47 protein-coding genes and 1 tRNA gene (1 of these 48 running past the window's edge) are annotated in these 57,671 nt (G+C 58.7%); 14 read left to right on the top strand and 34 right to left on the bottom strand.

All coding sequences use genetic code 11. The features are described from left to right. The 4 genes from gyrA to VK574_RS08720 all read right to left on the bottom strand — a co-directional run. Nucleotides 1-702: the 5' end (the start) of a DNA gyrase subunit A gene (gene gyrA, locus VK574_RS08735; RefSeq protein ID WP_472799456.1), read on the bottom strand. The gene continues 2,130 nt to the left of window position 1, outside the view; 702 of the gene's 2,832 nt are visible here — the first part of the coding sequence; its start codon is at nucleotides 700-702; its stop codon lies off the left edge, out of view. 372 nt (nucleotides 703-1,074) lie between these two features. Then, nucleotides 1,075-2,355: a cytochrome c3 family protein gene (locus VK574_RS08730; protein WP_472799455.1), complete on the bottom strand. Its 1,281-nt coding sequence runs from the start codon at nucleotides 2,353-2,355 to the stop codon at nucleotides 1,075-1,077. Between the two features lie 53 nt (nucleotides 2,356-2,408). Then, on the bottom strand, nucleotides 2,409-3,632 hold the full coding sequence (locus VK574_RS08725; RefSeq protein WP_472799454.1) for a glycosyltransferase family 39 protein: 1,224 nt from the start codon (nucleotides 3,630-3,632) through the stop codon (nucleotides 2,409-2,411). A gap of 215 nt (nucleotides 3,633-3,847) precedes the next feature. Further along, a complete protein-coding gene (locus VK574_RS08720; protein ID WP_472799453.1) occupies nucleotides 3,848-4,507 on the bottom strand; it encodes an Ig-like domain-containing protein in 660 nt (219 codons plus the stop codon). Between the two features lie 471 nt (nucleotides 4,508-4,978). Here VK574_RS08720 and ruvB point away from each other — a divergent pair, with 471 nt between their 5' ends. Together ruvB and VK574_RS08710 are read left to right on the top strand one after the other, a co-directional pair. Further along, nucleotides 4,979-6,016, top strand: coding sequence for a Holliday junction branch migration DNA helicase RuvB (gene ruvB, locus VK574_RS08715; RefSeq protein ID WP_472799452.1), 1,038 nt, complete (start codon nucleotides 4,979-4,981; stop codon nucleotides 6,014-6,016). Between the two features lie 143 nt (nucleotides 6,017-6,159). Then, nucleotides 6,160-6,714 (top strand): thioredoxin family protein, encoded by a 555-nt coding sequence (locus VK574_RS08710; protein WP_472799451.1) that lies wholly within the window; start codon nucleotides 6,160-6,162, stop codon nucleotides 6,712-6,714. 93 nt (nucleotides 6,715-6,807) lie between these two features. Here the strand turns inward: VK574_RS08710 and galU are convergent, their stop codons facing one another. The 6 genes from galU to VK574_RS08680 all read right to left on the bottom strand — a co-directional run bounded on the left by galU (nucleotide 6,808) and on the right by VK574_RS08680 (nucleotide 16,763). Then, nucleotides 6,808-7,683 carry a UTP--glucose-1-phosphate uridylyltransferase GalU gene (gene galU, locus VK574_RS08705; protein ID WP_472799450.1) on the bottom strand — a complete coding sequence of 292 codons (876 nt, stop codon included), beginning with the start codon at nucleotides 7,681-7,683 and terminating at the stop codon, nucleotides 6,808-6,810. Between the two features lie 119 nt (nucleotides 7,684-7,802). After that, nucleotides 7,803-9,515: a DUF885 domain-containing protein gene (locus VK574_RS08700; RefSeq protein ID WP_472799449.1), complete on the bottom strand. Its 1,713-nt coding sequence runs from the start codon at nucleotides 9,513-9,515 to the stop codon at nucleotides 7,803-7,805. 63 nt (nucleotides 9,516-9,578) lie between these two features. Then, nucleotides 9,579-13,142, bottom strand: coding sequence for a transcription-repair coupling factor (mfd, locus tag VK574_RS08695; protein WP_472799448.1), 3,564 nt, complete (start codon nucleotides 13,140-13,142; stop codon nucleotides 9,579-9,581). Between the two features lie 80 nt (nucleotides 13,143-13,222). After that, nucleotides 13,223-14,479, bottom strand: a complete 1,257-nt coding sequence (locus VK574_RS08690; protein ID WP_472799447.1) for an MFS transporter — start codon at nucleotides 14,477-14,479, stop codon at nucleotides 13,223-13,225. 126 nt (nucleotides 14,480-14,605) lie between these two features. Continuing rightward, nucleotides 14,606-15,259 (bottom strand): thymidine kinase, encoded by a 654-nt coding sequence (locus VK574_RS08685; RefSeq protein WP_472799446.1) that lies wholly within the window; start codon nucleotides 15,257-15,259, stop codon nucleotides 14,606-14,608. Nucleotides 15,260-15,305: 46 nt separating this feature from the next. Further along, a complete protein-coding gene (locus VK574_RS08680) occupies nucleotides 15,306-16,763 on the bottom strand; it encodes a M20/M25/M40 family metallo-hydrolase (RefSeq protein WP_472799445.1) in 1,458 nt (485 codons plus the stop codon). A 117-nt stretch (nucleotides 16,764-16,880) separates the two neighbouring features. Between VK574_RS08680 and VK574_RS08675 the strand changes: the two genes are divergently transcribed. From VK574_RS08675 to VK574_RS08665, 3 genes are all read left to right on the top strand, one after another. Further along, entirely contained in the window at nucleotides 16,881-17,813 is a 933-nt protein-coding gene (locus VK574_RS08675) for a VOC family protein (protein WP_472799444.1), read from the top strand. A gap of 122 nt (nucleotides 17,814-17,935) precedes the next feature. Next, complete coding sequence (gene gatB / locus VK574_RS08670; protein ID WP_472799443.1) at nucleotides 17,936-19,453, top strand: Asp-tRNA(Asn)/Glu-tRNA(Gln) amidotransferase subunit GatB; 1,518 nt, start codon at nucleotides 17,936-17,938, stop codon at nucleotides 19,451-19,453. Between the two features lie 103 nt (nucleotides 19,454-19,556). Beyond that, on the top strand, nucleotides 19,557-20,243 hold the full coding sequence (locus VK574_RS08665) for a DUF4097 family beta strand repeat-containing protein (RefSeq protein ID WP_472799442.1): 687 nt from the start codon (nucleotides 19,557-19,559) through the stop codon (nucleotides 20,241-20,243). Nucleotides 20,244-20,255: 12 nt separating this feature from the next. Here VK574_RS08665 and VK574_RS08660 read toward each other — a convergent pair whose 3' ends face one another. Next, nucleotides 20,256-20,570 carry a helix-turn-helix domain-containing protein gene (locus tag VK574_RS08660; protein ID WP_472799441.1) on the bottom strand — a complete coding sequence of 105 codons (315 nt, stop codon included), beginning with the start codon at nucleotides 20,568-20,570 and terminating at the stop codon, nucleotides 20,256-20,258. Between the two features lie 85 nt (nucleotides 20,571-20,655). On the opposite strand from VK574_RS08660, the gene VK574_RS08655 reads away from it, so the two are divergent. Next, nucleotides 20,656-21,033: a VOC family protein gene (locus tag VK574_RS08655; RefSeq protein ID WP_472799440.1), complete on the top strand. Its 378-nt coding sequence runs from the start codon at nucleotides 20,656-20,658 to the stop codon at nucleotides 21,031-21,033. Nucleotides 21,034-21,046: 13 nt separating this feature from the next. Here the strand turns inward: VK574_RS08655 and VK574_RS08650 are convergent, their stop codons facing one another. From VK574_RS08650 to VK574_RS08640, 3 genes are all read right to left on the bottom strand, one after another. Further along, nucleotides 21,047-21,283 (bottom strand): hypothetical protein, encoded by a 237-nt coding sequence (locus VK574_RS08650; protein WP_472799439.1) that lies wholly within the window; start codon nucleotides 21,281-21,283, stop codon nucleotides 21,047-21,049. Between the two features lie 149 nt (nucleotides 21,284-21,432). Then, nucleotides 21,433-21,801: a carboxypeptidase-like regulatory domain-containing protein gene (locus VK574_RS08645; RefSeq protein ID WP_472799438.1), complete on the bottom strand. Its 369-nt coding sequence runs from the start codon at nucleotides 21,799-21,801 to the stop codon at nucleotides 21,433-21,435. Beyond that, complete coding sequence (locus VK574_RS08640) at nucleotides 21,798-21,992, bottom strand: hypothetical protein (RefSeq protein WP_472799437.1); 195 nt, start codon at nucleotides 21,990-21,992, stop codon at nucleotides 21,798-21,800. Before VK574_RS08640 ends, VK574_RS08645 begins: the two co-directional genes overlap by 4 nt. Before the next feature lie 147 nt (nucleotides 21,993-22,139). Between VK574_RS08640 and VK574_RS08635 the strand changes: the two genes are divergently transcribed. The 4 genes from VK574_RS08635 to VK574_RS08620 all read left to right on the top strand — a co-directional run bounded on the left by VK574_RS08635 (nucleotide 22,140) and on the right by VK574_RS08620 (nucleotide 25,021). After that, nucleotides 22,140-23,588 carry a M20/M25/M40 family metallo-hydrolase gene (locus VK574_RS08635; RefSeq protein ID WP_472799436.1) on the top strand — a complete coding sequence of 483 codons (1,449 nt, stop codon included), beginning with the start codon at nucleotides 22,140-22,142 and terminating at the stop codon, nucleotides 23,586-23,588. 85 nt (nucleotides 23,589-23,673) lie between these two features. Then, nucleotides 23,674-23,946, top strand: coding sequence for a hypothetical protein (locus tag VK574_RS08630; protein ID WP_472799435.1), 273 nt, complete (start codon nucleotides 23,674-23,676; stop codon nucleotides 23,944-23,946). Between the two features lie 82 nt (nucleotides 23,947-24,028). Then, entirely contained in the window at nucleotides 24,029-24,847 is an 819-nt protein-coding gene (locus VK574_RS08625) for a rhomboid family intramembrane serine protease (RefSeq protein ID WP_472799434.1), read from the top strand. Between the two features lie 39 nt (nucleotides 24,848-24,886). Further along, entirely contained in the window at nucleotides 24,887-25,021 is a 135-nt protein-coding gene (locus VK574_RS08620; protein WP_472799433.1) for a hypothetical protein, read from the top strand. A gap of 42 nt (nucleotides 25,022-25,063) precedes the next feature. On the opposite strand, the gene VK574_RS08615 is transcribed toward VK574_RS08620, so the two are convergent. Together VK574_RS08615 and VK574_RS08610 are read right to left on the bottom strand one after the other, a co-directional pair. Beyond that, entirely contained in the window at nucleotides 25,064-26,314 is a 1,251-nt protein-coding gene (locus VK574_RS08615) for a hypothetical protein (RefSeq protein WP_472799432.1), read from the bottom strand. 279 nt (nucleotides 26,315-26,593) lie between these two features. Continuing rightward, on the bottom strand, nucleotides 26,594-27,115 hold the full coding sequence (locus tag VK574_RS08610) for a hypothetical protein (protein WP_472799431.1): 522 nt from the start codon (nucleotides 27,113-27,115) through the stop codon (nucleotides 26,594-26,596). Between the two features lie 156 nt (nucleotides 27,116-27,271). On the opposite strand from VK574_RS08610, the gene fabD reads away from it, so the two are divergent. Then, the gene (gene fabD / locus VK574_RS08605; protein WP_472799430.1) at nucleotides 27,272-28,219 is read left to right on the top strand and encodes an ACP S-malonyltransferase; all 948 of its coding nucleotides are present in this window, start codon (nucleotides 27,272-27,274) and stop codon (nucleotides 28,217-28,219) included. Nucleotides 28,220-28,256: 37 nt separating this feature from the next. Here fabD and VK574_RS08600 read toward each other — a convergent pair whose 3' ends face one another. The 3 genes from VK574_RS08600 to rocF form a co-directional block, all read right to left on the bottom strand. After that, nucleotides 28,257-28,763, bottom strand: coding sequence for a hypothetical protein (locus VK574_RS08600; protein WP_472799429.1), 507 nt, complete (start codon nucleotides 28,761-28,763; stop codon nucleotides 28,257-28,259). A 205-nt stretch (nucleotides 28,764-28,968) separates the two neighbouring features. After that, a complete protein-coding gene (locus VK574_RS08595) occupies nucleotides 28,969-30,117 on the bottom strand; it encodes a D-alanine--D-alanine ligase family protein (RefSeq protein WP_472799428.1) in 1,149 nt (382 codons plus the stop codon). 125 nt (nucleotides 30,118-30,242) lie between these two features. After that, the gene (rocF, locus tag VK574_RS08590) at nucleotides 30,243-31,223 is read right to left on the bottom strand and encodes an arginase (protein WP_472799427.1); all 981 of its coding nucleotides are present in this window, start codon (nucleotides 31,221-31,223) and stop codon (nucleotides 30,243-30,245) included. A 249-nt stretch (nucleotides 31,224-31,472) separates the two neighbouring features. Here rocF and VK574_RS08585 point away from each other — a divergent pair, with 249 nt between their 5' ends. Then, nucleotides 31,473-32,657, top strand: a complete 1,185-nt coding sequence (locus tag VK574_RS08585; RefSeq protein WP_472799426.1) for a diguanylate cyclase domain-containing protein — start codon at nucleotides 31,473-31,475, stop codon at nucleotides 32,655-32,657. A gap of 63 nt (nucleotides 32,658-32,720) precedes the next feature. On the opposite strand, the gene VK574_RS08580 is transcribed toward VK574_RS08585, so the two are convergent. The 7 genes from VK574_RS08580 to rplA form a co-directional block, all read right to left on the bottom strand. Continuing rightward, nucleotides 32,721-33,719: a hypothetical protein gene (locus VK574_RS08580; RefSeq protein WP_472799425.1), complete on the bottom strand. Its 999-nt coding sequence runs from the start codon at nucleotides 33,717-33,719 to the stop codon at nucleotides 32,721-32,723. A 332-nt stretch (nucleotides 33,720-34,051) separates the two neighbouring features. Next, nucleotides 34,052-34,510, bottom strand: a complete 459-nt coding sequence (locus VK574_RS08575; protein WP_472799424.1) for a hypothetical protein — start codon at nucleotides 34,508-34,510, stop codon at nucleotides 34,052-34,054. A 578-nt stretch (nucleotides 34,511-35,088) separates the two neighbouring features. After that, complete coding sequence (gene rpoC / locus VK574_RS08570) at nucleotides 35,089-39,279, bottom strand: DNA-directed RNA polymerase subunit beta' (RefSeq protein WP_472799423.1); 4,191 nt, start codon at nucleotides 39,277-39,279, stop codon at nucleotides 35,089-35,091. Between the two features lie 180 nt (nucleotides 39,280-39,459). Then, nucleotides 39,460-43,938 (bottom strand): DNA-directed RNA polymerase subunit beta, encoded by a 4,479-nt coding sequence (gene rpoB, locus VK574_RS08565; RefSeq protein ID WP_472799422.1) that lies wholly within the window; start codon nucleotides 43,936-43,938, stop codon nucleotides 39,460-39,462. 731 nt (nucleotides 43,939-44,669) lie between these two features. After that, the gene (rplL, locus tag VK574_RS08560; protein WP_472799421.1) at nucleotides 44,670-45,047 is read right to left on the bottom strand and encodes a 50S ribosomal protein L7/L12; all 378 of its coding nucleotides are present in this window, start codon (nucleotides 45,045-45,047) and stop codon (nucleotides 44,670-44,672) included. A gap of 235 nt (nucleotides 45,048-45,282) precedes the next feature. Further along, nucleotides 45,283-45,816 carry a 50S ribosomal protein L10 gene (gene rplJ, locus VK574_RS08555; protein WP_472799420.1) on the bottom strand — a complete coding sequence of 178 codons (534 nt, stop codon included), beginning with the start codon at nucleotides 45,814-45,816 and terminating at the stop codon, nucleotides 45,283-45,285. A gap of 197 nt (nucleotides 45,817-46,013) precedes the next feature. Further along, nucleotides 46,014-46,721, bottom strand: coding sequence for a 50S ribosomal protein L1 (gene rplA, locus VK574_RS08550; RefSeq protein WP_472799419.1), 708 nt, complete (start codon nucleotides 46,719-46,721; stop codon nucleotides 46,014-46,016). A gap of 636 nt (nucleotides 46,722-47,357) precedes the next feature. Here rplA and VK574_RS08545 point away from each other — a divergent pair. After that, on the top strand, nucleotides 47,358-48,308 hold the full coding sequence (locus VK574_RS08545; RefSeq protein ID WP_472799418.1) for a vWA domain-containing protein: 951 nt from the start codon (nucleotides 47,358-47,360) through the stop codon (nucleotides 48,306-48,308). Nucleotides 48,309-48,516: 208 nt separating this feature from the next. Here the strand turns inward: VK574_RS08545 and VK574_RS08540 are convergent, their stop codons facing one another. Further along, nucleotides 48,517-50,397 (bottom strand): PP2C family protein-serine/threonine phosphatase, encoded by a 1,881-nt coding sequence (locus VK574_RS08540; protein ID WP_472799417.1) that lies wholly within the window; start codon nucleotides 50,395-50,397, stop codon nucleotides 48,517-48,519. 189 nt (nucleotides 50,398-50,586) lie between these two features. Between VK574_RS08540 and VK574_RS08535 the strand changes: the two genes are divergently transcribed. Beyond that, on the top strand, nucleotides 50,587-53,553 hold the full coding sequence (locus VK574_RS08535; RefSeq protein ID WP_472799416.1) for a M14 family zinc carboxypeptidase: 2,967 nt from the start codon (nucleotides 50,587-50,589) through the stop codon (nucleotides 53,551-53,553). A 249-nt stretch (nucleotides 53,554-53,802) separates the two neighbouring features. Here VK574_RS08535 and VK574_RS08530 read toward each other — a convergent pair whose 3' ends face one another. The 7 genes from VK574_RS08530 to VK574_RS08500 form a co-directional block, all read right to left on the bottom strand. Beyond that, the gene (locus VK574_RS08530; protein ID WP_472799415.1) at nucleotides 53,803-54,189 is read right to left on the bottom strand and encodes a VOC family protein; all 387 of its coding nucleotides are present in this window, start codon (nucleotides 54,187-54,189) and stop codon (nucleotides 53,803-53,805) included. 872 nt (nucleotides 54,190-55,061) lie between these two features. Then, nucleotides 55,062-55,499, bottom strand: coding sequence for a 50S ribosomal protein L11 (rplK, locus tag VK574_RS08525; protein WP_472799414.1), 438 nt, complete (start codon nucleotides 55,497-55,499; stop codon nucleotides 55,062-55,064). Between the two features lie 162 nt (nucleotides 55,500-55,661). Further along, a complete protein-coding gene (gene nusG, locus VK574_RS08520; protein ID WP_472799413.1) occupies nucleotides 55,662-56,249 on the bottom strand; it encodes a transcription termination/antitermination protein NusG in 588 nt (195 codons plus the stop codon). 27 nt (nucleotides 56,250-56,276) lie between these two features. Then, complete coding sequence (secE, locus tag VK574_RS08515; RefSeq protein ID WP_472799412.1) at nucleotides 56,277-56,573, bottom strand: preprotein translocase subunit SecE; 297 nt, start codon at nucleotides 56,571-56,573, stop codon at nucleotides 56,277-56,279. Between the two features lie 123 nt (nucleotides 56,574-56,696). After that, nucleotides 56,697-56,772 (bottom strand) — tRNA-Trp (locus tag VK574_RS08510). Nucleotides 56,773-56,892: 120 nt separating this feature from the next. Then, nucleotides 56,893-57,042 carry a 50S ribosomal protein L33 gene (gene rpmG / locus VK574_RS08505; RefSeq protein ID WP_150173272.1) on the bottom strand — a complete coding sequence of 50 codons (150 nt, stop codon included), beginning with the start codon at nucleotides 57,040-57,042 and terminating at the stop codon, nucleotides 56,893-56,895. 115 nt (nucleotides 57,043-57,157) lie between these two features. Then, nucleotides 57,158-57,671: EF-Tu C-terminal domain-related protein (locus VK574_RS08500; protein ID WP_472799411.1), on the bottom strand; the 514-nt coding region annotated here is incomplete at its 5' end.

The following is a 57,671-nucleotide window of genomic DNA, read 5'->3' as shown; positions in this document are numbered from 1 at the left end:
GCCGGTGGGAAAATCGGGTCCCTGGACGTGCTGAAGAATTTCGATCAGGCCGGCCTTGGGATTCTTGACCAGCTCGATCGTCGCATTCACAACCTCGGTGAGGTTGTGCGGCGGAATGTTGGTGGCCATGCCGACGGCGATGCCGCTGGAGCCATTGACGATGAGATTGGGAATGCGCGAGGGCAGGACTGATGGCTCTTGCGTGGACTCGTCGTAATTGGGGACAAAGTCGACGGTCTCCATGTCGATGTCGGCGAGCAGCTCGCCGGCGATGCGCGCCAAACGGCACTCGGTATAACGCATGGCAGCGGGTGGATCGCCATCGACGGAGCCGAAGTTGCCCTGGCCATCGATGAGTGGATAACGCAGCGAGAAGGGCTGCGCCATACGCACCAGCGTGTCGTAAATCGCGGAGTCGCCGTGGGGATGGTAGACACCCATCGCTTGTCCGACAACCTTCGCGCACTTGGTGTACTTCTTGTTGTACTCGAGGCCCATCTCGCTCATGGCGTAGAGCACACGGCGATGGACGGGCTTGAGGCCGTCGCGAGCATCGGGGAGAGCGCGCCCGATGATGACCGACATCGAGTAGTCGAGATACGACCGGCGCATCTCCTCTTCGATATTGATCGAGATGAGACTGCCTTCGCGCGGTGGGGTTCCGCCATCAAGAGGGAGCTGGGGGTTCTGATCGTCGGGCATAGAGGTTTTTTAGAGCGGTTTTCCAATTCACAGTGGAGTTTTTGAAAGTGTGCTCTGTGTCCTTTCTTTAAGAAAGAACACTCAGCGTTGCCGGGTCTCCTTTTTGCACCAAATTGGAGAACCGCTATTCCCGTCGGAGAGGCGGCAAAAAGTACCAGAAATGCTGGGCCGGGAATCTCGCGGGCTACAACTTCATTTTACGCCGCGAAGAGCCCTTTCAGCAAGGCTCACCAGACCCTCTAAATGCAATATTTCATTATATTTATATCGGACTGAATCCGGTTGGATTTTAGCCCCTCCAAGCGCACCCGGAAACGCGCTCTCCCTTGCGAATTTCCGGTGCGTCAAAGAGGTTGTCCAGAGGGGTGGGAATCACTCCGCTACACGCCACGGAGACGTGGTGGTCCACTTTGCAAGTTCCTGTTTTGCCCAGGCATTCGATTTGTCCTTGTGGCATGAAACGCAGGGGTTCGGAATGCCGGATTGTTCGGTTTCGACGGGCGTGATGAAACGAAAAGTATGCGCGGCAACGTAGTTGTCCTTGATGGTCTGTTCGATGCGCGGCATGTGACACGCCGTGCATTTGCTTCCCGTACTGTTGGCTGCATGATGCGTGTGTTCTGCCACGGTACCGTGCAGCCCCGCCGGATTCTGACGCGTGTGGCAGCCCAGGCACAAGGCATTGCCGCTCAATGGAAGATTGGAAACCGCACTGCTATGAACCTGGTGGCAGTCGAAGCAGCGGATCTGGCGGTGATACATATTGCTCTGGACGAAGTCGTTGCCCTGCATGCGGTTTTTGTGCGAGGTAAGGTCGGCAAATTGGTAGAAGTTCGTAACGCCGGGCTTGGTTTCCTCGAGTTGCCAGTAGTCCGCGAGTCGTTTTCCCGCAGTGAATCCGACAGGCCAGTCGTAGTATCGTCCATTGATCGGATTGTTGAGCGGCCGACCCTGGCTGTGGCACTGAATACAAACGTCGTTGGCGCGAACGAAGTCGAGTTTGCCGGGATTGACGATGTTTGTCCGCGTGGGATGCGCGGCATGCTTGCTTCCGGGACCGTGGCATTTTTCGCAACCGACATTCCACTCCGTAACTTGCTTCGTGCGGATGTCGTAGTTTACGGAGTGACATCCGTCGCACGTCGGGCCGGTTGGGCGATCGAAGTTAGTGGGACCATAGAACGGCACCCACCAGTCCGCACCCGCTTCGACGTGATAGGGAAGCCATTTTTGCTTTTGGACGTCCCATTGCGCGGGAAGGGGATAGTAGTCGTCTCCTCGTTTGGTGAAATAGCGCTGCTTGAAGCGGCCGCCGTAGGTAAAGGCGACGTCGTCGAGGGTGAAGGAGCGAACGGGATCGGGCTTTGAGAAATCGCCGACCACAGCTTCAGGATGCTGGCGCGGGTCGAGAAGGATGTTGGCCATCCGGCTCTTTTTCCAGCCGTTGTAGGCGGCAAGATGGCACCTCTTGCAGGTTTCAGAGCCAACGTAGTGAGCCTCGGTTGCCGATGCCTCGCCTTTTGCGGAAAGTGCGGAAGCATCCGACGGAAGCTGGCGCGCGGCGAGCGCGCATGCGAAGGCGGACACCAACACGGACATCTCCGCAATGCGGAGAATTCGTCTGAGTTGTGAAGCAAGTTTCGAGAAGTTCATCGAGACCTCGGCTCTCCATAAGATAAAGAACGCCGGGAGTATACGCGCAACGATCAGATCAGGCCCGGCAAGCTCATAATGCACACGATGATCTGAAGGGCAACCAGGGAGGCTGCGGCTACCAGAAAGAACTTTCCGCGCTGCGACTCGAAGCCGTCGGCAAAGACTCCGCCAATAAAGGTAATGAGAAATGGCAGCGACCATAGCCATGGGCTCGATTGCACGCCGGTTGTGACGAGTGCTGCGGGGACCAGAAAACATAGGAGTGGAGCGGTATTGCCGAAGTAGCGCGATCGGCGAACGCCGAGGTACAGCAGCGCGGCAGCAGCAGCCGCAATAACGGTTCCTGCGTTTGAAAATGTCGAGAAGAAATGGCGCGCAGAATCCAGCGACACTGACAAAAACCCTGAGGCGGAGCGGAAGACATAACTGAAGGCGTCGGGCGAGAAGCCGTAACAGGCGAAGACCAACAGGAGTGCGCCGGCGGATGCCAGAAGCACAACAGGAAGCAGCTGGCTGCGGCGGCCTTCGGCGATCCAGATCATGAGCGCGAGGCCCAGAAGCGCAGCAACCGGCAATGCTGCGATGTGCGCCGCAGCCGCGATTCCAAAGAGGAGCGTAAGCAGAATGATCCGCGGGCGCCATTTGCGGCGCGGGCCCTGCATGGCATGCGCGACACCGATGCAGGTATAGATTCCGCCGTAGACGCCGAGAGCCGCGAAGATATCAGGATTGGGCGAGACGCATGCCTTCAGGATGGGAGGCGAAAAACAGTACAGCGCCAGGGCAACGTATCCGCCCGTGTTGCCGTAGAGGCGCCGCGTGACCCACCACAAGCCCGCTCCGAGGACACAACCGCATGCGAGAAACGGAAGACGCAGCAGCAGGAGAACATGGGTCATCTGGTGACGGAGTTCCCAGACGCTCAACTCCGCGCCTCCCTGCCCTGCGGAGGCCTGGACGACGCGATCCTCGGGCTTGCGGAAAAGATCGAAACCACGCTGCAAGAGCAGATTGACGGTGAGAGGCAGGCCCGCCACACGGTAGGCAAGAATGCCGTCGCGGATGTTGCCGCAGGAGGTGTAGTAGCCGGCCAATGGCGACGGCTTCTCCCAGGTTTCGCGGCCGCAGCGCGCGTACTGGTAGTCGCGGTCAGACAGCGTCTGATGTCCCGTAATCCAAAAGCCTTGCATGAGAAAGAGCGCGAGGAACCCCGCCGCGATCCGTTGCGGGAAGTTGAAGTGGAAGCGGCGAAGGCGGGCGAATCGATGGGTCATTTCGTGCGGCAGCAGACTGTCTCAGTCTAAATGCCCAGACCCGAACGGGTTGACCGTCTCGCAGGCGACAGCACGCCGGCATCTCTCGATCCATCTTTGGCGTTTCGTCTCTTGACGCGTAACGCATTTGCGCCCAAAAAGCAAAAGCCGCCCATTTGCGGGCGGCTTTCATCAAAACGTCTTCGTGACTGGTGATTCAGCAGGAGCCAGAACAATTACTGCACGGAAAGGATCGCTGTCCCCGGGATCGCCGAGCTGCCGTCTGGATTTGTATAAGCGCCTGTAATGGTGGTCGAGCCTGCTGCAACGGCTGTCGCCCGACCCGTTTGGTCAATCGTTGCTACGCCGGTATTGCTTGACGTCCACGACACGGGATTCGTTAAGGTAACTGGGTTGCCCGCACCCGTGAATCCGCTTGCTGCAAATTGTTCCACTGCGGCAACCGCTATAGGAGCGGGGTTGGCGGGAGATATAAGCACCTGTGTCACATCGGTTCCCGCGGCTCCCGGCTGGGTCACATTGACGGTCATGGAGCCCTGAATAATGCCGTGAAACCCCTGCGAGCTCGCCGTGATCAGGATGCCCGAACAAATGTTCTGCTGCGATTCAATAAACCCACTGCTGCTCACGGTGACGCACTCGGGTGTCGCGCTCGCCCAATTCACTTGACTCGTAAGATCTCTGGTGACCGGCGCGTGATTCGGACGCGTATAGGTTCCAATGGCGGTCAGCTGAGTGTGGAGTCCGGGCCCACCGAAGTTCATCACGCTCGGAGAAACGGTAATCGAAGTCAGCGATGGAGAACTGATGCAGCTGGTGATTGGAATCAATACGCCAGTAATTAACAAGGCACCTAACAAAGAACGATAACGCATTCGAATCTCCTGGCGTCTCCGCCGAGTTGGCCCCCTTAGCTTTGGCCAACCTGCAATTCCAACGACCCCCAGTACCCTGGGGCAGTCCCCTGCCTAAGACAGGACGATCTCTCGTGTAGGCTCAGTAGGCTGCAACCTTGCGCAAAGACGTCATCTGGGCTCTACAGCCACACAAGTCTTTACCCGCCAAGCTCTCCACTTCGTGAAAGAACCGAGTAAACACGACAACATGCCTCTTGAGAGGTGGCCCAAGGATACGGCACTTTCAAGCGGCGAATCAATAGCAATCTTGGGTGGGAGAGCCTGAATTGTTACGCGCGTAACTTGCTAAATTGCGAACAGTTGGCAGCAATGGAGCCGTTGTAGTTTTCGCTGCGGTAAAGTGCCGCTCAAAGGCGGGCGAGCTGGCGAATTTTGCGCCGGCTTGGCCGTTTTACCTGGGGGACCTGCAACCGCTACACTGCTGGCAGGATGGCGATTGCGCCCGACAACTCTCCGGAACGGCTGGTAAGCGCCTCGCGCGCTGAGGAAGAACAGAATTTTGAGCTGAAATTGCGGCCGCGCTGGCTGAAAGAGTTCATTGGCCAGACGAAAGCCAAGGAGCAGTTGGCCATCGCGCTCGAAGCCGCAAAGTCGCGCGGCGAAGCCCTGGATCACGTGCTGCTGTTCGGGCCGCCCGGATTAGGGAAAACAACGCTTGCCACCATCATCGCCAATGAACTCGACGTGGGGTTTCAGCAGACTTCGGGTCCCGCGCTTCAGATTCAGGGCGACCTCACGGCGATTCTGACAAACCTGCGCGAGCGCCAGGTACTGTTTCTCGACGAGATCCACCGCATGCAGCCCGTCCTCGAAGAAAAGCTTTATACCGCCCTCGAAGACTACAAACTCGACATCATCATCGGGCAGGGTCCGGCGGCGCGCACGCATGTCATGGAGATCAGGCCGTTCACCTTCATTGGTGCGACCACGCGACCGGGATTGCTGAGTTCGCCGCTGCGGTCGCGGTTCGGCATCCTGCTGCGCCTGGAGTTTTATACAGAGGATGAGTTGAAGGTGATTGTGGAGCGGTCGGCGGAGGTGCTGGGAGTGCCGATTGACGCCGATGGCGCGGCGGAGATCGCGCTGCGCTCGCGTGGGACGCCACGGATTGCGAACCGGCTGTTGCGGCGTGTACGGGATTTCGCCCAGGTGCGCGGAACGGGGAACATCGATCTCCCAACGGCCAACGCGGCGCTTACTTTGCTGGAAGTGGATGCGCACGGATTCGACGAGATCGATCGCCGGCTGATGCTGACGATTATGCAAAAGTACGACGGCGGCCCGGTGGGATTGGGAACGCTTGCGGCAACTTTAGCCGAGGAGGAAGATGCGCTCGAGGAAGTGTACGAGCCATTCCTGATCCAGATCGGCTTTCTGGATCGGACGCCGCGCGGACGCGTGGCGACGCGGCTGGCTTACGAACACTTCGGCGTGGATATGCCGAGACGGCAGCCGGGGTTGTTTTGAGTCAGCGGAGTTAGCGGAAATGACGCCATTGCGCGGCTGATTGCCGGAGTTAGTTTGCAGATTAGCGAGTTAGCGCCGCTTTGCGGCCTGGCGAGTTACGAAGTTAGCGGGTTGTTGCACGATGGAATTTCTGGAGTGATTCAATGGCATTGACTGAGTCAACGATGCTGGAACTGGGAACGACGGCGCCGGATTTCGCACTGCCTGATGTGGTGACGGGCGAGACTGTACGGCGGGATGATTTTCGCGGGCAGAAAGGATTGCTCGTGATGTTCATCTGCACGCACTGCCCCTTTGTGAAGCACATCGAGAAGGGGCTGGCCACGCTGGGCGCAGACTATGCTGGCAAGCTGGGCATCGTGGCCATCGGCAGCAATGATGCGGAAAGTTATCCCGATGACAGCCCGGCAGGATTGAAGCGCCAGGCGCAGACATTCGGCTTCAGATTTCCCTATCTCTACGATGAATCGCAGCAGGTCGCCCACGCGTACAAAGCTGCGTGCACGCCGGACATTTACCTGTTCGAACAGGACTTGAAACTGGTCTATCGCGGACAGTTCGACGGGAGCCGGCCTAGTAACGGCGTTCCCGTAACTGGCAACGACCTGCGCGCAGCGATGGATGCGGTGCTGCATGGTGAAAAGCCGGGGACCGATCAACGCGCCTCGGTCGGCTGCAATATCAAGTGGAAGAGCTAGCGGAGTAAGCAGCCGCTCTGCGGCTTGTGTTTAGCGGAGTTGGCGGAGTTAGCAATCCTCGATCCGGCTTCACGAGCGTCAAGCTAGCTCCGCTCAAAGAGGCAGGCTCTTCAGATATTCGCGGAACTTATCGCCGAACTCGGGCCGCTTCAGCGCAAACTCCACCGTCGCCTGCAGCATGCCGAATTTGTCTCCGGCATCGAAGCGCTTGCCTTCGAAGGTGTAGCCGAATACTGGCTGTTCTTTCAACAACGCCTTGATGCCGTCAGTCAGCTGAATCTCGCCGCCGGCGCCGGGCGTCGTCTGCTCCAGCAATTCAAAGATGCGCGGGGTAAGTACGTAGCGTCCGATGATGGCCTGCTTCGACGGCGCGTCTTCGAGCTTCGGCTTCTCCACCATACCGGTGCAGTTGTAGATGCGCGGATCGTCCGGATCAGGTGAGCCGGCCAATACGCCATATGCGGAGATGCCGGGGCCCTCAACCGTTTGCGTGGCAATCACTGAACCTCCACGCTCGTTGAACACGTCGATCATTTGCTTGAGGCATGGCACTTCAGAATCGATCACATCATCGGGCAGAACTACCGCGAATGGCTCGTTTCCCACCAGTTCCTTGGCGCAAAGCACCGCATGCCCCAGGCCGAGAGGTTCGCGCTGGCGCACATAGCTGACGCGGGCCAGCGCAGAGACGCCGCGTGAAACAGCAAGCAATTCTTTTTTGCCACGGCGCTCAAGGGTGGCATCGAGTTCGAAGCTGTTGTCAAAATGGTCTTCCATGGCGCCTTTTCCGCGCCCTGTGATGATGATGATGTGCTCGATACCGGAAGCGACGGCCTCTTCAACGCCATACTGAATGATGGGCTTGTCGACCAGAGCCAGCATTTCCTTGGGAATTACTTTGGTTGCCGGGAGGAAACGTGTGCCCAGGCCGCCGGCGGGGAAGACTACTTTCCGTACTTGCTCGCTCATCGCATCTCCAGGAAAACGGTTCAAAGCTACCGTGGGGACCAGGCACGGCCCAATTTTCATTTTCCATCGGTCATTGACAGTGGGGCTCTAGCTCATTCGTGGTATTGGCCAACGCTGTTTCAAAGTGTCGGAGAATCGTCGCCAAGCAGGGCTTCGCGGATGATCTTGATTGGTGGAAAACCCTGGCTGAGAAATTCGTCGTGGAATTTTTGCAGTGAAAAGGCAGCACCCTGCTTTTTCTGGAGGTCTGCCCGCAGCTTCATGATCTCAAGCTTGCCTAACGTGTAGTAGAGATACGTGGGATCGCCCGCGCCGCGCTTGGCTTCCACCGCAGCGGTCTCCTTGGGCTGGTAGCCTTCCTTCTGGAAGAATTCGACGGCCTGGTCGTAAGTCATGTTCCCTGTATGCATTTGGATGCCGACAATGAAGCGCGCGTTGCGCAGCAGCGCATCCTGGAGCTGGCCCAGGCGAAGAAACTTCGCCTCTCGCTCGTCTTTGGCGCCTGAGCCCGGCTGGCCATAGCCGTTGTCGAGCATCATCTGCTCAGTGTAGTGAGCCCAGCCCTCGACGTTGGTGGTCGCGCTCAGGATTTTGCGCACGCGGCTAGGCGCCTTGAGCGAATAAAGATATTGCACGTAATGGCCGGGGTAAGCCTCGTGGACTGCCGTCGAAATCACCGTGCCGATATTGAAGGAGTGCATATAGCCCTCAACTTCCGCCGGCGCCATGGAGGCATCCGGGAGCGTCACATTGAAGTACGAGGTAGTGGCCTTCGTTTCGTATGGCCCCGGCGAATCCATGCTGGCCTGCGTGGTTGCGCGCATGAAGGGCGGCGTCTCTTCGACAACCGGGCGCACATCCGAAGGAATGGTCACGATGTGGTGGGCACGAATGAAATCGAGAAGGCTGGTGAAAGTGGCAGTGAAAGCGAGGATCAACTGATCTGGAGCAGGATGCTGGCTGCCTAACTCTTCGAGAACTTCGCGTGGGGTTTTGGAGGGCTCGAGCTCTTTGGCCACCTCGGCGAAGCGTTGCTGGTTCTTGTGCAGGTCGGCGTACCCGATCTCGAGAAGCTTCGGGAGCGGCACATCGACCATTTCGTCGTAGAGAAGCTTCTTTGAAAAGGCATCGGCGCCGATGCGGTAGTCGCCGTTGGAGCGCGGCAGAAGATCGGTCTTCAGCCATTTGAGATAGTCATTGAGTGCTACGATAACGGCCGCATTGGTCTGCGCGAATTCGGCTTTGAGTGCGGGGTCGTGTGCATCGGCAAAGGCGTCGGGTACGTCGTGCTCGAAGAAGCTTACGATGCCGGGGAGTTGGTCGATGGCGATCTCGGTGAAGATACGCGGCGGATTCTCGAGGTTCGTGTGCGCTTCGGCAATGAGGCCGGGCATCTTCTTTTCCCGGGCAATCAGGGATCGGAGACGATCATCGGCCGGGGCAAACTTGCGTTCCATCAGAACAAAGGCAGAGCCGGCGCAGGTGCTGGAGTAACCATCGGCATTCTTGGCCCACGGCTGTATCGTCTCGAGCGTCAGCAGCCGCGAGCGGATGTCGCCCAGGACCATCTCCCGATCGCCGCGCGTCGTCTGGTCCAGCGATGCAGCGGGAATCGCGCTGACGCGCTTTTCAAATTCGTGCAGAGCCGCGACTGCAGCGTCGACGTGAGGGCGCGAGAAGTCTTCGAGCATACTGTCGTACTGGTGGTAGCCAGCGATCGTTCCGCCCGAGGGTTGATTCGGGAAGTAGACCTGGTCGAAGTAATCATCGGAGACACGCTGAAACTGTTGCTTCGCAGTTTGGTTTTCGGCGTGTGCGGCGACAAATGTCATGCAAGCTCCTAAAGCAAAAAGAGTGACAAGTTTTCTCACGGTCCCTCGTGTATTGATTGTGAACTATGCGGTAACAACATCGGGCGCGAGTTTAGTAAGCAAGTCGCGAATCTCCAGTAATACATCGTCGGGGCGGGTGGCGGCCAGCGGGAACTTCAACAGTCCCTGCGGCGTGAACTGCGCTCCCCGCTTGGCGTTGCGGGCCACCAGCCGCATCAGCTGCTGCGGATCGATGGCGGCCTTCTCAGTAAATCGAATCTGCAACTCGGTGCGTTTGCGGTCGACCTGCGCTATGCCCAGGCGTTCGCACTCCAAACGCAGGGCCGCGGCTTCGAGCAGGTAGACCGTTGCGTCGGGCAGCGCGCCGTAACGGTCTTCCATCTCCGCGCGGAGGTCGGCGATGGCCTTTTCGTTTTCGGCGCCCGCAATTTTCTTGTACAGGCGCAGGCGCTGATTCTCTTCCGCGACGTAACTCTCGTCGATCCGCAATGCAATGCCGAGATTGAGTTGCGTCGATGGACGCTCTTCGCCGCCTTCGCCTTTCAGTTCCTTGACGGCGGCTTCGAGCATTGTCGTGTACAGTTCAAAGCCGACAGCCTCGATGTGGCCACTCTGTTCGCCGCCCAGCATGTTCCCTGCCCCGCGCAGTTCGAGATCGAGGGCGGCAATCTTGAAGCCTGCACCTAGATCTGAGAATTCTTTGAGCGCTGCGAGCCGACGACGCGCAATGTCCGTTAGTTCGCGCTCCGGCGGAATCAGCAGGTACGCATAGGCGCGACGGTTAGACCGGCCTACACGCCCGCGTAATTGGTAGAGCTCGCTCAGGCCGTGGCGGTCGGCGCGATTGATGATGATGGTGTTCGCCAAGGGAATGTCGAGCCCGTTTTCAATGATCGTAGTCGCGACCAGCACATCGAACTCGTGATGCATGAAGGCAAGCATCACGGATTCCAGATCCTTCTCGCCCATCTGTCCGTGGGCAACCACAACGCGCGCGCCGGGCACGAGTTCCTGGATGCGCGAGGCGATCTCGTAGATGGTCTCGACACGATTGTGCACGAAGTAGACTTGGCCTCCGCGCTCGAGTTCGACTTCAATGGCAGGACGGATAATCTTCTCGTCGAACTTGGCGACGACGGTCTGAATCGCCATGCGGTCCTTGGGCGGCGTCTCGATCACCGACATATCGCGCAGGCCCACAAGAGACATGTGCAGCGTGCGCGGGATGGGCGTCGCGCTCATGGCCAGCACATCGATTTCCTTGCGAAGCTGCTTCAGGCGCTCCTTGTGACGCACGCCGAATCGCTGTTCTTCGTCGACAACAAGCAGCCCCAGGTCCTGGAACTTGATGTCTTTCGACAAAATGCGGTGGGTGCCAATCAGAATGTCCACCTTGCCTGTTTCAATTTTCTCGACGATGACTTTCTGTTCCTTCGGTGTGCGGAAGCGCGAAATCATCTCGACGTTGATGGGAAACTGCGAGAAACGCTTTTTGAATGTCTCGTAATGCTGGAAAGCAAGGACCGTAGTGGGCGTAAGCACTGCGACCTGCTTCCCATCCTGCACGGCCTTGAAAGCGGCGCGCATCGCGACCTCGGTCTTGCCGTAGCCCACGTCGCCGCACAGCAGGCGATCCATCGGAGTGGTCGCCTCCATATCCTGCTTGACGGCGCTGATCGCGGTGAGCTGGTCGTCAGTCTCGCGGTAGTCGAAGGAATCTTCAAACTCACGCTGAAAATCATTGTCGGGCGAGAAGGCGTTGCCCTCCGCCGTGCGGCGCTGCGCGTAAAGCTTGAGCAGTTCGGCGGCCATATCCTGCATGGCCTTCTTCACGCGCGCCTTCGTCTTGACCCACTGCTGTGAGCCAAGCCTGTTCAGGACCGGCGCGGGCCCGGTATCGGTGGAGCGGTATTTCTGGATCAGGTCGAGCCGCGTAAGAGGAACGTACAGCTTGGCCTGCTCAGCGAATTCGAGAATCATGAACTCGACGGAAAGCCCGTCCTGCACAATCTCTTTCAGGCCCTGGTACTGCGCAATGCCGTGCTCTACGTGGACAACATAGTCGCCGATAGCGAGATCGCGAAAGTCGGAGAGAAACGCAGCGGTCTTCGATTTCTTGGGTTCGGGGCGCGCCGTGATGTCGGCGTCGTCCGACATATCGTTCGCGCCGAACAGAATCAGGTTGGCATTGGGAAAGCTGACCCCGCTGGCAATGTGTGTGCGTACGATGACCGGCACGCGCATGTCGCCGGCAAGGTAACTAGCCTCTTCGAGTTCCGATCCGTGAGTGACAACGCGGCTTCCCAATCGATACGGCACCTGGTATTCGCGCAGCATCGTCGCCGTGCGCTCGACGTCGCCCTGTGTGGGAACGGCAAGAACGATGCGCTGCTCGGCAGCCATCAGGTTCTTCATCTGATCCACCAACGCGGGAATGGAACCGTGAAAGCGCAGAGTTGGCCGCGAGTTGACCGCGATTTCGCCGAGCGTCGAGTCTTCTTCGAGCACGTCGATAGCGCCAAGCTGATCGAGATCAAGCCCATGGTGCGATTCAAGCAGGCTCTCGAGAACTTCAGGGCGCAGGTAAATATCTTCAGGCCGGATGAGCGAACCGATTCCAGAGCGTTCATGGCGCTGCTCGACCTTGCTCCACCAGCGGTCGATCTGGTTGCGCACCATGGCAGGCTCTTCGACAAAGAGCACGCTCCGCGGCAGCAGGTTGAGCAAGTGGTGATCGGCTCCTGCGACGGAGGAAAAGAACTCCCAGCCGGGAAAGACGCTGACGCCACCGGCGGCTTCCGCTTCGATGGCCATCTCTTCTTCGTCCTCGCTCGCACCATCAGTGATCTGCACCCTCTGCTTGCTCAGGCGCGCGTGCACGGCGGCCAGCAAGTGTTCGGTCACCGGCGTTTCGGTCAGCGGCAGAAGCTGCGTTTCGTCAAGGCCGGATTGCGAGCGCTGCGTCTCGGGGTCGAACTTGCGAATTGTTTCGATTTCGTCGCCGAAGAATTCGATGCGGATTGGGCGATCGGCCTCGGGTGAGTACACATCAAGAATTCCGCCGCGGCGCGTAAACTGGCCCGGCATTTCGACGAGATCCATCTGGGTGTAGCCCACGCTGGCGAGATGCGCGGTGAGGACTTCGACGTCAATTTCTTCGCCGCGGCGTATGGTAACGGCGAGGCTCGAATAGTAATCGCGATGAAACAGGCGAAGCGCGGCGGCCTCCGCCGGTGCAATCAGAATCGCCACGGCTCCGGTCGCGAGTTTGAACAGCGCGGCCGCACGCTGCTCCTGCACGTCGGGGTGGGGTGAAAGATTCTCAAACGGAAGCACGTCGTGCGCAGGCAGGCGAACCACCCGGTCGGGATCGATGGCCCCGGTAAGGTCGCAGCCGGCGCGGAGCATTGGCTCCAGCGCCTCAGCCGCCTTGTTGTCGGCAACAACAACGATGACGGGCTGTTTGGCGGCACGAGCGAGCAGCGGAAGGTAAAGAGACCGTGCAGTATTCGTGAGTCCGGACACACGTCGCCGACCGACACCGAGTGAGAGGTGCCTGCGAACGCGGTCGAAGGAGGAGGACTGCTCCAGTTCCGCGAAAATTTCGCGGACAAACGGGAGGATCATGCAGTTTCCAGTTTACCCGAGGACTGCGCGTCCAGCGAATCGCGCTTCGCGCCATTAGCGGCTTGGCCAGGGCTCTGGCGTCAATCGGCGGATTGCGGCACAGCGACCGGCGCTTTCAATGCTTCCCTGGAAACCAGGCATCCGCCCAAAGCCATCGCACCCGCAATCGCCCAGAGACCGGCAGTGTAGTGGTGGGTGACGTCGTGGAGCCAGCCCATGGCGGAGGGGCCGGCGAAGGCTCCGACGGCACCGACGGAGTTGACCAGTGCGATTGCTGCCCCTGCTGCTTTCCCCGAAAGGCGGCTGGCCGCAAGACTCCAGAACATCGGCAGTGAGGCGAGAATTCCCATCGCGGCAAGGCTGAACCCGGCCACGGCCAAAATGACAGAATCGGCCAAACCGGCAGCGATGAATCCCAGCGTGGACGCGACGAACAAATACGGCAGCGTCCGAAATCCGCGGCGGCGGCTGGCCCACAGCATCGCAATCGCACCAAAGCCGAAGGTCACCGATGCCCACCAGCCCGTCGACACGTTTGACGCGCCATGGAAGCTCAAGATTCTGGGCAGCCAGAAAGTCAGACCGTAGTTGCCGCTGCTCCAGAGGAAGTAGACAATGCAGTCCCGCACAATGTGCGCCGTTTGGTTCCCCGATTCAATTTGCAGAGCGCCCTCGCGCTTGAGATCGTCTTCGATCTGCTGCTTGTCTGCCGCCGTAAGCCACCGCGCGGAATCGGGCCTGTCGGCGAGCACCAACCAGGCTGCAAAGCCGAGGATCACCGCCGGCGCGCCCTCCAGCAGAAAGAGCCACTGCCAGCCGTGCAGACCGGAGAGATTGTTGAGCATAAGAATGTGCGCTGAGATCGGCGAGCCAATGGAATTGCACAACGGCACCGCAAGCAAAAAGAGCGCCAGGATGCGCGTACGCAAAGCCCGTGGCAGCCAGAACGTGAAGTAGTAAATCACGCCGGGATAGAAGCCGGACTCCGCAATTCCGAGAAGAAACCGTACGCCGATGTACGACGCCTCGGTGTGCACAAACGCCGTGCTCATCGAAACGATTCCCCAGACAACCATGAGGATGGCGAGCCAGCGCCGTGCTCCCATCCGCGCCAGCACAAGGTTGGCGGGAACTTCGAAGAGACAGTAGCTCAGGAAGAAAACGCCCGCCGCGAAACCGTACACGCTCTCGCTGATACCGAGGTCGCGGTTCATAGTGAGCGCGGCAAAGCTCACGTTGACGCGATCGAGGAAAGCCACCATGTACAGCAGCATGAGGAATGGAACGAGTCGCCACGCGATCTTGCGGTAGAGCGGACTCATGGGAATTGGGCTCACGCGCCGCGGCTCCTTGGTGGGCGCGAACAAGCTTATAGGATCAGGGCCAGTGAGATGTCATGCTACTGGCTTAAGCGAAGTGCAAAAGCGGATTCTTCGCTCACCGCCCCCGAACTGAAAACGGCTCTAGTGTGGACGTCCCGGCAGTACGAAGTGCTCCGCGCAGCGGGGCTCGTACGCGTCGCCGGGAACCTTGATCGGGCTGTCGTAGGGCGCGGGCTTGCCGTCAATCAGGCGTTGCGAATAGAGCGCCCGGGCGCCGCAGGTGCAATACGCCATGCACTCCGTGATACTGCCGCCAAAGGCGTTCACCAGCCACGACAGGTTCAGCATCTCGCCGAAAGGCATGGCGCGAAAATCCAGATCGAGCCCGGCGACAAGCACGTCATGATTGGCGTCGAGCAGATTTTTCGTAAAAAGGAAAAGGTCGGTGACGAATTGGCCCTCGTCAATCGCGATGCACTCCACGCGTTTACCGATCTCCTGCTCGAGATCGTCGATGGCCTTCATAACCGACCAGGGATTGCTCGATGGGAACTCAAGGGCATCCATCCTCGCATGGCCGTTCGGATTGCGGCTTTCCACCAGCCCGGGTCCGCCCTTGGTGTCATCGTTCGGCTTGAGCACAAGCACGTGTTGCTTGGCATACTGGCGGCGCATTTCGGCACGCCGCAGCATCTCGGCGGTCTTGTTGCTGCGCATCGGCCCCAGCATCAGTTCGATCTTGCCCGGCACTCTGGCCACCCCAGTGGACGAATGTGACTTACGGATTTCCATCATAATGCGACCTGCCCACACCTCGATGTGATGCGCATGCGGCAGGGAGTCATGCGCGACCCATTGCCTTCGCGAAGGAATAGAAGAAGTCCAGCGCCTTCCAGTACGAGTCAACGGGCAAGCGTTCGTCCTGCCCGTGGGCGCGTACATCGTTACGCTCCAGCGCGGCGGCCGAGAAGCCATAGCAGGCGTAGCCGGCCTGCGCGAAGTAGATAGAATCGCTGGCGCCGTCCTCCATCTCCGGGGTCACGGGGATGCCGGGCCAGATCGCGTTTGTAAAGCGGGTGAGCGGCTCGAAGACTTCCTTCAGCGGTGCGGGCGGGACGATGGCTTTACGCTCGGGCGCGATATCGGAAACTTTGCCTCCATCGGAAACGTACTTCACGCTGAGCTTGGGATCGGTGAAGAGCGCGATCAGCTGCTGGCGAATCTCTTCAGGCGAGTGGCCCGGGAAGATGCGGCAATTCACGTTGGCCTGCGCGGTTTGCGGTAACGCGTTGTTGGCGTGGCCGGCAGCGAGGCGCGTAGCTACGCACGTGGTGCGGAAATTCGAGTTGAAGCTGGGTTCGCGGCTAAGGCGCGCAACCGCATCCGCATCGGGCGGCGTGGCAAGCACGCCGCGAATGTTCTCTGCCATCTCGCTCGTTTCTTGCTTGGCGAGATTCCCGAAGTAGACCTTCGTCACTTCGTTCATCTCAAACGGAAAACTGTATGCGGCCAGTTTATTGAGCGCCGTAGTGAGCTCGTAAATGGCATTGTCGGGCCGGGGCAGCGAGCTGTGGCCGCCGCGATTGCTGGCCGTGATCTGGTAGTCGGCGTAGACCTTCTCAGTTGCTTCCACGTCGCCGACAATCGCGCGGCCGTGGTCCATTTCAACTCCGCCCGCATCGGGATTGATCACAAACGCGGCGTCAACCAGGTCGCGATGATTCGTTACAAGCCACGACGCTCCATTGAACCTGCCGCCTTCTTCATCGGCAGTGAGCGCAAGAATCAGATCGCGCTTCGGCTTATATCCCTCCTTGTGAAGCCGCAGGAAAGTGAAGACCAGCGCGGCATCCGAGTTCTTCATGTCCTGCGTGCCCCTGCCGTAGAAATAGCCATCCTTCTCGACAAATTGAAACGGATCGGTGTGCCAGTCCGAGGGCAGCGCTTCAACAACATCGATGTGGCAGAGGAAGAGGACAGGCTTTTCCGTGGTGGGCGCAGCGGCGCGCATGCGGACAACGAGGTTCTGCTTATTCGCGTCAGGTCCGAGCAGGTGAACATCGTCAGGCGAGAAGCCCGCATCGAGGAAACGCTTCTCCATGGCCTTGGTCGCCGCCGTTACGCTGCCTTTGGGCGTGTCGGTGGTGTTGATTTCGATCAGCTGCTTGAAGATGTCGCGAGCTTCGGCGCGCTCGGCCGGCGATGTGGTTGGCAGGGCCGATTGTGCGAGCGCTGAAAGCCCGAAAACTGCGGTACATGCTGCGGCTGCAAAGAGTGCGGAAAAGGTCTGGCGGGGCATTGCAGAATTGTACGGCAGCGCTCTGGTGGTTGTATCTCTGAACGATGCAAGCAGTTGCCGGTTTACAGGATGTGCCAAATCGATTTATCGTGATGCCGCGAGTATTTGAGGTGCATTATGCATTTGAAGTTTTTTGCTGTGGCAGGAATGGCTGTACTCAGTGTCGCTACCGTAACGTTGACGGCACAGGAACGGCCTAAAATCACTGGAGTTTCTCATTTGGCCGTGTACACATCGGACGCGGCGGCGACTGACCACTACTATCGCCAGGTCATAGGTGCTGCGAAGCAGACGGACCCCGAAAATCCGCAGGGTGTGAAGTACGCCTTCAGCGCGACACAATTTGTTGAAGTGCTGCCCCTGCCGCCCAATGCGGGCATCAACCGCATGGACCATGCGGCGTTCAACACAGTGAACGCGGAAGCCATGCGGAAATATCTCGCCGCGAAGGGGTGGAAGACTCCAGGGGCGGTAACAAAGGGTTCCGATGGGAGCCGTTGGTTCTCGGTGCAGGATCCTGAAGGCAACAAGATCGAGTTCGTGCAGCCCGCGACCAACGCGAAGGCTCCGGATAATCCGAATGCAATTGGCCACCACATTATTCATGTAGGACTCCTCGTTCACAGCCGCGAGGCGGAGGACAAGTTCTACCGCGATCTGCTCGGCTTCAAGCCTTATTGGTTTGGCGGTATGCAAGACGACAAGGTCGACTGGGTGAGCCAGCAGGTTCCTGATGGGCACGACTGGGTGGAGTACATGATGACGAGCGGGCCCTCAGGGACGGGTATTCCCGCGAATATGACGCAACAGACGCTGGGTGTGCTGGACCATTTCGCAGTTGGCGAAAAGTCAGTGGAAGATGCGTACAAAGTCCTGCAGACGGGCAACCGGCTTGAGGGCAGGCACGACGCGGGCCCCAAGATCGGCAAGGACGGCAAAGGGCAATTCAACATGTACGACCCGGACGGGATTCGCGCGGAGCTGATGAACTTCCACGCGACCGAGAAGCCTTGCTGCTCTGCGTTTACCGCGCAGGATCCGGCGGAGTAACGGGCACCGAGGGATTGCCGGCGGGTTAGGTTCCAGTTTCCCACGTCTCAAAATCGAGACATGGGGCACCCAGTTCTACACTAGCGAAAAGCGCCTCTTTCGCTTCGCGCTAGAATTTGGATATGGCCGCAACCGCACTCACTCCTGACGTTCTCGCCAAGTACGAGCCGGTGATCGGCCTCGAAGTACACGTGCAACTGCTCACCGCGAGCAAGATCTTCTGCGGATGCTCGAACAGATTTGGCTCAGAGCCGAATACGAATATCTGCCCGGTGTGCCTGGGGTTGCCTGGCTCGCTGCCTGTGCTGAATGCGAAGGCCGTGGAGTTTGCCGTGCTTGCCTCGCTGGCGCTGAATTGTGAAGTGCGCGAGCGGTCGATCTTTGCGCGCAAGAACTACTTCTATCCCGATTTGCCCAAGGGCTACCAGATTTCGCAATACGACAAGCCGCTGGCAGAGCATGGCTGGATCGAGGTCCCCACGGCCGACGGCGGCACGAAGACCGGGGCCCCCAGCGACAGGTCTTCGTCGCTGGGGTGGAAGAAGATCGGCATCACCCGCGTACATATGGAAGAGGACGCGGGCAAAAGTCTCCACGACGGCCTTCCCGACTCCGCGACGCGCACCTATCTCGACCTGAATCGCTGCGGCACGCCGCTGATCGAAATCGTCAGCGAGCCCGATATCCGCACCCCCGACGAAGCCTTTGAATACCTCACGCGGCTCAAAGAGATCCTGCTCTACACCGCCGTCTCCGACTGCAACATGGAAGAAGGCTCCCTCCGTTGCGATGCCAACGTTAGCGTGCGTTTGAAGGGTGCGGAGCGCTTCGGCACCAAGGCTGAAGTGAAAAACGTAAACAGCTTCCGCTTCATTCGCGCGGCGCTGGAGTACGAGATCAAGCGCCAGATCGAAGTGATCGAAGAGGGCGGGCGAGTGGTACAGGAGACGCGCCTGTGGAACGCGAACGAAGGCCGCACTTACCCGATGCGATCGAAAGAGCAGGCGCACGACTACCGCTACTTCCCCGAACCGGACCTGCCGCCGCTGATCGTGACGCCGGAATTCCTCGAAGCTGCCCGGGCCAGGCTTCCCGAACTGCCCGAAGCACGCCGCAAGCGGATGATCGCCGAATACGAGCTGAACCCGAAGGATGCTCACACGCTCACGGCTTCCCGGGAATTCGCCGACCGGTTTGAGGCCGCTGCGAAGACCGCAAAGAATCCACGGCGCGTCGCCAACATACTGCTGAGTGAGCTGGGTGGACGCCTGCATGCGCTGGGTCTCGAACTTGATCAATCGCCTGTTTCGATGGCGGGCGTCGTGATGGCTGCCGATCTGCTCGACGACAACAAGATCAGTTCGAAGCAACTGAAGGGCCTGTTTGATATCTGCTTTGAAAGGGGCGAGGACTTCCCTGCCGTATACGAGCGCGAGAAGCCGCAGCAGATCACCGACTCTTCGGCCATTGAAGCCATGATCGACGAGGTCATCGCCGCCAATCCAAAGCAGGTTGAGCAGTATCGCGCCGGCAAGAAGACGGTCGCCGGCTTCTTCGTGGGCCAGGTGATGAAGGCGTCGAAAGGTCAGGCCAACCCGGCTCTTCTGAACCAACTGGTGACGAAGAAGCTGGACGGATAAGACGGCCGGCACTTCGATTCCGTCGCGGAAGGGAACCCTGAGCGCAGCGCGTGCGTATGTTGATCTGAGACGGGCTCTTCAGCCCTTCAGGAGGGTCTGCGATATGAACCTGCGCAAGGGATGTGCACTGTTGCTGGTGGGTGCGCTGCCGGCTTTTCTGGCAGGCTGTAGAGGTTTCGGTTCGCACTATATCAATGATGGGATGTCGAACAGTACGACCGGCGCGTCTGGCGAGGTCGTCATCAACAAAATGGGCGGAGGCATCGACGTCGCTAACGCGCCGCATGGAGCCACCCTGTCTACCATGGGCGGGGGTATTCACGTCGGCAATGTCGCTTCGTTCGCCAGGATCAAGACAATGGGCGGTGGCATCGATGTCGACCACGCCACCGGTTCGGTGGATGCCACGACCATGGGTGGCGGCATCACTATCAGCACTTCCGAAGGGCCCGTGAAAGCTACTTCAATGGGCGGCGGCATCACCGTGCGTGAAGTGGGCACGTCGAGCCAGCAGCGGGATATCCGCCTGGACTCGAAAGGTGGAACCATCGAGCTGACCGTTCCCAAAGACTTCCCAATGGATGTAAAGATCACGCTCGCCTACACCCGGACCGATCGCCAGTACCACATCACTCAGCACGCTGGACTGGACGTGCACGAAACGAGCGATTGGGATCATTCGTTTGGCACGCCGCGCAAGTACATTCGCGCCAGCGGGATTGTGGGCAGTGGCACAAACCGCGTTACGATCGAAACCGTCAACGGTGATGTGATTCTCAACCAGGAATAGCGCTGGCCACAATCAATCGTGGCTCTTGAGCCGTCGGGCAGCTTCGCGCCACGGACTGCGTATGGTGTAGACGGGCGTTGCGGTTGCGCTCTCCTTCTTCACACCGAGAAGGCTCCGCTTGAGCAACCAGCCAATTGCAGCCTGCGCTGAACTTTTCGAAATTCCCACCGACTCGGCCACGTGCTGGTAACTCGCCTGCACTTCGGTGCGCGTCTTCGCCTGTTCGGCGGCGAGCCACAGGTACACCAGAAAGCTCACCGGCTTGCGGTCGTGGCCAACCAGGTCACGCATCAGCGTTTCGGTAATGTAATCATCCAGGATCGGCATCTATACCAACCGATACTATAGCATCGAATAACTGATTGATCCCGAATTTGCGCCCACGTTATTCTCGATCCACTGTGAGGTCAGCATGATCAGAGGCATCAAGTTTGTCGGGATTCCCGTGCGAGATCAGGATGTGGCGCTGAAGTTTTACACCGAGGCGATAGGCATGAAAGTAATGACGGACCAACCTTTCACGCCGCAGCAGCGCTGGATTGAACTGATGATTCCGGGCGCGGATACCGGCGTTGCGCTCTTCACGCCGGAGGGGCATGAGAAGCGCATCGGCGAACACCAGTCGATCTCGTTCTGGTGCGACGACGTGTTTGCAACCGCCGAAGCCATGAAGAAGAGAGGTGTGATCTTCGCCAAGGAGCCGACGACCGAACCGTGGGGTTCCGTCGCGGTATTCAAGGATCCGGATGGGAATCAGCTCGTGTTGTCGAGCCGAGGCAAGCAGAAGTAGTCTGCTTCGGTCTTCATTTTTTCTTCCAATGCTGTCCGTACGCTTCGACGTGCTGCGGGAAGAGTTCTTCGTAAGGAGGATAGGGGAACCCCAGTATCTCGACGATGAGCCCTTCCGGCCCCAATTCGGCGCAGTAGTCCATTATCTGCACCCCACCGGAACTGGCAATTTCGCCGCCTCTCGCGTCACGGATCGCAAGTTTCAGATGTTTTTTGAGACGGCATTTCTTGTCGCCTGAGGTCGATGACAACGAATTTGCGGATATCTTCAAAAGCCGGAAGCGGAATGAGTCGGCCTGATGCAACCCCCATCGGCGCATCCCCGTGCTCGAGATCAGAGTGACCGATCAGGATTCCAGTGGAGTAAATTTCGAACGGGTGGATTTGTCTGGGGCGCTCTCTATTTCAGTTTCAACTCCGTCTGAAAATCCTTGCGCGCGTCCCAGTTACTGACAGTTTTTGTCGGGCTCTTCTTGCCGTCCTTCTCGGCCCACAGATCGTAGTCGTCGGTCATGCTGACCTGGGCAAAGCGAAAGCTGCCGTTGCTGGAAGACGTATAACTGCGGATGGATTTGCTTTTCGTGTTCTTGAGAAAGACGGTGGCGCCCTGCACAGGCGTGGAATTGGCGTCGATGACCAGTCCGCCGACATTGCGCGAACCGAGGTTCTGGGCGTGGGCCACGCCGGAAGTGTTTACCCCTGAGAAGATCACCACTGCTAAGGCGGCAAATGCCACCCAAGCCGCCACTCGTGCGCGGTTCCCTGTCACTCTTCCTCCTCGTCCTCAACCAGCAAGTCGTCTTCCTCGTCGATGCCTTCTTCTACCTTCGAGAGCTCGAGCGGTTCCACTCCAACGACCTCGTACTCTGTTCCACATTCATCACAGGCGACTACATCGCCCTCTTCCACTTCTTCAACGTCGATATCGAGATTGTTTTCACATTCCGGGCAGCTTGTCATGGCAGCCTCCTCCCAAGGCTTTTCGTGATGTAGGATGGCGTTACCCCTAGGGTACGGACTTGGGTTAGTTTTAGGCAAGCCGTTGGAAAGGTCAAGAGGCCGAATCCCCCGCCGCTGCACCGAAGTACGTACACCGGAGAACAAATCATGAAGATTCCCCAATTAATCCTGCTTTGCGGGCTGGCATTGGCGTGTGGCGCCGCGGTTGCGCAGCCTGACTATTCCCTTCATGCCACCCCCGTCGGCCCCGCGCCGGTCGATCCGGCCATCGTCCGGGCCCTTGCAACCATCAAGCCCCAACAAATACATGAGACGATTCAAACCCTCGTTGGTTTCGGCACACGCAGCACGTTATCGAGTATGGAGACCGATCTGCCGCCCGGACAGGGCATAAACGCCGCAGCCGACTGGATCGCTGCACAGTTTGAAGCCATTTCGCACGAATGCGGCGGCTGCCTCGAAGTCAAACGCGACACTTTTACTGCCGATCCGGCAAGTGGCGCGCAGTGGGCGCGCCGCATTCCCAAGCCCACCAAAATCACCAATGTTTACGCGATTCAGCGCGGAACCGATCCGGAACAGGCCAAGCGCATGGTCCTGGTCACAGGCCATTACGACTCGCGCAATTCCAGCAATAACGATGACCATGCCGCTGCGCCCGGCGCCAACGACGACGCTTCCGGTGTAGCCGTTTCGCTGGAGTGCGCACGTGCTCTGAGCAAGCTGAAGTTTCCGGGAACCATCGTCTTTGTGGCCGTCGCGGGCGAGGAACAGGGGCTGGTGGGGTCCGGCCACCTGGCCAAGCTGGCGAAGGATGAAGCCTGGGATCTGGAAGCAGCGCTGAACAACGACATCGTGGGCGGCAATACCACGCCCGGCGATACCTTGCAGATGAAAGACCGCGTGCGCGTATTCTCCGAAGGTGTTCCCCAGGCCGCGACTCCAGAGGAGGCGCGCGCCATTCGCGCGCTTGGCAAGGAAAACGATTCGCCCAGCCGTGAACTGGCCCGGGCCATCGCCGAGGCAGCACACACCTATCTCTCGCGTTCGGGCACGGCAAGACCGTTTGCAGCATCCCTGGTCGAGCGGCCCGACCGCTACCTGCGCGGCGGCGACCACAGCTCCTTCAACCACGAGGGCTTTGCGGCCGTGCGCTTTACCGAGTGGCGCGAAGACTACAACCATCAGCACCAGAACATCGTGATGCCGCCCGCCGATTCGAAGGATCCCATTCTCGGAGACCTGATCCGCTTCGTGGACTTCAACTATGTGGCGCAGGTGGCGCGTCTGAATGCGGCAACCCTGGCTACCCTGGCCTTTGCACCCGGTGAACCGCAGAAGGTGACCATCGTAAACAAGATGACCGAGAACGGCTCGACGCTGACCTGGGAGCCGCCGGTTGGCGGCGGAGCAGCACGCTATGACGTCCTATGGCGTGAAACGACCGCACCCTCCTGGCAGTATGTGAAGCAGGTTGCTGCGACCACTGCCGTGGGTCCGGTCACGGTGTCTCTGCCTGTCTCCAAGGACAACGTGATTTTCGGCGTGCGCGCCGTCGACGCGAAAGGTCATCGCGGATTGGTGGCGGTTCCGTAACATACACGCCGTTCACTGTGCAGTAAGACTATGGGCGATCAATTATCAGGATCTTTTCTGTAGGGAATCCTGTGAGGAGACCGCCATGAAGCTGGTTGTCCTTGTTGCCCCTGCCTGCCTTTTCTTCGCCAAGCCAACTTCAACTTTCGGACAAGTGGGTTTTGCGGTGAATACCCCGGAGGGTGCTCCTGCCAGCAAGCCGGCCTCTGTTGGACAGGTGTCGGGAAGCGTGATCTGCGGCGACACAGACCAACCGGGCCTATTTGCCGGGGTGCAACCGCTGACGTTGAAGAGCGACGCCCTGGGCCTGGTGTTGTCGGTCCCGGAGATGCCGACCAAGGCAGCTGCGGCGAATTGAAGTTGCTGGACGCATGAAGATTTCATGGATCTGGAACTTCCCATGACATGGAAGCGCCATTCCATTTAACCTGTTGACTACGATGCCCAGGATTGGCGCCACCCAACTGTCGTTTCCAAGTTTCCGAGGCGCAACCCGCCTGCTGGTGCTGACCAACCTGGTCGCCTTTTTCCTGCTGCTGATCCTTGGATCAACGAACGAGGACCTCTTCCGGTGGCTCGTTCTTCATGGCGCTTTTATACCGCAGGCTTTTCTGCACTGGTGGATATGGCAGCCCTTGACCTACAGCTTTGTGCAGCTCGGCATCACGTCGACGCTCCTCTCTTTGCTGGGGCTTTGGTTTCTGGCCGGCTTCCTTGAGAACTTCCACGAACGTGACTGGGTTCTGTCGCTTTACGCGGTCTCGGTTCTGGCCACCGCTGCCGCTGGCCTTGTTATTTACCTTGGTCACGTAGCCCTTGGCTACGCGTTACCAGAGATTCCGCTCACAGGCTCATTCGGCGGACTGTTCGGATTCATCGTGGTCATTGGCGTCCTCTATGGCGATATGGAGTTCATGCTTTTTCCGCTTCCCATCAGCATCAAGGCTCGTTACGTGGCAATCATCGCAGGCCTTGTAGCAACCGCATATCTCTTCAGTTCCATGCGCCTGTACGGCTTCGCACAGCTTGGCGGTGCGTTGGGAGGCTTTCTCTTCATGCGCATGGCGCCGCGTCGAGGAATATCGCTTGTGTTCAGCGAAAAGTGGTACGGCATGCGCAATGGATACTACCGCTGGAAGCGCCGCCGAGCCGCAAAAAAGTTTGAAGTCTACATGCGCTCGCAGGGCCGCACTGTGAAGTTCGACGGCAGCGGGAAGCAGCTCGACAAGGATCACGACGACAAGAAGCGCTGGAACTGAAGCCGCTCGTCCTCTTCCTGCAGGATCGACCTCAACGCCATGCCCCAAAACCGAATCGAAATTATCCGCGAGAACTACGACCGCATTGCAGGCGAATACGCGCGGAGGATGTTTCGCGAACTGGAGGGCAAGCCCTTCGATCACGAACAGCCCCAGGCGACGGCCTTTAACTGACCGACCAATCCATACGCGCAGGATCGCAAGCCCGACGACAGTCTATTTTGGAACCAGCTCCGTCCAGCTTTGGCTCACGGGGTACACCTGCCCGTTGGGATCGTAGGTGTGGTCATTCGCCTGGATGAGCGTGCTTCCGTCGGAGGAGATCCACTGGTGGTTGTACTGATTGCTGGCCTGGATAACCTGCCCTGTATTCGGATTGCGGAATTCCTGCTGATCGAGAGAATACATCGCGGTCTTGTGGGCGGATTCGTCCATGGCCGCCTGATGAGCGCGATCGTTGGCAAGTACACGATCCGTATTGGCCTGCATGTTGGCCTGGAAGGCGCGGCCATTGGCGAGCAGTTGCTGGTGCTGCGCTTCGCTGTTGCGCATCATCGTTTGGAACTGCGCGTTATTCGCTGCCTGCGCCTGCTGGAAGGCAGCCTGCTGATCGCGGCTCAGGCGCGCTGCCCAATCGGGATTGGCCTGAATCGTCTTGGAGAGCGCCTGGAACTGCGGCAGTGCCAGCAATGCATCGAGTTGGCCCTTGGGTGCGCGAACGATGACCTCGCCCCGTGAGGAACAACTACGGCGTGCAGAAGCCGGTTGGCCCATGAGGCCGGGCATTTGAGATTCCATGCAGTCGATGACCGCCGAAATCATTTCTTCGACAGGCTTTCCGTCGCGATCTGAGATGACGCGCGCGCGTGCCCCCTCTATCGTGAGTTTCTGCGGCGGCTGTCCGTACTGGCGCGCCATAGCAGCGTTTTGTTCGCGTGCCTTGGCAAGCTGATCGGCAAGCGCTGCCTGTCCCTGCGGCAGCAGAGGCAAGACCTCGACGATCTTTCCGTTCGGTCGCAAGTTCGGTACAACGATGTTGACGAGCAAACCCGCTGCTGTATCGATGTCAACGCCCGGGCAATGCGATTGCGCCATGATCTGTTGCATCTGCTGGCTCGTTGACCAGCTCCATGAAACGCCCGGCATCTGCACAACAGCGGTGAGGCCGTCGGCGGTCTGCGCTGTGTACTTTAGCGCGGCGCCATTTGCGTGGCAGCCTGTTCCACGCGCAATCGTACCGGCGTATTTCCAATCTGACGGAACCTCGAGAGTGTACGCAGTCATCTGGTAGACCGGATCAGCGGCTTCAACCTTGCGCGTGCTGGACAGTGACACTTTGCCCGATTGCGCCGACGAGGCGCCGGACGACGAAGCCGGCGAAGCATGATTGTGCTGCCCGCAACCGACTCCGACACAGAAAAGGGTAAGAACAGCTGCCCCCGCGGCAAACTCAAGATTCCGATTCATGACGACCTCCAAGTGCTGACGACTAATTTCCTGGCCTCGCACTTGAAAGCGTGCGGGTAGCCGGACCACGATGGTATTGCTCTTTTGAGGAGACAGATGTGTGGCCTGATCATCGCTCTGTCTCGTTCGCGCCGTCCAGCAAAAAAGCGCGTCACAGAAAATAACCACAGCCCTGACAATCTTTTGCCACTTGTGGTGTTCCAGACCCGGCGCGCCTATGTCTTTGCGCGCAAGGCTGCCGGCTCGGCCTCCGATAGTTCAGGCATAAGCTACGGGCCCTCAGCCGGCTGTTCCTTCATCCGCCCTGGACTCTGTTTTGGTCTCATCCATGGTCTCGTCGATATTGCCCTCAACCACAGCGTCGGAACGGGCAGTGCTGTTGGGATGATGACGGCGAAGCACTGAGCTGGTGTCGTCGCGCCCCGGCTCAACACTTTCTGCACCGAGATTCTCCACCATCGGATCCGACTCCGTGAACCGCGCAATGCGCTCTTCTGCCGCGTCGTCCACAATCAGACCGGAGCCATCGCGGGCATTGGGACGCTCGTCTTCCTGGAGAAGATTTATCTGGAGCGCATCCAGTTCTTCATTCGTGCTGGCATCCAGTTCGTCGAATTTCTGGCCGAGATCACCCTCGGCGATGAGCGGTTCATCGGCGCCGCCGGTGATGGCTTCCAGGCGATCCAGCTCCGCATCGGTCGCGACATCGTCGGATTGGTTGGCATCCGGTGCGGCCTTGTCCTCCGCGTAAACCGAGCTTTCGTTCAAATTGACGCGCGTTCTTTCCCGTTGAATTCCCATTTTCCTGTCCTCTCGATTGAGACCCGGCGGTAATGCACCAGGACGCTTCAACTGTGATGCGGGCGCGGCGGTTGCAGTTCGTTGGAGGGTAAATCCATACTGGGGCCGGGGCAGAGGTCGTCCTGGAGAGATCTACGCGATACAATCCTCAATGGAATGAATAAGAAGATTGCATTTCTTTTTCCGGGGCAAGGTTCGCAAACCGTCGGCATGGGCCGCGATCTTGCCGAGCGTTTCCCTGTGGCAAAACAGACTTTCGCCGAGGCCGACGAGGCCTGCGGGTTCGCCCTGTCACGGCTTTGTTTCGAAGGCCCCGAAGAGGACCTGAAGCTGACTGAAAACACGCAACCTGCCATCATGGCCGTCAGCGTGGCAGTCTTGCGCGTGCTCGCGGAACACGGAATTCAACCCGCGCTTGCCGCCGGACATTCGCTGGGCGAATGGTCCGCGCACGTTGCTGCTGGAACGCTGACGTTCGCCGATGCCGTGCAAGCGGTAAAAGCGCGCGGCCGTGCGATGCAACAGGCGGTGCCGGCAGGACAAGGAACAATGGCGGCGATCCTCTCCCTTGATCCGGAAAAAGTTACCGATGCCTGTCTCGCCGCCGCCCAGGATACCGGGCTCATAGTTTCGGCAGCCAATTTCAACTCGCCGGGTCAAACGGTCATCTCCGGTGCAACTGCCGCCGTCGAAAAAGCCGTCGCCCTGTGCAAGGAGCGCGGTGCAAGACGGGCAGTAATGCTTCCTGTCAGCGCTCCGTTCCATTGCGCATTGATGAAGCCCGCGCAGGAAGAAGTAGCGCGCGTGCTGGCAGGCATTCAGCTGAATGACCCTAAAATTCCGGTCGCCGCTAACGTGAGCGGGACGATGGCTACAACGGCACAGGGCACGCGTGAAGCCCTCATCGAGCAGGTCATAGGCACGATACGCTGGGTGGATTGTGTGCGAACGCTGGTCGGTGCGGAAGCTGAATTATTTATTGAAGCCGGCCCCGGCAAGGTGCTCTGCGGGCTGCTGAAACAGATCGATCCGACGCAGAAATCGCTCAACGTCGAGGACTCGGTAAGCCTCGAAAAGGCCCTCGCGGAGTTAGCCGGAGCCTGAGGCCCGCTACACGAAACAGCCTGATTGGCTTGGCCGACTACGGCCCGAGATACAGTTCTTCATCCGGCGGCGCGAAGTCCAGCGTGTGGTCCTTGGGATAGTAGGTAAGAAACAGCGCCTTGCTCTTGCGGCCGTTGATCAACAGCCCTACAAGCAACACATTGCGAAAGACCCGTGCCGCCACAATCTGGTGGCTCTGGATGATTCCATACTCGTTCTGCTGGTTGTTCGGGCCCCAATCGGCCTGAAAGCGATCGAAGGGGTACGCACCGTACTTGTTCGCGTGCTGCTGCCAATTGGGATCGTGCATCCAGATCCCGTAGGCCTGCTTCAGATCGTTTTTCTCCACAGCTTCCATGAAGTTGTTCATGGTGTGTCGCCCCCGCAGATGCGTCCACCAGTTCCAAGGCCAGTCAGCAGGATGGCCCGAAGCAAGCCAGAACACAATAATGAAAACCAAAAGCAGGCCGCCGCCGCTATACAGCATTACCCGATTGCGCAGGTCGCGGGCCTCGTCAAATTTGGGAGCATCCAGCAGAGTCATTCAGACTTTCCTCGCAGTCAAGCATAAGCCACTGAAGGCAGTTGGGAACAGGGAGAAGGAATAACCAACGTCAGTGTTGTGTTGCGCGACCATCGTGCAGCACAGATCGATTGAGCGCAGTCTAAACCCTCTTCTATCTTAGACACCGGGAGGACATGGGTAGTTCCCGGCTCCCTATTCGCTAGTCCCCTATTCCCTGCCTCTTTCACTCCCGGCTATACGTGTTCCTGTTCTTGTCTTCGTGGCGCTCGAGCGCAAGTTCGATCAGCTGGGTGATCAGCGCGCTATACGGGATGCCGGTCGCCTCCCACAGCTTGGGGTACATGCTGATCTGCGTGAACCCCGGCAGAGTGTTCACTTCGTTGAGATAGATGCGGCGCTTGCCATCCGGCTCCATCAGGAAATCGACACGCGCCAGTCCGGAGAGATCGCAGGCGCGAAATGCTGCCACCGCCATCTCACGAATCCTCTTCGCTTCATCGCGCGTGATCTTCGCTGGAATCACAGGTACGGAGCCTTCGGACAGGTATTTTGCTTCGTAGTCGTAAAACTCCTTGCCGGGAATGATTTCGCCCACCACGCTGGCCCTGGGGTCATCGTTGCCGAGCACACCGACTTCGAGTTCGCGGGCGCGCGATTTTTTGCCGCCGACTCCTTGCTCCACAACGAGCTTGCGATCGTACTTCGCGGCCTCATCGAGCGCGGGCCCCAGTTCCTTGCGATCGTGTGCCTTGCTTATCCCCACCGACGATCCAAGATTCGCGGGCTTCACAAATACCGGGTACTTGAGCGAGGCCTCGATCTGCGCGATTGCCTTTCGCGGCGATCCTTCCCACGCCGAGCGCAGCACGGTGACATGCTTCACGATCGGCAGCCTTGCCTGCGCAAACAGCCGCTTCATCACGTCCTTGTCCATGCCGGCCGACGAACCCAGAACACCCGAACCGACATACGCAATCCCCGCCAGCTCAAACAGCCCCTGGATCGTACCGTCTTCGCCAAAGGTGCCGTGCAGCACCGGAAACACCACGTCGATGGCTTTTCCCGCCGGACCTTGAGGACCAGGCTCAGGCGCAAGTAGCGTTGGAATGCCCTCGTGCAGCAGCTTCGCGCCCGGCGTCGCCGCAGGATCGCCGGCACGCAGCCGGCGCGCCCCGGCGTCCGGGTCGCCCGCCAGCAGTCCGGTCGCATCCGCTGCTGCCAGCCACCTACCCTCTTTTGTAATGCCGATCGGCACTACATCAAATTTGTTGCGATCGATTGCCTTCAGAATCGAAGCAGCCGAGAGCAGCGAGACTTCATGCTCGCCGCTGCGCCCGCCGAATAACACACCTACGCGAAGTTTCTTTGCCATCGCTCCTATTGTCGCTCAAAGGAACGTGGATGAAGTTAATTGGCAAGGTTCGTCAGCCAGACACCTTGAGCAAATCTTCTCGCAGCGCGGGCCCGGATCCATGTCAGACTGCGATCCGCCGCGCATCAAAGTATCTTTTTCCCAAACGCCGAACACGCCAGTTCGACCGCCAGATCCGCAGTCCGGTTGTGCTCGTCGATCACCGGGTTTACTTCAACGATCTCAAAGCTCAGCATCCGTCCATGATCGGCAAGAATCTCCATGGCCAGGTGAGCTTCGCGATACGTCGCGCCGCCGCGAACCGGCGTGCCCACTCCGGGCGCATCTTCCGGATCGATCCAGTCCATATCGAGCGAGATGTGGTAGCCGGCTGTGCCGCGGCCCGCCGCACGCAGGGCCTCTTCCATCACCGCGCGCATTCCCCGTTCGTCAATGTCGCGCATCGTGTAAACCTCGCCCATCCCTGCGCGCTTGATATTTGCGCGTTCGGCCGCATCAATGTCACGCACCCCTACGAGCACCGTGTTTTCCGGCGCAATCTTCGGGGCAAAGCCGCCGATGTTGGTCAGCAGATCGGGCCCCAAGCCAAGCAGCGCAGCCAACGGCATGCCGTGCACGTTTCCGCTGGGTGAGGTATCCGGTGTGTTGATGTCGGAGTGCGCATCGATCCAGATCACGCCGATCTTCTGGTTCTGTCGCCTGTAGAACTCCGAGACGCCCGAGACTGTCCCGACCGCAATGGAATGGTCGCCGCCCAGCACCAGGGGAATCATTCCCTCTTCCAGCGTCTTGCAGACCGCCTTCGAGGTGCGCGTACACGTGTCGGCAATCTGTTTGAGGTAGCGCGCATTTGGCTCGCCCACATTCTGGGTCTCCGCGATGTCTACTTCCACATTTCCACTGTCGATTACGTGGTGACCGAGGGCTTCAAGGCGAGCTTCGAGTCCCGCCACGCGCATTGCCGAGGGCCCCATATCGACGCCACGACGACTCGCGCCCATGTCGAGAGGCACGCCGAGCACGCGGATGCGCCGGGTGGGTAGCGATTGGTTTCCGCTGGGTGAAAACGAGGTGACGACAAGGGGAAGTTCTGGGTTGGTTGCCATGCAGGGTTGCTCTCCCGAATCTGAGCCCCAGCCATCATACCCTTTGCCCCCCGCCGCATGCCCCGAAACGGGCCATCCCTGTTCTGAAAGTGGTATGACCCGTGGCCTCAAACTACCGCGAAAGGTGTAACGAGAGTAACCAGACTTGAGCGTAAACTTTTATCAATCGCAACAAGTTCGAGATTGCATGTGGTACCAGCTAAGTTCCTCACGATAAGGAGCTAGCAGGCAATCTCGAAGGATGCTGACATGAAGTTGTGTGGCAAATCCCGGCAGTGTCTGACGCTCGCGGCCGCGTTTCTGGCTGTTGCGATTGCGACACAGTTTGCACATGCCTCAGACGCTCGGGAAGCTACGAACCTCACCGCCATCGGCGCTCCCTCGTGGCTCAGCGCCCACTCTCTGCTTCCGATCGTCGTAGTGCTGGCGGTCCTTGTCTTGATCGCAGGCTTTTGGGGCTGGATTCTTCGCAAGAAGGTCGACAACCAGACCCGGACCATCACCGCGCATTCCGAGTCTGAAGCCCGAATCGAGCGGCACAATGCGCAATTGGAGACCAAGCGCAGCAAGATCCTCGAGGACATTAACAGCTCGCGTCCCTTGCCCGAACTGATCGATGCCATTACAGAAATGGTGGCGTTCGGCCTCGGCTTCCCGTTCTGCTGGTGCGAAATGCCGGATGGGGCGCGCCTGGGAAATGCTCCAGCAAAGGCGAAAGGACTTCGCAGCATTCGTCTCGACATTCCCGCCCGCGCCGGCGGTTCGCTGGGAACGTTGTTTGCTGCCACCGAGGCTGGTGAACCTCATCCTCACGACGAGTCCTCGGCCCTCGAAGCAGGCGTTCGGTTGGCAACACTCGCCATTGAAACGCGGAGGCTTTACAAAGACCTCGTCTATCGCTCAGAGTTCGATTTGCTTACCGATATCCATAATCGGTTTTCCCTCGACCGGTACCTGGAGGAGTTGATCGAAAAGTCAAAAGTGGAAGGCTCGATCTTGGGCCTCGTCTACATCGATCTGGACGAGTTCAAACAGGTCAATGACTTCTACGGCCATCACATTGGAGACCTCTATCTGCAGGAAGTTTCCATGCGCATGAAGCGCCAGCTCCGGTCCGGCGATATGCTCGCGCGCCTTGGCGGCGACGAATTTGCGGCGCTTGTGCCCGTGGTGCGCAGCCACTCCGCTCTTGAGGAGATCGCGCAACGGCTCGAACGCTGCTTTGACGCCCCCTTTGCGGTCGAAGGCTATGTGCTGCGCGGAGGCGCAAGCGTTGGCGTTGCACTCTATCCCGACGACGGGACCTCGGCCGATAGTCTGCTGAGTGCCGCCGACGCCGCCATGTACGTTGCCAAGCACACCAAGCGCCATGGCGCCGAGATGCCGGACCGACTGCATAAGGCGCTCTTTAATCCCGAAGAACAAGGCAAATAGAAGCGCGCCGATTCAAATCGAATCGACGCGCTTTTCCCCCCACGGAAAACCTTCGTCTGCTCTTCAGCGCACATGCAGTTGCGAGATCGTCACCTTGCCCTTGATCAGGTCCGCCTTGCGCCACTGGCTTTTCTCGTTCAGAGCCACCCATCGGCGTTCTTCGCTGCGGTAATGCCAGTCCTTGTCGAGCTGGTAGTAGATCAGCGTTCCGGCAGCTTCCATCACCTTGATGATGCTGTTGTCGTGCGAATTCTTCTCGTCGTAGTCGGTGGTCGCGCTCTCGCCCATCTCCGAGTAGATCTCGTTCAACTCAAACAGCAGTGCGTTCACCCCGTCATCCATGGCTTCGACGTTGAGGCCGATCCGTCTCGCCTCGCGCAGCGTGATGGGGTAGTTATGCGACGGATAGCCGGAGTTCAGGTTATTGCTGATCTCGCGCGCCCGCTCCTTGTCGTCCATGTGGTACGACAGAATCTCTTCGCAGATGCGCGTCGAAAGCGCGCTGGAGCGGTCAACCGCGCCGATAACCAGCGGATGCACGTAGGGGAACAACGCCTCGTAGGGATTCGTGGTCGAGCTTTTGGCCTGCTCGGTCCACAGCCGGATCACGCGCAGCAGTTCGTCGTTGCTCACGCTTACGCGGTCGTTGTCGCGATCGATGGGCGAAAGATCGTGGGTCAGCGAAGTGTCGACGGCGGACAAGTGCGCCAGCGGGCCCATCAGGATGCGGTCGGCGCCCAGGGCAAGCATGGTTGCCGCCGACTGGCACTCGAGCGGTGCAAGCACCGTGAGATGTTTCACATAGCGGCGCAGCAGATTCACCATGCGCAGCGATGCCTGTCCTGATCCGCCGTCGGATTTCACAAACAGCGTCAGCCGTTCGACGTTCCCAAGATTCCGCACCAGGGCATAAAGGCCGGTAACGTCGTTCTGGCAGATGGAGCCTTTATTGGAATTCCAGTAGGTGATGATGGGCTCGCCAAGTGCGCGCGATAGCTTTTGGAGCACGGGTTGCGTCCGCTCAATCAGCATCGGCGGCTTGGCCGCGCTGTTGCGGAGCACTGGGAATTCGGATACGGATGCAGCTACAGATACAGATTGGTTAGGCAATTCTGGTTTCCGCTCAAATTGAATTGTCTTGAATGGCTTGATATTAGCACGATGTTCATCAGGCCGAAATAAAGAAGGCGCGGGTTTGGCGGGTACCAAGCTGGATTCCCGATCATCCAAAAGCGCGCAGCTCCGAAACTCTCTCTCAGCAAATACTTGCAACTCTGGGGAAAGTCGACCCAGCTTCAAACTTTCGTAAGCAGAACGTCAGCGGCTCCTAATCTACATCTCCACACCCGATCCGGGCATGAGCTACGCAGGGTGGCTCATGCCCGAGCGATTGCTTACCTGGACATTGACTTATCGCCGTAATTCGGCAGTAAGGCAATCTGAACTTTGCTGGGCACGACGTGGCTGGCTCTGAAGTCTCTGGCTACGCGCTGTTCACTCGAAGATTCGAAAACTGAAGCGTGAATTGAAGCGTTAGCGGGACTAAATTCCGTAAGAAAGTAGCGGTCGCCGTATTTGCGGAAGGTCACGCAACCCTGGTTGTGCGCGGTTGGATCATAACCCGCCTGGATCATTGCCCACGCAGTGCGGCTGATCCCGTTTATCGTGAGGATGTTCTGATCTCGCATCGCGACAGTGTAGATTCCGGCAGCGAAGTGCTGGTTCCCGTAGTCGAAAGCAAACGGCACGTCCACCTTCGTGGAAGGCCGACCGGTTTGTGCAAGCAGCGTCTGCGAGAAAACCGTGATGGCAACGAGAGTAACGATGGCTGGAATGCGGAAGTTCAACTTCATTTGGTCCCTCCAATTAATTACCTTATCGACGGTGTTTGAGTGACCACTAATGTGTGTATTCAAATGCGACAGGCAGGAAATCTGCGACGATGCTATGCGAAGTCCAGCGCTTATGCGCGCTCCATCGCAGAGCCACATCGAGATTCGTCAGGCCAGCTGCCGATAAAAGCCAATCAAATCAAGGTCGGCTTTAGCCGGATGCTTTCGAGGAAGCTGACCCGTAATCAATCCTTTTTCCGCAGCCGCCAGGCTTGCTCCGTTGCATGCGGCACAACATATTAGCCGCTGAAAAACAGATCTGCAGCCCAAGAATGCCCTCCGCACCGGGTAGAAGATTAGAGAACCCAGAGGAAAGTTCCTCGCACCTTACGAAGTCTCTCCGGTTGATGAAACCGATTCGAATGAATCGGCCGACAGCGGGCCTGGTAATGCCTGCGGACATTAGAGTCTTCACATGACTCTGGTTATCACTCGAAAGTGTCACACGAGGCTGATTCTCGTCGCAGCGCGGCAAAAACAGAAGGCCCGGCTTGCGCCGGGCCTTCTGTTTACTGACCACTGTCCACTGACAACTATCCTTATTCGGCTGCCATCTCTTCGGCTTCGCCTTCCTGGCGCATGAGTTCGAGTTCGCGCTCGGCGGCTTCGATCTCTGCCGAAACCTCCTGCTGCACGCGCGCTGCCGCTTCTTCCAGTTCCGGTGAGAGCTGGACGTTGCGGTAGTACTCGAGGCCCGTGCCTGCCGGGATGAGCCGGCCGACGATGACGTTCTCCTTGAGGCCGCGGAGATTGTCGATCGCTCCGTTAATGCTGGCTTCGGTAAGAACACGCGTCGTCTCCTGGAAGCTTGCTGCGGAGATGAAGCTGTCTGTCGAGAGCGAAGCCTTGGTGATGCCGAGCAACAGCGGACGACCGAGTGCCGGGCGGCCACCTTCCCTGACGATGCGCTCGTTCTCTTCGCGGAAGCGGAAGCGATCGACCTGCTGCTCAAGCAGGAAGTTGGTATCGCCCACTTCGTCGATGCGCACCCAGCGCAGCATCTGCCGGACAATCACTTCGATGTGCTTGTCTGAGATGGCCACGCCCTGCAGACGGTAGACTTCCTGAATTTCGTTCACCAGGTAAGCCTGCAGTTCCTTTTCGCCCAGCACGGCAAGAATGTCGTGGGGGTTCAAGGGACCGTCCATCAGCGGGTCGCCGGCACGAAGGCGTTCGCCTTCCTGCACGTTGACGTGGATACCGCGAGGTACCGAGTATTCCTTCTCGTCGCCATTGTCAGCCGTAACGTAAATCTTGCGCTGACCCTTGGCAACTTCGCCGAAGCGGACCACACCATCGATCTCGCTGATGATGGCCGTCTCGCGCGGCTTGCGGGCTTCGAAGAGTTCGACAACGCGCGGCAGACCCCCGGTGATGTCCTTGGTACGCGTCGACTCCTTCGGAATCTTCGCGAGCACATCGCCCGGACCTACCTCGTCGCCGTCCTGGATCATCAGGTGAGCGCCGCGAGGCAACAGATACCGCTTGTGCGTTTTCGCGTTCTTCACCATGAAGGCAGGCTGGCGCTTCTCATCGGCAGCGTCCGCAACCACCCAGCGCGACAGGCCGGTGACTTCGTCCACTTCCTCGTTGAGCGTGATGCCTTCTTGCAGATCCTTGAACTGCACCGTGCCGCCGATCTCAGTGAGAATGGCGTAGGTGTAAGGATCCCACTCGGCCAGAAGCTCGCCGAGTTTGACAGCCTGGCCGTCCTTCACGCGGAGACGCGCGCCATAAACCACCTGGTAGCGCTCCTTTTCACGGCCACGCTCGTCCACTACAGCAATTGACCCCGAGCGATTCATCGAAACCAGCGCGCCGTCCTTGCTTTCGACAGTGCTGAGGTTGATGAAGCGCACGAAGCCGTTGTTCTTGGCATCGAGGCGCGACTTGTCCTGCACGCGGCTGGCGGTTCCGCCGACGTGGAAGGTACGCATGGTAAGCTGCGTTCCCGGCTCGCCGATGGATTGCGCCGCAATAACGCCGCAGGTTTCGCCGAGCTCGACCATCCGGCCCGAACCAAGGTTGCGCCCGTAGCAGAGCGCGCAGACGCCGCGACGTGACTCGCAGGTCAGCACCGAGCGGATCTTCACCTTCTCGACACCCGCACCCTGAATGCCCAAAGCGATGTCTTCGTCGATGGGCTGGTTCACTTCAACCACTACGTTGCCGTCGTAGTCCTTGATCCTTTCAAGGGAAACGCGCCCGATGATGCGGTCACGCATGGGCTCGATGATCTCGCCGGACTCAACGATCGAGCCCACGTAGATGCCTTCGCTCGTACCGCAGTCGTATTCAGTAACGATCACGTCCTGCGCCACGTCAACCAGGCGGCGTGTCAGGTAGCCCGAGTCGGCGGTCTTCAACGCCGTATCGGCCAGGCCCTTGCGTGCGCCGTGGGTCGAGATGAAGTATTCGAGCACCGTCAGACCTTCGCGGAAGTTCGCAGTGATCGGTGTTTCGATAACCTCGCCGGAAGGCTTGGCCATCAATCCGCGCATACCCGAAAGCTGGCGAATCTGCTGCTTCGAACCGCGCGCGCCGGAGTCGGCCATGATGTAAATCGGATTCATGGCTCCTTCGTCGTCCGCCTTCTTCATGTTGCCGAACATCTCGTCCGCAACCTGGTCCGTTACAGCCGACCACATCTGGATGACCTTGTTGGACCGCTCGCCGTTGGTGATGGCGCCGTCCATGTACTGCTTCTGGACCTCGATCACCTTCTTGTCGGCTTCGTCTACAGTGGTGTACTTGCTGGCAGGAATGACCATGTCGTCCAGACCAACTGACAAGCCCGACTTGGTGGCATAGTTAAAGCCCAGCTGCTTGATGCGATCGAGCATGCCCACCGTCACCTCAAGACCGAGGTTCTGGTTGCAATAATTGACCAGCTGGCCGATGCCCTTCTTCTTCAGCAGGCCGTTGATGTACGGCATGCCCGAAGGAAGCGCGTCGTTCAGGATCACGCGGCCGACGGTGGTGTTGATGTACTCATTGTTGAAGTCAACCGGCTCGGTATGCGTCAAATCCTGATCGTCGTAGGCGGTGGTCATGTCGAGCACCTTGCCTGTGTAGCGCAGACGAATCGGCGTCAGGGTTTCCACCTGGCGCGCTTCGAGGGCCATCAGGATCTCTTCCGTGTTCGAGAACACGCGGCCTTCGCCAATGCCACCCTTCTTCATCTTGGTCAGGTAATAGAGACCAAGCACCATGTCCTGTGTAGGAACGGTGATCGGCTGGCCCGAAGCCGGCGAAAGAATGTTGTGCGAAGCGAGCATCAGCACGCTGGCTTCGATCTGCGCCTCAGGCGACAGCGGAATGTGCACGGCCATCTGGTCGCCGTCAAAGTCGGCGTTGAAGGCGGTGCAGACCAATGGGTGAATCTTGATGGCTTTACCTTCGACGAGGACCGGCTCAAACGCCTGAATGCCGAGGCGGTGAAGCGTTGGGGCGCGGTTCAGCAGCACGGGGTGATCCTTGATGACTTCTTCAAGGATGTCCCACACCACCGGCTCCTGCATCTCCACCATTTCCTTGGCTTGCTTGATGGTCGTGCAGTGGCCTGTCTGCTCCAGGCGGTGATAGATGAATGGCTTGAACAGCTCAAGCGCCATCTTTTTCGGCAGACCGCACTGGTGCAGCTTCAATTCCGGACCTACGACAATTACAGACCGGCCCGAGTAATCCACGCGCTTGCCGAGCAGGTTCTGACGGAAGCGGCCCTGTTTGCCCTTGAGGGTATCGGAGAGCGACTTGAGCGGGCGATTGTTGGCGCCACGCAGCACACGACCGCGGCGGCCGTTATCAAACAGAGCATCCACGGCTTCCTGCAGCATGCGCTTTTCGTTGCGCACGATCACTTCAGGCGCGTGCAGGTCCATCAGCTTCTTCAACCGGTTGTTGCGGTTGATGACGCGGCGATAGAGGTCGTTCAAGTCCGACGTGGCAAAGCGGCCACCATCCAGCGGCACCAGCGGGCGCAGCTCTGGAGGAATGACTGGCAGCACATCGAGAATCATCCATTGCGGCTTGTTGCTCGACTTGCGGAAGGCTTCAACGACCTTCAGCCGCTTGGCGTACTTGATCTTCTTCTGCGCGGAGGTCTCGGTCTTCATCCGCTCGCGCAGTTCCAGGCCAAGCTCCTCGATCTGGACGCGCTTCAGCAATTCCTTGATGGCCTCTGCGCCCATCATGGCCTTGAAGCCGGACGGACGATACTGCTGGTCGAGCTCACGGTAGCGGGCTTCGTCCTTGATGATCTCGCGCTCCTTCACCGGAGCGTCGCCCACGTCGACCACAACGTAAGACTCAAAGTAGAGAATGCTCTCCAGGTCGCGCAGCGAAATATCGAGCAGGTGGCCGATGCGCGACGGCAGGCCCTTGAAGAACCACACGTGCGAACAAGGGGACGCGAGCTCGATGTGGCCCATGCGCTCGCGGCGCACTTTGCTCACCGTCACTTCAACGCCGCACTTGTCGCAGATCACGCCGCGGTGCTTCATGCGCTTGTATTTGCCGCAGAGACACTCCCAATCCGTTACAGGTCCAAAGATGCGGGCGCAGAACAAGCCATCGCGCTCCGGCTTGAAGGTGCGGTAGTTGATCGTTTCCGGCTTCGTGACCTCACCATGCGACCAGCTGCGGATCTTCTCCGGCGAAGCAAGCATGATGCGGATAGCGTCAAAATCGGTAATCGGGCTGGTGAGTTCAAACGGGTTTGAACGGAACAAGGTAACCCTCCTTGGCAAGGCTTTCAGCGCTCGCCGCGGTATCTCCCGGGGATTCTTTAGCGGGTCCTTCCTTCCCGGGAAGCGGCGGTTACCGCTTTCAAGAAGGACACCGAAAAACTCTTTGCTTCCGGCTAACTGTGGGTGCCCCAGGTCTCGATTCTGAGACCTGGGGATCCTCAATTAGTCAGCAACTGCCGCAACTTCCGGCGCAGGAGCTTTCTTCAGCAGATCTGCGCGTTTGATCAACTCCACGTCGAGGCACAGCGACTGCAATTCGCGAATCAGCACGTTGAACGACTCCGGCACACCCGGCTCGATTGCCGCTTCACCCTTGACGATGGCCTCATAAATCTTGGTACGGCCATAAACGTCATCGGACTTTGCGGTCAGCAGCTCCTGCAGGATGTATGCAGCGCCGTAAGCTTCCAGCGCCCACACTTCCATTTCGCCAAAGCGCTGTCCACCGAACTGCGCCTTGCCGCCCAGTGGCTGTTGCGTGATCAGCGAGTACGGTCCGATCGAGCGAGCGTGAATCTTGTCGTCGACCAGGTGCGACAGCTTGAGCATGTAGATGTAGCCCACCGTGACCGGCTGTTCAAACTGCTCGCCGGTCATGCCGTCGAACAGCGCCGTCTTGCCGGATGAAGGCAGACCGGCTGAAGCCAGCAAAGCTTTGATCTCGCTTTCCTTGGCGCCATCGAACACCGCGGTTCCAAACCAGATGCCCCGCTGCATGCCCGCTCCAACGCGAAGCAGCATCTCGTCATCAAGTTCGAGCAACTGGCGCAGCGTTGCGGTTCCGGCAAACTCTTTCTTCATCAGTTCGCGCGTTGCCTCAACGTCGCTGTTGGCCTTGATCAATGCGGCGATCTTGGCGCCAAGCGCATGGGCAGCCCAGCCAAGGTGCGTCTCCAGAATCTGTCCGACGTTCATACGAGAAGGAACGCCAAGCGGATTCAGAACGATCTCCACCGGTGTGCCATCGGGCAGATACGGCATGTCTTCCTCCGGAAGAATGCGCGCGATCACGCCCTTGTTGCCGTGACGGCCGGCCATCTTGTCGCCGACTGAAAGCTTGCGCTTCATGGCAACGTAGACCTTGACCAGCTTGATGACGCCGGGAGGCAGTTCGTCGCCCTTCTGCAATTTCGCAATCTTCTCGTTGGTGATCTTGCGCAGGACTTCAATCTGGCGCGAGGTCATCTCTTCGATCTCATCGATCTGCTCGTTGACGCGGGGGTCCTTGTCGTTGTAGCGAATACGCTTGAGGTTCTTGGTCGAGATGCGCTCGATCGTTTCGCGGTCCAGGAGCGCAGCCTTGGTGATCAAGCGTTTGTTGGTCCGCTCATCGTGCAGATCGGCCAACACTTCTTTGCCGCCCAGAATCGCTTCGAGACGCTTCAGACGCTCGTCCGTCAAAATGCGGATTTCGTCGCCCAGGTTCTTTTCGAGCTTGGCTACGTACTCCGCTTCAATCTGCTTGGCACGCTCGTCCTTCTCCTGGCCCTTGCGCGAGAAGATGCGAACATCGACCACCGTACCCTCGATACCCGGGGGGCACGTGAGCGAAGCATCGCGAACATCGCCGGCCTTTTCGCCGAAGATTGCGCGCAGCAGCTTCTCTTCCGGAGTCAGTTGCGTCTCGCCCTTGGGCGTAACCTTGCCGACCAGGATGTCGCCGTGGCCGATCTGGGCGCCGATGCGGATAACTCCGCTCTCGTCCAGGTCGCGCAGCGCATGCTCGCTGACGTTGGGAATGTCGCGCGTGATTTCTTCGGGACCGAGCTTCGTGTCGCGAGCTTCGATCTCGAACTCCTCGATGTGAACCGAGGTGTAGTAGTCCTCACGCACCAGCTTTTCGCTGATCAGGATCGCGTCCTCGAAGTTGTAACCACGCCATGGCATGAAGGCCACCAGCACGTTACGTCCCAGCGCCAACTCACCCTGTTCCGTGCAAGGACCGTCAGCGATGACCTGGCCCTTCACCACGCGCTCACCCTCCCGCACCACCGGCTTCTGGTTGATGCAGGTGTTCTGGTTCGAGCGCTTGAACTTGATCAGCGTATAGATGTCCGATCCAACCTCACGCGACAGCTGCGTGGGATGGTGTTCACCCTCGACGCGCACGATAATGCGCTCGGAGTCGACCGAGTCCACGATACCGTTGCGCTTGGCCAGAATCACGGCGCCCGAGTCGCGAGCCGTAACGCCTTCCATGCCGGTACCCACCAGCGGAGCTTCCGCCACCAGCAGAGGCACAGACTGCCGCTGCATGTTGGCGCCCATCAGCGCGCGGTTTGCGTCATCATGCTCCAGGAACGGCACCAGCGATGCGGCCACGGAGACGAGCTGCTTCGGCGAGACGTCGATGTAGTCCACGTCGGTCCGATTCACCAGTACGAAGTTCCCCTGCCGGCGCGCATTCACCAGGTCTTCGGTGATCTGCCCTTCCGCGTTGAACTCGATGTTGGCCTGCGCGATAGTGTGCTTGTCTTCTTCCCACGCCGACAGGTAGAAGCTGTACGGCATGTAGTCAATCTGCCGCTTGTTCCCCTTCTTCAGCGAAGCATTCAGCTTGATCGCTTCTTCCTTCTCGATGTGGTCGCCGACGCGCAGTCCGCTTTCGCCCGCGTTCACGATCTCAACGTAATCCAGGATCCGCGAGTCCTTCACCTTGCGGTAAGGCGACTCGATGAATCCATACTCATTGATCCGCGCAAAGCAGCTCAGAGAGCTGATCAGGCCGATGTTCGGACCTTCCGGCGTTTCAATCGGACAGATTCGTCCGTAGTGCGTCGGGTGCACGTCGCGGACTTCGAATCCCGCGCGCTCACGCGACAAGCCGCCCGGTCCAAGAGCCGACAGGCGGCGCTTGTGCGTAATCTCCGACAGCGGATTCGTCTGGTCCATGAACTGAGACAACTGCGACGAACCGAAGAACTCGCGGATTGCAGCCATGACCGGCTTGGCGTTGATCAGGTCGTGCGGCATCGCCGTCGACAGCTCCTGATACACGCTCATCTTTTCCTTGATGGCGCGCTCCATGCGGACCAGTCCGATGCGGAACTGGTTCTCCATCAATTCACCGACGGCGCGCACACGGCGGTTGCCGAGGTGATCGATATCGTCCACCATGCCGATATTCTTGCGCAGCTTCAGCAGGTAGCGGATGGTCGCATAGAAGTCCTCGGGCGTCAGCGTGCGGTGATCGAGCGGCGTCGCATCCTGGCTCTCGTAGAGCTTGATGTTGAACTTCAAACGGCCCACGCGCGAGAAGTCATACTTGCGCGGGTCGAAGAACATGCCTTCAAACAACGCAGTCGCTGTGTCGAGCGTCGGCGGATCGCCCGGGCGCAGCTTGCGGTAGATTTCGATGAGCGCTTCTTCCGGCTTGTGTACCGAGTCACGTTTCAACGTGTTGGTGATGATGTTGCCCACGTCGTCGCGCTCGGGGAAGAACAGCTCGAAGCTCGTCGCGCCGCTTGCCATCACCTTGTGCAGGCGATCGGCAGTTAGCTCAACATTGGCTTCGACAACCACTTCGCCGGTGTTCAGATCGACAATGTCGGCAGCCGTGATTGCCCCATCCAGTTCGGCCGATTCCACTTCAATCTTGTCGATGTTCGCCGCACGGATCGCCTTCAGCGTGCTCGCCGTGATTTTGCGGCCGGAGTGCGCGATCTCTTCGCCCTTGTGCAGAACGGCGTGCGCCGGCTTCGCTCCCAGCAGGTGGGTCGCCACCTTGTCTGGCGAAACAGCCCATTGCACCTTGCCATCCGCTACGTGGAAGCGGTCGATGGTGTAGAAGGTCTTGAGAATCTCCTCGTCCGAGCGAAGACCGAGCGCGCGCAGGAAGATGGTTCCCAGAAACTTGCGCTTGCGGTCGATACGAACGTAGAGCGTGTTCTTCTGGTCGTACTCGAACTCCACCCACGATCCGCGATAGGGAATGATCTTGCCCAGGAAGTAGGTGCGGTTGTTCGCCGTCTCAAAGAAGACGCCCGGCGAACGGTGCAGCTGTGAAACAATCACGCGCTCCGTGCCGTTGACGATGAAGGTGCCGTTCGGCGTCATCAGCGGAATGTCGCCAAAGAAGACTTCCTGCTCCTTGATGTCGCGAATGGTCTTGTTGCCGGTCTCCGCATCCTTGTCGTAAATCGTCAGGCGGACCGTCACCTTCAGCGGTGCAGAGAACGTCATGCCGCGCTCTTCGCACTCCTGCTGGTCATACTTCAGCTGCAGGCCGACCGGATCGCCGCACTTGTTACAGAAGTCGGGAACGTTCTTGTTGTACGTTCCGCACTTGTGGCAGAGAACATCGCCAGGAAGAAACGGATCCGTAATCACCATGGCTCCGCAATGCGTGCAGGCGGTGCGCAGGTGATGAAGACCTTTAAGGTGGCCGCACTTGCACTCCCAGTTGCCGATGGAGTAGTCGACGAAATCAAGCTGCGAGATGCCGCGGAAGTCAGTAATCGGGAAAACAGAAACAAACACCGACTGCAGCCCTGAGTCATCGCGCTCGTTAGGCAGCTTGTCCATCTGCAGAAAACGCTCGTACGAGCGGCGCTGCACTTCGATCAGGTTGGGAATCTGGGTTGCGGTAGGAATCTTGGAAAAATCGAGCCGGCTCCGAATCGCGCGCTTCTCGTTAGGCATGCATCACTCCTGAGGCTCGTCACACCAGCGCAAACCCGCCATCCAGGTTCGCGCCGGGCCGGCACCTGAGTCTCGAGGCGCCAGCAGTTTACGTAGAAAAACCGTTAGTCCAGACTGGCTCCCCGCAAGTTGCCAAGTCCCGTCCGAAACGTTCAGCCACACTCCAGCCGAGCTTTCGGAATCTCCGCGCCAAGCGTATTTACTTGATTGCGGCGCGGTGAAAATCGCGCCACAGGCGTTGTCGCACTTCAGGGTGTTGCGCTAGACTGCGCACAATCGGTAACAGGCCAGCCGAAGATCCGGCCCCCAATGCCTGCAAATGCATGGTAGATTTTGCTGAGACAGCCCAATCTGCCGTGTTAGAGACACAAATGCCCGCGAGGACACAATTCCTCACGAGCGCGGCTTATTGCCTGTGCTCCCATCCGACTCTTGTTGCACTGCTATCGCCGATCCCAAAGCTCGCTTCTGCCGCCGCCGCCTGCCAATCGACATCCGTCCCCGGGAAACCCGCCTATCCCGATGACACGAGAGCACTTAACTTCGCGTTGATGTTTGCCCCGTGGCTGCTTGGCCCAGCCGAGGGTGCGAAACATTTGTGCCCTTTGACTCTTGATTAAGACGCGCTGTAGTGGTTTTCGCCCAAACCGCGGAAATCCAAGCATGGGCCGAAAAGACGCGCAACGTTTATCGTAGCGCGTCCCGGCTCTTCTTGCAAGTCGCGTACCAAACTACTTGATTTCGACGGTTGCGACGCCTTCAAACTTCTTCTTGATCGCCTCAGCCTCGTCCTTGGTCGCGCTTTCCTTCAACGCCTTGGGGGCGCCATCGACCAGGTCCTTGGCTTCCTTCAGGCCGAGCGAGGTAACCTCGCGGACGGCCTTAATGGTGTTGATCTTGTTCGCGCCGGCATCCTTGAGAATGACCTGGAATTCGGTCTTCTCCTCGGCCGCCGGAGCCGCTGCCGCACCGCCGCCACCGGCAGCTGCAACCGGGGCTGCCGCTGCTGCCGAAACGCCGAGGCGCTCTTCAAGCTTCTTCACCAGAGACGCTGCCTCAAGCAGGCTCAGGCCAACAATCTGTTCTTCCAACTGTGCGAGATCCGCCATTTTTGTTCTCCATTCAAAATCGTTTGTTGAATTTCCCGATCAAGACGAAATCCCTATCCAGGATCACGTCCCCTCGCAGTGGAAGTTTCCGATGCGCCAGACCCGCGCACTTCCCGCCTGCCTAATACCAAAACCCTTAAAACCAGCCCGTAGCTATTAGCCTTAGCTGTCCGCTAAGAACTGGGTGCCCCATCCATTTCGCACTTTTTGTGAAATGGGTGGGATCCACAAATCTTCACGCCGCAGCGAACTTCTCTTTTTCCACGCCCTGGTTGATCACTACGGCCAGGTCGCGTCCGGTAGCGTTCATCACTGTTACCAGCCGCTGCGCCGGAGCGTTGATGAGGTAGAGCAGCTTCGAGAAGAGCTCTTCCTTACCCGGCAGGGTCGCGAGCGCCTTGACCTCTTGCACGTTCAGCAGCTTGCCATCGACGATGCCCAGCTTGAACTGGAACTCCGCATTCTCGCCCGCCCACTTGGCGAAGACTTTGGCCAGCGCCACCGGGTCGCCCGAGGTGAACGCAACCGAGTTCACGCCCTTCAGGCCCTTCAGCGCGGGAGCGATCGAGGTACCCTCGCCCGAAACCGCTGCCAGCTTGTTCTTCACCACGCGATACTTGCCACCCGCTTCGCGAATGACCTTGCGCAGCTCGTAATCCTTGGCAACCGTCAGCTTGCTGAACGTGCCGATAATCGCTGTGGTCGAGGTCTCCAGCTCCTTCGCCAGCTGCTGGACCTTCTCCGTCTTCTTTGCCTTCGAAATTGCCATGTCTTCGCTCCGCTACGACAGTGGACAGTGATCAGTGATCAGTGGTCAGTTTCCCGGAACCTGCTGTTCAGCCTCTTCTATCCCTGCTCCGCGCCTGAATCGGCGCTTCAAACTTCATCAGCCTCTTCGCCAGTCCATCAGCGTCCGGTCACTAGCACTTACTGACCACTGTTCACTGACCACTGTTCACTGGCTTCTTAATGCTTGCCCGCCGCGTCCGCCACCGCTGAATCCAGCGGAACCCCCGGGCCCATCGTCGAGCTCAGCGTGACGCTCTTGATGTACTTACCCTTCGCCGCTGAAGGCTTGGCACGCACGATCGACGTAATCACCGTGGTCGCGTTCTCCACCAGCTTTTCAGGCGCAAAGCTCAGCTTGCCCACCGGCACGTGCACCAGGCTGGTCTTGTCGGCGCGGAACTCCACCTTGCCGGCCTTGATCTCTTTCACCGCCGCCGCTACATCCTGCGTGACGGTTCCCGTCTTCGGGTTCGGCATCAATCCCTTGGGTCCGAGCACCTTGCCAAGACGGCCAACCACTTTCATCATGTCGGGCGTCGCGATCAGCGCATCGAATGCGGTCCAGTTTTCTTTCTGAATCTTCTCGACCATCTCTTCGCCGCCGACAAAATCAGCGCCGGCTTCCCGCGCTTCGTTCTGGCGGTCGCCGGAAGCGATCACCGCAACGGTCTTGGTCTTGCCCAGTCCGTGCGGCAGAACCACGGTTCCGCGCACCATCTGGTCGGCATGCCGGGTGTCGACACCCAGACGCATGGTCAGGTCGACAGTCTCGTCGAACTTGGCGTACTTCACTTCCTTGAGCAGGGTAACCGCTTCGGTCAGCGGATACGCGGGCTTGATTACAGCCGCACGCGCCTTCGCAATATTCTTGCTGGATTTAGCCATCAGTTCCTCGTCTCCCACCGCAGTTGCCAGCCCCAATTTCGGGGAACCTGGAAGCTATGCGCCTTAAACCCTCGGCGCTTACGCCCTCGAACAGGTCCAAAAGCCGTGGTGCTATTGACAGCCCGGGCATATCCCCGAGCACATCTTTGAATCATAGCGGAAAGAGCGGCAAAAGTGCAACAAACGAGGCTCCTAATTAGATTACATTCGGCAGCTGAAAGGTTCAGGCGCCGGTTCCCTTCACGAAACCGCGCCCAAGTCCTACCGCGGAAAGGCCGGACCCTCCCGATGTTCCGGGAACTGGGGCAAAAATGCCGAGCCCCCCAGGTCAGAATCCTTGAATCCGAAGACAAAGAACTGGTTCGGATTAGCGATCAAATTCCGTAAAATGCATGTTCTTACGACGCCCATCATCAAATCCGGCCAGGTCCCGGTCAAATCAAAATCCGATGAATTGGCCGCACTTGCTTTCCGGCTCGCTTTGATTTTGCAGAATGCAAGGTGATGGCATGCTTAGGGTTGAGAGAAGCACCGCAACAAATTTCCCGACATCGCATCTAAATAAGGGAAAGAGAAGAAGAGACCAGCACCCTGGCCAGAGTCGATTGAGCGGGTGCTTCATTGAGGAATAACAATATGAAAAAACTAGGATTATCCATTGCGCTGACCGCAACTGCGATCTTCGCGGTTTGTCCGGCCTTTGCGCAAAAAAACGATCAAATGGGACAAGGCCGTGCCGTGGTTACCATTCTGCCGTCTGCCAAGAACGGCACTGTCAGCCAGGTTCCCGCACAGAGCCTGAAGCTTAAGGTGAACGGCAAGGACTCCACCGTCACGAATTTCACCCCGCTTGCAGAAGCCAACAGTCCAATCGAACTTGTATTGCTTCTCGATAGTGGCTCACGCACCAGCCTGGGATCCGAATTCTCCGAGATTGAAGCCTTCGTGAAGGAAATGCCGCCCAACACCAAAATGGCGATCGCCTATATGGATGCTGGACGCGCGGCCTTCTCCAGCCAGCTTTCGTCCAATGCAGCCGACGTCCTGAAAGGACTGCATCTCAGCGCCGGCTTCCCCGGCTCCAATGCCAGCCCCTACTTCTGCCTATCCGACCTCGCCAAGAACTGGCCGTCGCACGATCGCACGGCTCGGCGCGAAGTGCTCATGATCACCGACGGCGTTGATAATTACGACCGGCGGTACGACCCCGATGATCCGTACGTGACGACCGCGATCAACGACTCAGTACGCGGCGGATTGATCGTGTACTCGATCTACTGGAAAGACATGGGGCGAGCCAACAACAGCTGGTATGAAAGCAACGCCGGACAGAACCTCCTGCTGACGGTCACACAGGCGACCGGCGGCAACAGCTATTGGGAAGGTCTTGGCAATCCCGTTTCGCTCCAGCCGTTCCTGCAGGATTTGCGCCGTCGCTTGAATAACCAGTACGAGCTCAACTTTACTGCGCCTTCGAACGGCAAGCCAGAGATCGAATCAATGAAAGTCGATCTCAAGGTCCCGTCCGCAAAGGTCGCTTCGCCGCAGAAAGTGCTCGTCACCGGCGCCGCCACCGCGCGCGAGTAAGTTGATCCGCAGGAATTCCTGCAAAAGACCGCAGGCAGGTGATCTTGAAAGCACCTGCCTGCTTTTTTTGCGCCACGATTCGGTACTGGTCAAGTTTCAAGCTTTACCAGTGCCCACGATTCGACTCAGTTGCTAAGGAGACCGCAATCATGACTGATTCTCCGACGAATTGATTGCGAAAGGTCCTTTCGCGTGAGATCGAACGTTCCTACGCGTCCAGCGTAAGCGCCGGTGTGGCGGCAAACGACACCCGCAGCACGGTAATGTCGTCCCGTTGCCCGAATCGCTTCGCCACATCTGCGATTTCCGCAGCCGGCTTCCCGCTTAACGCCTGGGTTCGGTCGAACCCGAATAGCTCGCCGCTTGCATCCTGCGCCTCCACGACTCCATCCGACAAAAATGTGAGCGCATCTCCCGAGGCGAGATGCAGTGATTCCTCCAGGTAGCTCGCGTCCGCCGTGAGACCCAACGGTAGTCCATTTTCCAGTCGGATCTCCCTGCGCTCAAGGTACGGCGCCAAATGGCCCGCATTCGCCAATAGAACCGTTCCATCTCGCTCAATGCGTGCGCAGAGACACGTGGCAAATCCCCCGACCTGGCTCTCGCATAGCACGCGGTTTAAATGTCCCAGCAGAACTGCCGGAGGGTCCGCCGTGTGGCCTTCGCACGCTCCCAGCAGCATGGCCCCCGTCATACCGGCGCCGACTCCCTTCCCGCTTACGTCCCCCAGCAACATCCACTGCGTTCCATCCTCCAGCACACGAAAACGATAAAAATCACCGCCCACCTCCTGCGCAGGCAGAAACACCGCTTCAACTTCGAAACCGGGCGCGCTTTCAATGCGCTGCGGAACCAGGATCCGCTGAATCTCCTGTGCCGCGCGCATCTCCGCCGAAAGTGCCGCGCGCTCCCGGTTGGTGTTGCGGATGCGCTGAATGAGCAGCAGTGTCATAGCTACGACAACGGCCGCAATGGACACGGAACGCACGCTCTGGAAGGCGAGAAAGAAGAAGGTTCCGAAGTGCAACAAGGGGAATTGCACGCCGAGATAAAGCACATCCATGCCCATCCAGAAGGAGCAAACAAAGTAGAGTGCCAGCTGGGAGCGTGAAAGCTTGTTGATCGGCCAGAAAGCCGCTAATGGCGCGAAGGCGATGAGCACCTCAATGGGAACAAAGAAGGACTGGAGCTGGGGAGACATATCCACCCAGTAACGCATCGCCATACTTTGTCGCAATGGAAGAAAAATGGGTACGAAGAGCAGGCCATTATTGATAACGTTGACCGTCAAAAGTGCGCGAAACAAGGTAGGGACGCGCCGCCCAGCCAGCGCGAAGAAGAACAGAGCATAAAAGATCTGCTCTGTGTTCCCGATCGCGTAAAGGGAATACTCCAGGCTGGAGGGGAAATGCACCGAGGCCGTGACCAGGAATTCGCCGAAGCGGATCATGGCGAGGCCGAGCCACGTCAGGCTGGCCCACAGCAACAGGCGCTGCGAACGATCGAAGAAGTAGAGAGTGATGAAAAACAGCCCGGCCGCGGCCATGATCGCGTTGCACAGCCAGATGATCCAGCGCAAGCGTACGGCATTCCATGCTCGTGCGTCGTAGCTGTTGCGCATCTGACCCGCATCGCCGATCAAAATCCATGGCAACGCCTGCTGGCCATAGAGCGTAGGGCTGTATGCGATGCGAACGGCGAGCTCGAGTGGCGGCGCGCCGTGGTAAAGCGCGGGTGACTCGTACTGGTTGACGACCCCCACAGTGTGAGAACCGTTATTCACATTCCCGAAGCGCGCCAGCAGCCTGCCGTCGAGAAAGATTTCGTAGGCCGCATCCCCCGCCACCTGTAAAACCGGACGAATGGACGGCGCGAGTTCCGCGGGAACGAGCTTGCAGCGAAGCCAGAAGTGGGCTTCGCCTGTCGACGCTTCGACCCGCTGTGAGGCCGGCTGCCATGCTGATTCATCGAGGTTGGTCTCGGCCCAGTGCACATCGTCGCCGGAGCGGAAGACGCATTGCGACGGCGGCACAGAAAGCGCATCCTGCGCGCTCAGCGGGAGCGCGAGGACCACGGTCGCAGCAGACACGAGAGGCCATCGGGCTATCTTCCACACACCAGGTTTCCTCCTTGTGCTGACTGGACGACATCGAACGGGGAATAGGAGCAATATACAGCCGGCGGCCTCTCATCTTAGTCTTGATTGAACTCCCCTGCCCCGCCGTGGTACCAGTGGATACATCGCGCGACCCAACAACACTTGTTCCAACCGAGGATTATGAGACTCTACCCGCTGTCTGTCCTTCCCTTTGTCCTTTGCGCCGCTTCTGTTGCCGCTCAAACATCCGCGCTGAACACCAACTTCGCCCGTGACCCGCAGCAGCCCGTCGATCAGGAATACACCGACCACATCCACAAGTACACGACCGACCCGTCGTTCCTGTCGCCGCTGGTCGACTACCTGCCTGCTTCGAAGACCGTGCCCACCCCTGCCAAAACTCTCGGCGATGTCTCCGGCGCTCCCGACATGCTGCCCTACGCCGAAGACGTCTACAAGTACTTCCGCTCGCTCGCCGCTGCCAGCCCACGCGTCAAGGTCGTCACCATCGGACACACCGAAGAGGGCCGCGAGATGATCGCTGTCGCCATCGCCGATGCCGACCTGCTCAAGAACGCCGACGCCAACAAGCAGCGTCTCGCCCAGCTCGGCGATCCGCGCACCATCAACTTCGACGACGCCAAGGCTCGCGCGCTCATTGACCAGTCCTACCCCGTCTACTACATCACCGGCACCATTCACTCCGTCGAAACCGGCGCGCCCACCGCACTGATGGAGCTGGCGTATCGCCTCGCCGTCGATGACTCGCCGTATATCAAGTACATCCGCTCGCACATGATCGTCCTCATCACCCCGGTGGTTGAAGTCGATGGCCGCGACCGCATGGTCGACATCTATCGCTGGCACAAGGCCCACCCCAACGAGCAGTGGCCGCACCTCCTCTACTGGGGCCACTACGTCGCCCACGACAACAATCGCGACGCCATGGGCATGACCCTCGACCTGACGCGCAACGTGCTCGATACCTACATTGACTGGCACGCGCAGGTGCTGCACGATCTGCACGAATCCGTTCCCTTCCTCTACGACAACACCGTCGGCGACGGCCCTTACAACGCATGGGTCGACCCGCTCCTCGCCGATGAATGGGCCGAACTTGGCTGGAACAACGTCGCGCAGATGCAGAACTTCGGCATGCCCGGCGTCTTTACCCACGGCGACTTCGATACATGGAGTCCCGGGTACCTGATGTTCCTCGCCGCCATGCACAACGGCATCAGTCGCCTCTACGAGACATTCGGCAACGGCGGCGCCGACACCGAAAAGCGCATTCTCGATCCCGAAGAATACTCACGTACCTGGTACCGCCAGAATCCGCCGCTGCCCATCGTTACCTGGTCGCAGCGCGACAACAATAACTACGAACAGAGCGCGCTGCTCACCACGATTTCGTACTTCGCGCAGCACGGGCATCACTTCCTCGAGAACTACTACACCAAGAGCAAGCGCTCAATTCAGAAGCCGACCCTTGAAGGCCCCGCTGCCTATGTCATTGCGCCCGACGCCGCCGCAACCAATCGCGAAGTCGAGTTGTTGAAGGTTCTCAAGCGCCAGCATGTCGAAATCCAGCAACTCACCGACGCAATCTCTGCAGATGTCGGAGGAGAGAAGCGCGCCGACAAACCCAAGCCGCAGACCTTCCCCGCCGGCAGCATCGTCGTGCGCATGGATCAGCCCTACTCGCGCATCGCCGATGCCCTGCTTGACCGCCAGTTCTGGGCGCCCGACGATCCGCAGAAGCATCCCTACGACGACACTGGCTGGTCCTTCACCCACCTCTTCAACGTGAAGGCAGTGCGTATCTCCGATTCGGCAATCCTCAAAGCCTCGATGAAGCCCGTCGATGATCCGTCCACGCTGGTCGGCAAGATCGATGGAGCCGGTTCCATCATCGCCGTCAACAACACCGGCCAGATTTCGCTGCTCTCCCTCATCTACAAACTTAAGGACGCGAAGATCCAGGTCGCCGAAAAACCATTCGATGCCAATGGCAAACACTACGCTGCAGGCTCGCTCCTCATCAACAGCGCCGACGACAAGGTCGCTGCCGCACTTCACGATCTTGCACTCGATGGCTCAAATCTCAGCGCGGCACCCTCCGTCGCCATGCACGAGGTTGCAGCTCCCCGCATCGCCTTCATGCACACCTGGCTTGCCACACAAACCGAAGGTTGGTGGCGCTACGCCTTCGATACCGCCGGCATTCCCTTCGACTACATGAGCACACAAGCCGTCGCCAGGCAGGATGATCTGCGCTCGAAGTACGACGTCATCATCTTCGCCCCCGTCGGCCGCTCGTCTTCTCTCGACATCATCAACGGCCTGCCGATGTGGAACAACGCGATGCCGTGGAAGAAATCCGACATCACACCAAACCTCGGTCGCATCGACTCCACGGACGATATCCGTCCCGGCCTCGGCTACGATGGCCTCGAGCACCTCCGGAAATTCGTCGAGCAGGGCGGCCTGCTGATCACCTGCGAAGACACCGCGCAGTTCGCTATCGATACCGGCCTCGCTCCGGGCGTCAGCTCCGTGGCACGTGGCGATGCCCGCATCGTTGGCTCCGTGCTCAACACGGTCTTCGTTGCCAAAGACAATCCGATTGCCGCCGGCTACGGCACGAATCTGCCCGTGATCAGCGCCAACGGCATGGCCTTCAACATCAGCAATACCCTGGGCCGCGCCGGCGGGCGCTTGTTGATGGACCCCTATGCGGAAAGACCCACCGGCCGCGGCAGCCTTGAAGAGAACGACGAAGCCCTTGGCCGGAAAGCCGTGGACGCGGAGCCACTCGAAAAGGTGGAAGCCTGGCAGGCAAAGAAGCTGAATGAAGAACAGACCCGCAACAACTTCTCCGTGATCCCTGAAGCGATGCGCCCTGAGGTTATCCTCCGCTTCGCCGGCAACAAGGACCTGCTGCTCGACGGCCTCCTCGACAAGGCCGGCTCCATCGCCGAGCACGCCGTCGTGGTCAACGCACACCTCGGCCAGGGCAGCGTGCTGCTGTTCGGCAATAACCCCATCTATCGCGGCGAAACCATCGGCGACTATGCCCTGGTCTTCAATGCAATCCTCAACCACGATCATCTTGCGCGGCCAGCGGTGACGGGGGAAAAGAAATAGACAACGGATGAATTTGAGTTTGAGCTGGGTGCCGGATTCAGTGTAATTTCCGGCATCCAGTTCACGCTGCCGCCTGGGTCCACCCCGGGCAGCGTGCGAACCTGACGCGCGGTAGGCATTCAGGCTTCGGCTGAAACCCGATTCACCCTGAAGTTACCGCCGAATCGGTCCACAACACACTCGAATGAAACAGAAAATCGGGACTTCGGAATCGAGGCTCATTCATTGTCGGGGCCGACAATGCCGTCCTCAGTTGGCGGGTATTGCATGCCCCTCAGAGATGCGGATGTAGTAGCCGCCGGGATCAGTGATTCTAAAATCCCTGACTCCCCATGCTTGGAGTCGAATATCGGTCGGGTTCAGTCCCAGGCGCCTTAGTCTTGCGTGCTTCTCTTCGAGATTCTCGGTGGTGTACAAAACGATCTCCACTCCAACCGGTGGGTGCCGAAGCTTCGATAACGAAGCCGCATCGCCGGAGTCGATCCTGGCGACTGGACTCAGAGCAATGACTACGGGCCCAGATTTCAGCGTCACGTACCCATACGATGTCTTCGCGACAACGCGAAATCCCAGCTTTGAATAAAACGCGGTATCGCGAGAAGGATCGGTAGTGGCGAGCTCAAACTTTGATTCCACATACGAGCTCTCGGAAGTTGTCTGATTTGGCAAGCTGCCCGAATGTTGGGCCGAAACCGCTGGCACGAGGATCGCGAGAGCAACCAAAGCAAGCGCACGAAACCATCGACCGCCGGGATACATGCGGGAAGCATACTAGCACTTGCCCGGCCTGGGACAGCCGAAAACGCAAGCCAAAACTAAAAGAGCGAAGCAGGTCTGTAATCACGACCACGGAGACAGGATTCCGGTTGGATGACCCGACGAGAGAACAGGATCGCACAGATTCGCTTCAGCGTTTCTCTAGACTGGGTGCAGGTGACCGAGACCGAGGATCGTGTCGTTCTTCAATCTTCTGACGGGAGGCGAGCGGTATCCCCGGTCCCGAAGATCGTTTTCAAACCCGCCGAGGGTGCCCCCGGTCCCTCGCTTTTGGGGACCGGGGAGGTAGGCTCACTCATCACTGCAGCCGCATTCACGCTAGCAGCGTGGATGATATAGCAGAGGCGCACTCAATCGATTTGCTCTTTCCCCTGGCCGAAGTTTGTGTCATGCTTTTAACCATGGGAAGCAAAGACAAAGGTAGAAAAGAAGCCAAGAAGGCGCCGAAACCCAAACCGAAGCCAGAACCAGCTCGGCGCGAGATCTTCACCCCCGCTCCGCCGAAGTAGGCTTTCCGGAGCAGAACTCCAATCGCTTCCGTAATAGATTGCAAACGCAGAAATGCCCTCCCCGCGGGGAGGGCATTTCATTTAGGGCAGGAGCAAGACCAGAGAATGTTGTTTGCCGAAGCCACGATTTCAAGTCGACATCACCAACAACCAGCGGCGACCTTGGAAAACACTGGCTACGACGCACCATCTCTGGTCTTGCCGTAGTAAGCCAGTCCGGACTTACCCTACAACTTCAATGCCCATGGAACGTGCCGTGCCCTTGATGCTCTTGACGGCCGCATCGATTGAGGCGGCATTCAGGTCGGGCATCTTCTGCGTGGCGATCTCGCGCACCTGCTTCTCGGTCACCTTGCCCACCTTTTCCTTGTTGGGCGTGCCCGATCCCTTGGCGAGACCCGCAGCCTTCTTCAGCAGGACAGCCGCGGGCGGCGTCTTGGTAATGAAGGTGAACGAGCGATCGGCATAAACCGTGATGACAACCGGAATGATGAGTCCGGCCATCTCCTTGTTCTGCGTGCGCGCGTTGAACTGCTTGCAGAACTCCATGATGTTGACCTGCGCCTGGCCCAATGCGGGACCGACCGGCGGCGCGGGAGTGGCCTTGCCTGCTTCGATCTGCAGCTTGACCTGTGCGGTGATTTTCTTCGGAGGTGCCATTGATGTTTCCTTCGGAAACCAGCTTGTAGCTTCTAGCCATCAGCTTTTAGCTGGTCGGTGTCGTTGCGGATTTTGGTGTTGCGCCTAAGCGTTTGCTCGCAACCGGCGGCGGCTAGTCACCGAACCGGCTAGAAGCTGAAAGCTAATAGCTGAAAGCTGCAACTACTCAATCTTTTCCACTTTGCTGAACTCCAGTTCGACAGGTGTCGAGCGTCCGAAGATGGTCACCATGACCTTCATTGTTTCGCGATCTTCGTTGATCTCGTCCACCACGCCGTTGAAGTTGGCAAAAGGCCCGTCAGTAATGCGGACCTGCTCGTTCTTCTCGAACTTGATCTTCATCCGCGGCTTTTCTTTAGCCGTCTCCGAGCGGAAGAGAATCGAACTCACTTCTTCCTCGCTCAGCGCCACCGGCTTGTCGCCCGTGCCCAGAAAGCCCGTCACCTTGGGCGTGTCTTTCAACACGTGCCACAGGTTGTTGTCGAGATCCATCTCCACCAGCACGTAGCCGGGCAGGAAGACGCGCTCCACCGTGCGCTTTTTGCCATTGATAATCTCGGTCACGGGTTCGGTGGGAATCATCACGCGCCCCACCTTGTCGCGCAGCCCGAAGGCCTCGACGCGGCTCGCGATCGACTCGCGCACCTTGCGCTCAAACCCCGAGTAGGCGTGAAGGATGTACCACTTGAAAAGCGGGTTGCGTTCAGGCGCCGGCGGCTGTTCGGCGGCCTTCTCTTGTTCTTCTGCCATTCCTGTCTCGATTCGATGCTGCACGTCTTATTGCGCGCCCAGCTTGTGTAATATCGCCTGAAGAGCCCTGCTGAAAATGCTGTCCGTCACCCAGAAGAAAAACCCGAAGATAAACACTGTGATGATGACCACGGAAGTGGTGGCCTGAACTTCCTTCCGTGTTGGCGTGACCACCTTCTTCATCTCCGCGCGAACGTCGCTCAGGAAGCCGGTGAAGTTACTCCACGCTCCCATCGCGCCGCCTGAGAAGTTCGTCAAAGCGTTCGGCTCCTGCCGTTTGGCGGAATGGTCGTCGCCCTTCTTGATTGCTGATTCTGTTGCCATACTTCCAATCCTTCTCAGAGAACAGTGGTCAGTGAACAGTGATCAGTTTTTCGTGGTCGTTCAGCAGCTTCCCGTTTTTCCTGATCTCTGTTCCCCGATCTCTGATGCTCTGTTTTCCCAATCTGGCAGGGGCGGAGGGATTCGAACCCCCAAGTTCGGTTTTGGAGACCGACAGTTTAGCCGTTGAGCTTACGCCCCTAAAAGCTAGTGGTCAGTGAACAGTGAACAGTGGTCAGTTTAGTGCTTAGTCCAAGTCCAATGACTCTTCTTGAGCAAAATCCAACTGACCACTCATCACTGACACTGATCACTCGTCTCGTTACTTCGTTTCCTTGTGCGGCTGGTGCTTGCGGCAGCGGTTACAGAACTTCTTGAACTCGAGACGGCCGGTGGTCGTCTTCTTGTTCTTCGTCGTAGAGTAGTTCCGCTCCTTGCACTCCGTACACTGCAATGTCACAATTTCCCGCATTTCAAATCCTTCCAGTGATCAGTGTTCAGTGAACAGTGATCAGTTTTCTTCGCCTGCCGTCGCTCTTTGCTTGAACCGCAGCAGCTTCGGCTGTCCACTGTTCACTGCACACTCGCTACTTGATAATTTCCGAAATCGCGCCCGCGCCTACCGTGCGTCCGCCTTCGCGGATGGCAAACCGCAATCCCTTTTCCATGGCTACTGGCGTAATCAGTTCAATCGTCAGCTCCACGTTGTCGCCCGGCATCACCATCTCCGTGCCTTCAGGCAATTCCGCCACGCCCGTCACGTCCGTCGTACGGAAGTAGAACTGCGGCCTGTAACCCTTGAAGAACGGCGTATGACGGCCGCCTTCTTCCTTGCTCAGGACGTAGATGGTCCCCTTGAACTTGGTGTGAGGCGTAATCGATCCCGGCTTGGCCAGAACCATGCCGCGCTCCACGTCTTCCTTGGCAATGCCGCGCAGCAGGATGCCGGCGTTATCGCCTGCCAGGCCTTCGTCCAGCTGCTTCTTGAACATTTCAACGCCCGTGCAAACCGACTTGCGGGTCTCGCGGAAGCCGACAATCTCGACATCCTCGCCAACCTTCACCTTGCCGCGCTCGATGCGGCCCGTGACTACCGTGCCA

This window comes from Occallatibacter sp. (genome assembly GCF_035317045.1).
GTDB lineage: Bacteria > Acidobacteriota > Terriglobia > Terriglobales > Acidobacteriaceae > Telmatobacter.
Note: the sequence above shows the minus strand (reverse complement) of the source record. Positions and strands in the feature narration are given on the sequence as shown.

Bases quoted from the DNA above. Each gene is read 5' to 3' on its own strand.
- VK574_RS08625 (WP_472799434.1), top strand. From the start codon at position 24,029: ATGCCCAGGATTGGCGCCACCCAACTGTCGTTTCCAAGTTTCCGAGGC.
- VK574_RS08665 (WP_472799442.1), top strand. From the start codon at position 19,557: ATGAACCTGCGCAAGGGATGTGCACTGTTGCTGGTGGGTGCGCTGCCG.
- VK574_RS08595 (WP_472799428.1), bottom strand. From the start codon at position 30,117: ATGGCAAAGAAACTTCGCGTAGGTGTGTTATTCGGCGGGCGCAGCGGC.
- VK574_RS08720 (WP_472799453.1), bottom strand. From the start codon at position 4,507: ATGCGTTATCGTTCTTTGTTAGGTGCCTTGTTAATTACTGGCGTATTG.
- secE (WP_472799412.1), bottom strand. From the start codon at position 56,573: ATGGCAACAGAATCAGCAATCAAGAAGGGCGACGACCATTCCGCCAAA.
- gatB (WP_472799443.1), top strand. From the start codon at position 17,936: ATGGCCGCAACCGCACTCACTCCTGACGTTCTCGCCAAGTACGAGCCG.
- mfd (WP_472799448.1), bottom strand. From the start codon at position 13,142: ATGATCCTCCCGTTTGTCCGCGAAATTTTCGCGGAACTGGAGCAGTCC.
- rpoB (WP_472799422.1), bottom strand. From the start codon at position 43,938: ATGCCTAACGAGAAGCGCGCGATTCGGAGCCGGCTCGATTTTTCCAAG.
- rplJ (WP_472799420.1), bottom strand. From the start codon at position 45,816: ATGGCAATTTCGAAGGCAAAGAAGACGGAGAAGGTCCAGCAGCTGGCG.
- VK574_RS08640 (WP_472799437.1), bottom strand. From the start codon at position 21,992: ATGACAAGCTGCCCGGAATGTGAAAACAATCTCGATATCGACGTTGAA.
- VK574_RS08535 (WP_472799416.1), top strand. From the start codon at position 50,587: ATGAGACTCTACCCGCTGTCTGTCCTTCCCTTTGTCCTTTGCGCCGCT.
- VK574_RS08615 (WP_472799432.1), bottom strand. From the start codon at position 26,314: ATGAATCGGAATCTTGAGTTTGCCGCGGGGGCAGCTGTTCTTACCCTT.
- VK574_RS08700 (WP_472799449.1), bottom strand. From the start codon at position 9,515: ATGACATTTGTCGCCGCACACGCCGAAAACCAAACTGCGAAGCAACAG.
- VK574_RS08675 (WP_472799444.1), top strand. From the start codon at position 16,881: ATGCATTTGAAGTTTTTTGCTGTGGCAGGAATGGCTGTACTCAGTGTC.
- rplL (WP_472799421.1), bottom strand. From the start codon at position 45,047: ATGGCGGATCTCGCACAGTTGGAAGAACAGATTGTTGGCCTGAGCCTG.
- VK574_RS08710 (WP_472799451.1), top strand. From the start codon at position 6,160: ATGGCATTGACTGAGTCAACGATGCTGGAACTGGGAACGACGGCGCCG.
- VK574_RS08685 (WP_472799446.1), bottom strand. From the start codon at position 15,259: ATGATGGAAATCCGTAAGTCACATTCGTCCACTGGGGTGGCCAGAGTG.
- VK574_RS08620 (WP_472799433.1), top strand. From the start codon at position 24,887: ATGCCCCAAAACCGAATCGAAATTATCCGCGAGAACTACGACCGCATT.
- VK574_RS08600 (WP_472799429.1), bottom strand. From the start codon at position 28,763: ATGACTCTGCTGGATGCTCCCAAATTTGACGAGGCCCGCGACCTGCGC.
- VK574_RS08655 (WP_472799440.1), top strand. From the start codon at position 20,656: ATGATCAGAGGCATCAAGTTTGTCGGGATTCCCGTGCGAGATCAGGAT.
- VK574_RS08660 (WP_472799441.1), bottom strand. From the start codon at position 20,570: ATGCCGATCCTGGATGATTACATTACCGAAACGCTGATGCGTGACCTG.
- VK574_RS08725 (WP_472799454.1), bottom strand. From the start codon at position 3,632: ATGACCCATCGATTCGCCCGCCTTCGCCGCTTCCACTTCAACTTCCCG.
- galU (WP_472799450.1), bottom strand. From the start codon at position 7,683: ATGAGCGAGCAAGTACGGAAAGTAGTCTTCCCCGCCGGCGGCCTGGGC.
- rpmG (WP_150173272.1), bottom strand. From the start codon at position 57,042: ATGCGGGAAATTGTGACATTGCAGTGTACGGAGTGCAAGGAGCGGAAC.
- rplK (WP_472799414.1), bottom strand. From the start codon at position 55,499: ATGGCACCTCCGAAGAAAATCACCGCACAGGTCAAGCTGCAGATCGAA.
- rplA (WP_472799419.1), bottom strand. From the start codon at position 46,721: ATGGCTAAATCCAGCAAGAATATTGCGAAGGCGCGTGCGGCTGTAATC.
- VK574_RS08575 (WP_472799424.1), bottom strand. From the start codon at position 34,510: ATGAAGTTGAACTTCCGCATTCCAGCCATCGTTACTCTCGTTGCCATC.
- ruvB (WP_472799452.1), top strand. From the start codon at position 4,979: ATGGCGATTGCGCCCGACAACTCTCCGGAACGGCTGGTAAGCGCCTCG.
- VK574_RS08630 (WP_472799435.1), top strand. From the start codon at position 23,674: ATGAAGCTGGTTGTCCTTGTTGCCCCTGCCTGCCTTTTCTTCGCCAAG.
- VK574_RS08730 (WP_472799455.1), bottom strand. From the start codon at position 2,355: ATGAACTTCTCGAAACTTGCTTCACAACTCAGACGAATTCTCCGCATT.
- fabD (WP_472799430.1), top strand. From the start codon at position 27,272: ATGAATAAGAAGATTGCATTTCTTTTTCCGGGGCAAGGTTCGCAAACC.
- VK574_RS08610 (WP_472799431.1), bottom strand. From the start codon at position 27,115: ATGGGAATTCAACGGGAAAGAACGCGCGTCAATTTGAACGAAAGCTCG.
- VK574_RS08635 (WP_472799436.1), top strand. From the start codon at position 22,140: ATGAAGATTCCCCAATTAATCCTGCTTTGCGGGCTGGCATTGGCGTGT.
- rocF (WP_472799427.1), bottom strand. From the start codon at position 31,223: ATGGCAACCAACCCAGAACTTCCCCTTGTCGTCACCTCGTTTTCACCC.
- VK574_RS08585 (WP_472799426.1), top strand. From the start codon at position 31,473: ATGAAGTTGTGTGGCAAATCCCGGCAGTGTCTGACGCTCGCGGCCGCG.
- VK574_RS08545 (WP_472799418.1), top strand. From the start codon at position 47,358: ATGAAAAAACTAGGATTATCCATTGCGCTGACCGCAACTGCGATCTTC.
- nusG (WP_472799413.1), bottom strand. From the start codon at position 56,249: ATGGCAGAAGAACAAGAGAAGGCCGCCGAACAGCCGCCGGCGCCTGAA.
- VK574_RS08680 (WP_472799445.1), bottom strand. From the start codon at position 16,763: ATGCCCCGCCAGACCTTTTCCGCACTCTTTGCAGCCGCAGCATGTACC.